Genomic DNA, 56,976 nt, shown 5'->3' with positions numbered 1-56,976 from the left:
CGTCGCGAACATGTGGTGCGCCCACAGGCCGAACGACAGGAAGCCGGTGCCGACAGCCGCCAGGACGATCCAGGAGTATCCCAGCAGGGGCCGCCGCGCGAAGGTCGGCACGATCATGGCGACCAACGCGATCGCCGGCAGGAAGACGATATAGACCTCGGGATGGCCGAAGATCCAGAACAGGTGCTGCCAGAGCACCGGGTCGCCGCCCCGCTCGGGATCGAAGAACGGCCAATGGAACAGCCGTTCCAGCTCGAACAGGATGTCCCCCGCGATCAGCGGCGGGAACGCGAACAGGATCATGCCGGCGACGACGAGGACGTACCAGGCATAGAGCGGCATCAGGTTGAGCCGCATGCCCGGCGGCCGGCATTTCAGGGTCCCGACGATCAGTTCCACCGCGGCGGCGATCGAGGCCACCTCGATGAAGGACAGCCCCAGCAGCCAGATGTCCGGCCCATAGCCGGGCGTGAAGCGCTCCTGGGTCGTCAGCGGCGGATACATGAACCAGCCGCCTTCCGGTGCCGCGCCGAAGAAGATCGAACCCGAGACGAAGACGCCGCCGATCAGGAAGCACCAGTAGCCGAACGCCGACAGCCTGGGGAACGGCAGGTCGCGCGCGCCCAGCATCTGCGGCAGCAGGACGATCGCCACCGCTTCGAAGATCGGCACGGCGAACAGGAACATCATCACCGTGCCGTGCAGGGTGAAGACCTGGTTATAGAAGGTCGCGGTCAGGAAATCGTTCTCGGGCACGGCGAGCTGGACGCGGACCATCAGGCCGAGGACGCCCGCGAACAGCATGAAGGCGAACGAGGTCGCGGTGTACCAGATGCCGACTTCCGTATTGTTGACCGCCGACCAGTAGCGCCAGCCCTTCGGCGTTTCCCAAACCTTCTCCAGACGCTCTTCCTGGCCGCGGCGCACCGCCTCGGCATCGGGGGTCTGTCCGGTATCCTCGGGCGTCGCGGTCGCCTCGCTCATCGCAGTTCCCCCAGCCAGTTCGCGATGGCGGCGATTTCCTCATCCGGAAGCACGCCGAACTCCGGCATCTCGACGCCGGGCTTGATGTGGTCGGTGGCGCGGATGAACGCGGCGAGGTTCTCCTCGCTGGTCTCGAGAAGGCCGGCCCCGATGGTGCGGCGGGAGGCGACATGGGTGAGGTCGGGACCAACCGAGCCGTCGGCCGGGGTTCCGCGGACGGTATGGCAGGCGCCGCAGCCGCTCGCGAGGAAGGCCTCGTATCCCGTGCCGGAGACCACCGAGGCGGGCTGCGCCTGGGCTTCGACATGGGCCGCATAGTCGGCTTCCGGAACGGCGATCACCCGCAGGCCCATCTGGGCATGGGCTTCTCCGCAGAATTCGGCGCAGACCCCGTTGTAGACGCCTTCCACGGTGGGTTCGAGGATGATGCGGTTGACCCGCCCCGGGATCGCGTCCATCTTGCCGGCAAGCGCCGGTACCCAGAAGGAATGGATCACGTCGGGACTTCCGAGAAGGATCTCGGTACGGCGGCCGACCGGGATCCAGATCTCGTTGGCGCTCTCGACGCCCCCGGAGGGCAGGCTCTTCACGACCCCGGGCTCCCCCTGCAGACCATAGGCGACGCGCCACCAGAACCGTTCTCCGGACACCGCGATCGTCGGGCCGTCCGCGGGCCGCCGGTAGTCCGGCATCTTCTCCAGCCCCCAGACCAGCAGGAGCGCCAGGACGACCGTCGGGAAGACGCAGCCGCCCCAGACGATGAGCTGGACGCCGCGCCGCGCACCGTTCTTCGCGGGCGTCGCCCGGACCGCATAGAGGCTGAGGCCGATGACACCCAGCCAGATCACGGCCGACCCGACCAGCATGACGTAGAACAGGTTGGCGATGCTGTCGGCTTCGGTCCCTGCCGCCCGGAACATCGACTGCGGCCCGGTGCAGGATGCAAGGACGGGAAGGATCAGCGAGATGGTCGCCCCGCCACCACGGAGGCGGGTATTCCTATCCCCAGCCGCGTCCGACAGCGATCGTCCAGTTGCCGGCCGTTTGCCCAAGATGGCTTTCCCTCTTCGTTGAGATCGTCCGACGGACGGCGGACCGGTCCGGACGTTCAAACACGGAGAGTTGCTGTTGGTTGCCTTCCCTCCTCTGGACCAGGAGGATCGCCGGTGGTCCGGGATCGTCGGACGCCGGGGTCGTCCCGGTACCCGATTAGAACGCCGGCCAGTCCATAATTTCAGCGCCTCCCCCCGCCCGTTTCCGGGAAGATGCCTGCGCAGAACCGAAGGGGGTGTTCGAAGATGGGAATCGCTGGAAGAATCACGCCGCTGCTGCTCGCCGGCCTCATGGTCGCCGGGTCGGCGTCCGCGGCTGATCGGGCACCGGTCGGACGGGTGGTCCGGCAGGAAGGCAGCACCGTGATCCTGCGGGACGACATCCGGTCCCCGCTGCTGATCGGCACCTCGGTCTTCACGTCGGACGTGATCGAGACCGGCTTCTCCTCCCGGGTCACGGTCCTGTTCGGCGACGGCAGCAGCCTGAGCGCCGGGCCGGAAAGCCGCGTCCAGGTCTCGGACTACACGATCGATCCGCAGGGCGGGCGGACATCGGCGCTCTTTTCCATGCTGTCCGGCATCGTCCGGGCCGTGGTCCGCCAGGCGGGGCTGGGCAGCTTCGCGGTCCAGACCGACACGGCGGTCGCGTCGGCCCGCTCGACCGAATGGACGGCGGAGATCACGCCGGCCGGCACGGCGGTGCTTGGCCTGGAGGGAGTGGTCGAGGTGCGCAGCCGTTCCACGGGGGCTGCCGTCACCCTCGCGCCCTTCGAGGGGACCGACGTGGCCTCGGGACGGGACCCGACGCCGCCCGTCACTTGGGGAGCGCCCAGGGTGGACCGGACCCTCCGCCTCGTCGGCCCGGCCAATCGTTGAGCGATGGGCAGGCGGAGTTCCTGGCTGCTGGCGGCGCTCGCCGTCCCGCTGGTCCTCGCCGGGCTCCGGCTGGCCGATGCCGAACCCGGATGGCTGCGAGGGCTTGAAGGGCGGAGCCTGACGCTGCGCTACGGGTTGCGCGGGCCGCTGGAACCCTCGGGCATCGTGTCGCTGCTGATGATCGACGACAGGACGCTGGCGGAGCATGGCCGCTGGCCGCTGTCCCGGCGGCTGATCGCCGACGCCGTCCGCCGGTTGGCGGCGGACGGCGCGCGCGTCGTCGCGATCGACCTGCTTTTTGCCGAACCCGAGGCGCCGCTGCCGGCCGAGGTCGCCGACATCCTGGACGACGCCCGCAGCCGGCTGCCGCGATCCGCGGACGGGCTGGCCGTCCGGATCGACCGACTGCTGGAAACCGCCGACCCCGACGGCACCCTGGCGGCCGCGCTGGACTCCACCGGGATCGGCGTGCTGGGTTTCGCCTTCGGCTTCGATCCGGACGGAACCGCAGCGGCCGGCGGCGCCATCCCTGACGCGCTCCGGAACGCCGCGTTCCGCGTGGTGCGGGAACCGGCGATCCCGGACCTCCGCGACGGTCACCCGGCATCGGTCGTCGTTCCGGTGCCCGTCCTCGCCCGATCGGCTGCGCTCGGCCACGTCACCGTGCGGATCGAGGCCGACGGCGTGCTGCGCCACGACCAATCCGCGATCCGCTTCGGCGATTCCTGGTATCCGAGCCTGCCGGTCGAAGCCGTCCGGCGGTACCGCGGCCTGGATGCCGACGAGGTGGCTCTCCATGTCGGGCACGGTATCCGGTTCGGACCGGACTTCGTCGCCACCGACCGCCGGATGAGGCTGCCGGTCAACCATTACGGCCCGCGCGGGACGATCGAGACCCGCTCGCTGGCCGACCTTCTGGCCGGCCGACTCCCGCCGGGCAGCTATCGCGGTCGAATCGTGCTGATCGGCGCTTCGGCCCAGGGCGTCGGCGACAGCTTCCACACCCCGTTCGGCCGGGCGCTGCCGGGGCCGGAGCATCTCGCCACCGTGATCGACAACCTGCTGACCGGACGGACGCCGAAGGACAGATCCGCCCTGCTGCCGGCCGATATCGCCGCGATCCTGGGCGGCGGGCTCCTGGGAGCGGCGCTCGGGTCCGCCCTGGCGCCGATGGCCGCTGCGGCCGGCACGGCGGTCCTGGTCGGCGGCTGGCTCGCCGCGACGGCGGTGCTGTTCGCCGCGGCGGATCTGTGGCTGGCGGTGACCTCGCCGGTGCTGGCGGCGGGGCTGGGCTTCGCCCTGTTCGCCGCGCGCCGCTCCCAGGTCGGCGAGCAGGCGCGGCGCCTGGCCGAGCGGCAGCGGCGCAACCTGATGCGCTATTTTTCGCCGGCCGTCGCCGAACGGCTGATGAACAGCAACAGGCCCGGACTGGAGGACCGGATCCAGACCGTGACGATCCTGTTCGTCGATCTGGTGGGATTCACCGGGATCAACGAGCGCCTGTCGCCCCGTGAGGCGATGGACGTGCTGCGCGGATTCTACGGCCATGTCGAATCTGCGGTGCTGGACCGGGGCGGCGTCGTGGACAAGTTCCTGGGCGACGGTGCGATGGCCATCTTCGGCATCCCCGAGCCGGCGCCCCGGGACGCCGGGGATGCCCTGGGGGCGGCGCGGCAGATCGCCGAAGGAATGGCGGAGTGGAACCGGGAGCTTGCGTCCGCGGGCCTGCCGGCGCTGACCGTCGCGATGGGGCTCCACCTGGGGCCGGTCCTGATCGGCGACACCGGCGGCACGAGGCAGTTCACCTTCACCATCATCGGCGACGCGGTCAACGTGGCGAGCCGCCTGGAATCCCTGACCCGCGAACTGGGCGTGACCATCGCGGCCTCCGACGCGGTGATCGAGGCGGCGCGCTCCACCGCCGGCGGCGCGGCGATCGAGGGATTCGTCGAACTGCCGCCCCGGCATCTCCGCGGGCGGGAGCGCCCGGTCGGCGTCTGGAGCTGGCCGGCCCCGGTTGGAACGGCCGCGCGGCCCGGCCTGTTATCGCCACCGGACCAGACCCGGTGAAGGATAAACGAGATGACGGAAACCCTGCCCAGCGACATGCCGGACGATATCGACCAGTGCGTCCAGCACGTGCTGCAGGCCGCCTGCCGCCAGGAGATCATGATCGCCACGGCGGAAAGCTGCACCGGCGGCCTGCTCGCTTCCCTGTTGACCGACATCACCGGTTGCTCCCACGCCTTCGAACGCGGTTTCGTGACCTACACCAACGACGCCAAGAACGAGATGCTGGGCGTCTCGCAGCACCTTCTTGAAGACCCCGGCCCCGTTTCGGAGGAGGTCGCCCGCGCGATGGCCGAGGGAGCCATCGACCACTCCCACGCCCATCTCAGCATCGCCATCACCGGATTCGCCGGCCCCGGCGGTCCGGGCGACGAACCCGGCCTCGTCCATTTCGCCATGGGCCGAAAGGGGAAGCCGACCCGGCACCGGATGAAGCGTTTCGGCGACCTGGGCCGCGGCGGCGTCCGGCTCGAATGCGTCCGCACCGCCCTCTCGATGCTGCGCGCCGAACTGGAGGGCATCGGCGAGCCCCGCCAAACCATGGCCGAGACACCCTGAAATCCGAACGGGTTAACTACCCCGGATCGGTTGACCCCCTTCCAGACCGTCTCCAGAGTGGAAGGCATCCCGAAGCCGGTCGTTGAGGCAGTCCGCTGTTTCACCACGCGGCCGGAGGGATGGCCCGTGACCACAAAACCATAATCGGCACGGGACCCTGACTTTCCTTGAGGGAGGAAACGGAATGGCAGTCTTTCGAAGGGCATCGTGCGCGGCGGTGCTGGCTCTCGCCTTCGGCATTGCGCAGCCGGCGCAGGCCCAGGAGTCGTTCAAGGTCGGCATCGTCACCTTCCTGTCCGGCCAGGCGGCGGAGAGCTTCGGCGTTCCGGCCTGGAACGGCGGCAAGGTCGTGATCGAGGCGCTCAACAAGGGCGAGGCGCCAGCCCCTTACGACAAGGTCGGTTTCGGCGGCATGACCATCGAGACCGTCGTGGTCGACGAGGCCGGCGGTGCCACCAAGCAGGTGCAGGAGCTTCGCAACCTGTACCAGCGCGAGAACGTGGACGTGGTGATCGGCTATGTCAGCTCCGGCGACTGCCTCGCCGTGGCGCCGGCGGCGGAGGAGCTGAAGCGCCTGCTGATCCTGTACGACTGCGGCACGCCCCGGATCTTCGAGGACGCCAAGTACGAATACGTGTTCCGCACGGCCTCCCACGCCACCATGGATAACGTGGCCCTGGCCCGGTACATGAAGACCCAGGGCGTCAAGGCGGGAACCGTCAGCGCGATCAACCAGGACTATGCCTGGGGCCACGACTCCCGGAACGACTTCCTGGCCGCCATGGAGCAGCTCTATCCCGGCTTCAAGGCCGAGGCCGACCTGCTGCCCAAGTTCGGTGCCGGCCAGTACGGCACGGAGATCTCGGCCCTGGTCCGCCAGGGCTCGGACGTGGTCCATTCCAGCCTGTGGGGCGGCGACCTCCAGGCCTTCATCCTCCAGGCCGGCCCGCGCGGGCTGTTCAAGCGCAGCCAGGTGGTGCTGAGCGCCGCCGACCACGTGCTTCCCTCCCTGGGCGACAAGATGCCCGACGGCACCATCATCGGCGCCCGCGGCGCCTATGGCCTGCTGGCCCCCAAGAGCGACCTGAACGACTGGTTCTGGAAAGTCTACCAGGACGCCTACGGCGTCTATCCGGTCCAGGCCCCCTACCGCATGGTCCAGGCGGTCCTGGGCCTGAAGGTCGCGGTCGAGAAGGCGATGGCCGAGAACGGCGGCACCAAGCCGACCAAGGAGCAGATCGCGGCGGCGCTGAAGGGTTCGGAGTGGCACTCCCCGGCCGGCACCATCCGCATGGCGCTGGGCGACGGACATCAGGCGATCCAGCAGACCGCCATCGGCCGCACCCGCTTCGACGAGGGCCGCAAGATGGTCGTGCTGGACGATATCCAGAACTTCAAGGCCGAATGCGTCAACCCGCCCCCCGGCCAGAAGAGCATCGAGTGGATCAAGGCAGGCTTCCCCGGCGCGCAGTGCGACTGACGCAGCACGGCTGAAGGCGCCTTCCCATGGATCTCGCACTGACCATTCTCCTGGATGGGCTGATCTACGCCTCGTGGCTCTTCATCGTGGCGCTCGGCCTGACGCTGGTGTTCGGCGTCCTCAAGATCCTCAACATCGCCCATGGCAGCCTCTACGCCATCGGCGCCTACGCGGCGGCCAGCTTCGTGGCGTTCTTCGCGTCGCTCGGGCTGGCGCCGGAATGGTCGCTGGTCGCCATGCTGCTGGCGGCCGTCGCGGTCGCGGTCATCGTCGGGCCGCTGCTGGAGCGGGGATTGCTGCGGCTGTTCTACGGCCGGGACGAGGTGCTGCTGGTGCTGGTCACCTATGCCCTGTTCCTGATGCTGGAGGACGTCACCAAGCTGATCTGGGGGGTCAACCCCTATTACGTCTCCGAGCCCTACACCCTGTTCGGCGACGTGGAGTTCGGCTCGCTGTTCTATGTCGGCTACGACCTGATGATGATCGTCCTGGCGGTGGTCTGCGGCCTGGGCGTCTGGTTCGGACTGAACCGGACGGTGACCGGCAAGATCGTGCTGGCCGTGATCCACAACGAGGAAGTCAGCGCCAGCATGGGGGTGAACGTCAACCGCGTCTATGTCGCGGCCTTCACCGTCGGCGTTTTCCTGGCGGCGCTGGGCGGAGCCTTCACGGCGCCGATGATCTCGGTCCAGCCGGGGCTCAGCGTGGGCGTGATCATCCTGAGCTTCGCGGTCGTGATCATCGGCGGGCTGGGCAGCATCGAGGGGGCGGCGATCGGAGCGGTGGTCGTCGGCCTCGCCCGGGCCGCCGCGGTCCACCTGATGCCCGACGCGGAGCTGTTCAGCATCTACATCGTCATGGCGGCTGTCCTGATCTTCCGACCGGAAGGCCTGTTCCAGCGCGTCTCCGCCCGCAAGATCTGACCGGCGGGAGCCTCGATCGGGAATGAACCACATGACCAGCCGACCCTTTCTTCCCGCGGCCCTGGCAACATCCGCGACCGTCGCGGCGCTGCTCGCGGCGGGACTTCTCATGCCGCGCTGGCTCCTGTTCCTGGGGACCATCGCCGCCTCCTACGGCATCGTGACGCTCGGCATCGTGCTGCTGATGCGGAGCGGCGTCGTGTCGTTCGGCCAGGGGCTGGTCTATGCGGCCGGCGGCTATGTCGCCGGCCTCGCCCATACCCGGCTCGGCATCACCGACGCCGTCCTGCTGATGCTGGTCGGCGGAACGGCGGCGGCGCTGGCCGGCGCCGTCGTCGGGCCGCTGCTCGCCCGCTACCGGGGCATCTTCTTCTCCATGCTGACCCTGGCGCTCTCCATGGTGCTCTACGGCGCCCTGGTGAAGTCGCCCGCGATCGGCGGGTCGGACGGCTTCAACGTCGGGCGGCCGACGATGCTGGGCTGGACGCCGCCCGAGGCCTATGCGGACTATTCCATCTACGCCCTGGCAGTGGTCGTGACCGGCATCGTGGCCTTCCTCGCCACGGTCTATTTCCGCTCCGCCCGGGGGCTGGTGTCGCTGGCGATCCGCGACAACGACCTGCGGGTGGAATATCTGGGCGCCTCCGTCCAGGCGGCCATCGCGGTGAACTTCACCCTGGCCGCGGCGCTGGGCGGAATCGGCGGCGCGCTGACGGTGATGGCGCTCGGCCACATCGATCCGAACTTCGCCTATTGGACCACGTCGGGCGAGTTCGTCTTCGTGGCGATCCTCAGCGGCCACCATGGGGTGGTCGCGGTGTTCATCGCCTCCGTCCTGCTGGAACTGGTCCGGTCCTTCTCCAGCCTGTATTTCCCGCACATGTGGCAGTTCTCCCTGGGCCTCTTCCTGCTTCTGGTGATCCTGTTCCTGCCGCGCGGCATCGGCTCGCTGTGGTCCAAGCGGGCCGCGACGGCGGGACGGAGCCGCGCGCCCGCCGTCCGGTCCGCCCGCGGGGAGGCCGTGCCATGACCTCGGTCCTGTCCGCCCATGATCTGGGCAAGAGCTTCGGCGCCGTCGTGGCCGCGTCGGGACTGTCGATGGAGGTCCCCGCCGGCCAGCGGGTCAGCCTGATCGGCAGCAACGGTGCGGGAAAGACAACATTCGTCAACATGGTGACCGGGTACCTGAAGCCGGACAGCGGGCGAATCCTGCTGGAGGGCCGCGACATCACCGCCCTGGCGCCCCGGCGGATCAGCCGCATGGGCGTCAGCCGGTCGTTCCAGATTCCGCAGCTCTGCATCGAGCTGACGGCGCTGGAGAACATGCTGGTGGCGCTCGCAGCCTCCGATCCGGGGGGTCGCCTGTCGTTCTGGAAGCCGGCCCATGCCGACGACCAGCGGATCCGGGCGGAGGAACTGCTCGACCGCTTTGGCCTGGCCGAATACGCCGACCGGCCGGTGACCGAACTGCCGGGCGGCGTCCGCAAGCTGCTGGACATCGCCATGGCCCTGACCGGCCGCCCCCGCCTGCTGCTGCTGGACGAACCGACCAGCGGCGTCAGCGCGGAGGAGAAATTCCCGATGATGGAGACGGTGATGGGGGCACTGGCCCGCGAGTCCGTCACCGTCCTGTTCGTGGAGCACGACATGGATATCGTGACCCGGTACGCCGACCGCGTGGTCGCCTTCTTCAACGGCCGCATCATCGCCGACGACCCGCCGGACCGGGTGCTGGACGACCCCGAGGTGCAGCGGTACGTCACGGGGAGCGCGCGATGACCGCCGGGATGCTGGCCGTGGACGGAGTCCATGTCGTCATCCAGTCGGTCACAGCGCTGCGCGGTTTCGGCATGACCGCAGCGCCCGGCGAGATGATCGGGCTGGTCGGCCGCAACGGTGCCGGCAAGACCACCATGATGCGGACCATCATGGGCCACCTGGCGCCGGTCCAGGGCCATATCCGGGTCGATGGGACCGACCTGCGCACGGTCGCGAGGCATCACCGCGCCGACCTGGGCATCGGCTACATGCCGGAGGACCGCGGCCTGATCCCCGCCTTGACGGTGGAGGAGAATATCCTTCTGCCGACCTGGGTGACCAAGCGGCTGGACGGCCGGCAGCGGCTCGACTTCGTCTACGGCATCATGCCGGAGCTGAAGGCCATGCGGGAGCGCAAGGCGCTGCTGCTGAGCGGCGGGCAGCAGAAGATGGTGGCGCTGGGCCGAGCCCTGGCGGTCGGCACCCGCCTGCTGTTGCTGGACGAACCGTTCGAGGGCGTGGCTCCCGCCCTGTCGCAGCGGCTGTCGGAGGTGATCTCCGCTCTCAAGGGCAAGGATCTGGCGGTGGTGATTTCCCAGTCGGACCTGAACCATTCCCAATCCCTGTTCGACCGCGAGTACATCATCGAGCGTGGCGCCAACGGCACCATGCGGGAGAAGGCGCACTGATGCCCTGGCCCGACGACACCCTTCCGGCGACCCGGATGGAGGCCCATTTCGGCGACCGCGTCGTCCGCTGCTTCACCGACCGGCCCGGCAGCCTGATAGCCATGCTGACGGACGCCGTTGATCGCAACCCGGACGGCGACGCGGTCGTCTGCGGCGACCGGCGCCTGAGCTACCGCCAGCTTGGCGAGGAGGTGGACCGTCTCGCCGCCGGCTTGGTCGAGCGCGGCATCCGGCCCGGCGACCGGGTGGCGCTGCTGCTCGGCAACCGGGTGGAGTTCGTCACCTCGCTCTACGCCGTCGCAAGGGCCGGCGCCATCGCCGTGCCCCTGAGCGTGCGGGAGCGGAAGCCCGGCCTGGACTATGTGCTGGACGACTGCGGCGCCTCCCTGGTGATCCACGAGGCGGACCTGACGGACCGGCTGCCGGACATCGCGGGGCTGATGCGGGTCGCGGTCCCGTTCGAAGGAATGCACTCCCCGGCTCCGCCGCCGCCCGTGCCGTCGGTGCGGGAGGAGGATACCGCCGTCATCCTCTATACCTCGGGCACGACCGGCAAGCCCAAGGGGGCGATGCTGACCCATCTCGGCATCTGTCATTCAGCTCTCCATTACGAAACCTGCATGGGCCTGACGGCCCGGGATCGCTCGGTTCTGGCGGTCCCGGGCAGTCATGTGACCGGACTGATCGGCATGGTCGCGGCGATGCTGCGCGTCGCCGGCGCGCTGCTGATCCTGCCGGCCTTCAAGGCACGGGATTTCCTGGCCCTGGCGTCGGCGGAACGGATGACCCACACCATCCTGGTGCCGGCCATGTACAATCTGTGCCTGCTCCAGCCGGACTTCGCAGAATTCGACCTGTCCGCCTGGCGGATCGGCGCCTTCGGCGGCGCCCCCATGCCCGACGCGACCATCGCGGCGCTGGCCCGCACGGTGCCAGGCCTGACCCTGATGAATGCCTACGGCGCCACCGAGACCACCTCGCCCGCCACGATCATGCCGATCGGCCACACCCCCGGCCGGCTGGACAGCGTCGGCCGCGCGGTGCCCTGCGCCGAGATCCGCGTGATGGACGCCGAGGGGCGCGAGGTCCCGGCGGGCGAGACGGGTGAGCTTTGGATCCGCGGACCGATGGTGGTGAAAGGATACTGGAACAAGCCCGAGGCGACCGCCCAAGGCTTCACCGCCGGGTTCTGGCATTCCGGCGACATCGGCTCGGTCGATGCGGACGGTTATGTCCGGGTGTTCGACCGCCTGAAGGACATGATCAACCGCGGCGGCTACAAGATCTTCAGCGCCGAGGTCGAGAACGTGCTGAGCCATTTCCCCGGCGTGCGGGAGGTGGCAGTCGTCGGATACCCCTGCCCTGTCCTGGGCGAGCGCGTCCACGCCTTCATCGCGGCGGAGGCCGAAATCGATACGGCGGCGTTGAAGGCGTTCTGCGCGGAGCGCCTGTCCGACTACAAGGTGCCGGAAGGCTTCACGATCGAGCCCGGCACGCTTCCGCGCAATCCGAACGGGAAGGTCATCAAGCGGACATTGCGGGAGAGGCTGGCAAATGGTGTGGATTGTCGATCAGCGTAGGTCGGCCTTGGCCCAAAGGGCCAACGCCGACAGCATGCCGGAACGTTTGACTCCAGTGTCGGCGTTCGCCCTACGGGCGAAGGCCGACCTACGAATCGTGCCGATTTATAAGACCATGATCCTATAAATGGTAGGTCGGCGTCAAGAAGGTTCTTCTTGTATCTGTCATACCACCGCGACAAGCCGGCGGATCAGCACCGCCGCCCCCTCCGCCGCGGCGCCGCAGAAGGCGGCGAAGTCCATGTGGCTTTCGGCGCCGGCGAGGTCGCTGAGCGAGCGGACGACGAGGCAGGGAATGCCGTAGCGCTCCGCGACCTGGGCGACGGCGGCGCCTTCCATCTCGATCGCCAGCGCCTCACCGAAGTCGCGGTAAAGGCGTTCGCGGGTGGCTTCGCAGTTGAGGAAGGTGTCGCCGGTCAGGACCGTGCCGAAATGGATCGTGGGCACGCGCGGTTCGGCGCCCGTCGCCTTGGCGTCGAAGGCCGGGAGGGCGATGTTGTTCAGGGCGGTCCGGACCTTGTCCTCCAGGGCGGGAGCCAGGGCGTAGCCGTGGGTCTCGTCGAAGCCGGGGAGCGGCGGGACGCCGGGCTGGTAGGGACGGATGCGGCCTTCGACAAGGGCGCCGTAGTCGTGCTGGACAAGGCGCGTCGCGACCACCACGTCGCCGATGCCGAGCTTCGGGTCGAGGCCGCCGGCGACGCCGGAGAACAGCAGGGCATGGCAGCCGAAGATTTCCGCCAGCAGGGTCGCGACCACCGCGGCGTTGACCTTGCCGATGCCGCTTTCGACCATCACCGTGGGCCGGCCTTCCAGGGTGCCTTCGCGAAAGGTCAGCCCGGCCAGCGTGCGGGACGCCGTCTCGGCGAAGCTGGATCCGAAATGGGCGATCTCGTCGGGGATGGCGCAGATCAGGCCGAGGGGGTTTGCGGTCATGTCGGTGTTCCCGGGATCGAAGGCGGCTGGTTATCAGTCATACCGGCTTTTATAGTCCGCTGTCATGGATGACATGGTTCAGAACGATGCGCTGCTGCCGCCGAACTTCCTCGGCTGGTTCTCCAATCGCGGCTGGTCGCCGCATGCCCACCAGATCGAGATGCTGCGGGCCGCCCGCGACGGCGCCGACGCGCTGCTGATCGCTCCCACCGGCGGCGGCAAGACGCTGTCGGGGTTCCTGCCCAGCCTGATCGACCTGTCGGAACGGCCGCGCGACGGATTGCACACGCTGTACATCTCGCCGCTGAAGGCCCTGGCGGTCGATATCCAGCGCAACCTTGAAAGCCCGGTCGCCGAACTGCGCCTGCCGATCCGGACGGAGACCCGGACGGGCGACACCTCCGCCGCCAAGCGCCAGCGCCAGCGGTCGAAGCCGCCGCAGGTGCTGATGACGACTCCGGAGAGCCTGGCGCTGATGCTGTCCTATACGGACGCGGAGAAGATCTTCAAAGGCCTTCGCTGCGTGGTGATCGACGAGTTGCACGCCCTGGCCGGGACGAAACGCGGCGACCTGCTGGCGCTGGGGCTGGCGCGGCTGGCGAAGTTGGCGCCCGGCGGGCGGCGCGTCGGACTGTCGGCGACGGTGGCTCATCCGGACCATCTGATCGCGTACCTGTCGAAGACCGGCAAGGCCGGGGGCGGCGACGTGCGGACCGTCACGGGCCGGTCGGGTGCCCGCGCCCAGGTCGATATCCTGACGACCCGCGAGCGGCTGCCCTGGTCCGGCCGGATGGCGGTCCACGCGCTGGGCGAGGTTTATGAGCAGATCCGCCGGGCCGGCACAACGCTGGTGTTCGTCAATACCCGCGCGCAGGCCGAGCTGGTCTTCCAGGAGCTGTGGAAGATCAACGAGGACGGGCTTGCCATCGCGCTCCACCATGGCAGCCTTGCGGCGGAGCAGCGCCGCAAGGTCGAGGCCGCCATGGCGCGCGGGGCCTTGCGGGCGGTGGTCGCGACCTCGTCCCTGGACCTGGGCATCGACTGGGCCGCCGTGGATCTGGTCGTGCAGGTCGGAGCCCCCAAGGGAGTCAGCCGGCTGCTCCAGCGGATCGGCCGGGCCAACCACCGGCTGGACGAGGCGAGCCGCGCCGTGCTGGTGCCGGCCAACCGGTTCGAGGTGCTGGAATGCCGGGCCGCCGTGCAGTCGATCGCCACATATACCTTGGACGGCGACCCGCCGCGCCCGGGCGGGCTGGACGTGCTGGCGCAGCATGTCCTGGGCATGGGCTGTGCTGCCCCGTTCGACGCGGATGAACTGTATGCGGAGGTGACCTCGGCGGCGCCCTACTCCGCCCTGACGCGCGCGGACTTCGACGACGTGCTGAACTTCGTCGCGACCGGCGGCTACGCGCTCGGCAGCTACGACCGGTTCAAGCGGCTGGTGCGGGACGAGGAGGACGGGCTGTACCGGGTCGCCGGGCCGGTCGTCGCCCGCCAATACCGGATGAATGTCGGCACGATCGTCGCGGCCGTGACGCTGAAGGTCCGGCTCGGCCGGTCCCAGGTGCTGGGGGAGGTCGAGGAGTCCTTCGTGCAGTCGCTGATACCGGGCGACACCTTCCTGTTCGCCGGGCAATTGCTGAAGTTCCAGGGCATCCAGGAGACCTACGTCAATTGCGCGCGGGGCGGCCAGGGCGACCCCAAGGTGCCGGCCTATGCCGGCGGCAGGATGCCGCTGTCCACCCATCTGGCGGACGAGGTCCGGGCCATGCTGGCGGACCCCGGCGTCTGGGGCGAGCTGCCGGCGGCGGTGCAGGAATGGCTGCGCCTCCAGCGGCTGCGGTCGGTGATGCCGCCGCGGGAAGGGCTTCTGGTCGAGAGCTTTCCGCGCGGGAAGCAGCATTTCCTGGTGGCCTACTGCTTCGAGGGGCGCAACGCCCACCAGACGCTGGGCATGCTGCTGACCCGCAGGATGGAGCGCGCCGGGCTGAAGCCGTTGGGCTTCGTCGCGACCGATTATGTGTTGTCGGTCTGGAGCCTGCGGCCAGTCCGGGACGTGGACGCCCTGTTCGACCAGGACATGCTGGGCGACGACCTGGAAGCCTGGATGGACGAGTCGAGCATGCTGCGCCGGACCTTCCGCAACGTGGCCGTGATCTCCTGCCTGATCGAGCGGCGCCATCCCGGCCAGGAGAAGACGGGGCGGCAGGTGACCTTCAGTTCGGACCTGATCTACGACGTGCTGCGCAAGCACGAGCCGAACCACGTGCTGCTGCGGGCGACCCGGGCGGATGCGGCGGGCGGACTGACCGACGTGCGGCGGCTGGCCGACATGCTTGCCCGGGTCAAGGGCCGCATCATGCATCGGGCGCTGGCCCGGGTGTCGCCGCTGGCCGTGCCCGTGCTGCTGGAGGTCGGGCGCGAGCAGGTCTCCGGCTCGGCGCTTGACGACCTGCTGGGCGAGGCGGAACAGGAACTGATCGACGAGGCGATGCCGGAACTGCGGGGCGGCGCGAGCCTGGATCAGGGGGTGCTGCCGATATAGACGCGCCCATCCCCGTGGTTTGCAATTGACGCGCCCTTCCCGATCGGCGACACCTATGCCGGAACTTAAAGTGAACATATCGGGTTCTCCGTGATTTCGCCAGAGAATTTAATCCTGAACGGCGTGCCGCTGGTGGCCGACCTGTCCGGGGCGCTGCTGTGGCCGGAGAAGCGGCTGATGGTGGTGGCCGACCTGCACCTGGAGAAGGGGTCGGCCTTCGCCCAGCGCGGCCAGTTGCTGCCGCCCTACGACACGGGAGCCACGCTTGCGCGGCTGGAAGCGCTGGTCGAGAGCCGGCGGCCGGAAACCGTGATCTGCCTGGGCGACAGCTTCCACGACCGGCGCGCCGCCGAGCGGCTGTCGCGTCCGGACGCCGAGCGGATCGCCCGGCTGACGGCAGGCCGCGACTGGATCTGGATAACCGGCAACCACGACCCGGAGCCGCCGGCGCATCTGGGCGGCAGGATCGAGGATACCGTCGTCCTGGGGCCGCTGTGCTTCCGCCACGAGGCGACCGTCGGGGCCGGGGGCGAGGTTTCCGGCCACTACCACCCGGTCGCCGCCGTGCGGGTGCGGGGTAGACGGGTGCGCGCCCGGTGTTTCGCCGGCGACGGGCGGCGGCTGATCATGCCGTCGTTCGGCGCCTATACGGGCGGGCTGAACGTGCTGGACCGCGCGCTGGCGCCGCTGCTGGGCCGGCGGTTCCAGGTCCATATGATGGGCAGGGAGCGGTTGTTCGAGTTTCCCAGCGCCCGGCTGGAGCCGGATCTGGAACGGGTGTCCTGAGCGGCGGGAGCGGTCCGGCGGGCGGCATGGATTGATCCGGCGCCGAAGGGGTATAGATCGCTGGAGCGGGCGCCCTGCCCCGCCGCCGTTCCTTCCCCGCCTGCAAAGTGCCCATGACATCGCGATCCCCCGTCATCGTCTGGTTCCGCCACGACCTGCGCCTTGCCGACAACCCCGCCCTTCACCACGCGGCGGAGAGCGGGGCGCTGGTGATCCCCTTGTATCTGCTGGACGATGGCGGGGCCGACGGCGTGAGGCCGCCGGGGGGTGCCGGGCGCTGGTGGCTTCACCATAGCCTGGAACGGCTGGGCGCTGCGCTCGCCCGGCTGGGCTCGCCGCTGGTGCTGAGGCGGGGGCCGGCCGGGGATGTGCTCGACGGCTTGATCGCCGGGACCGGGGCCGGCACCGTTGTCTGGAACCGGGAGTGCGATCCGGCGGCGATCCGGCGGCGATCCGGCGGGATGCGGCGGTGCAGGAGCGAATGGCCGGGCTGGGCGTCGCGGTCGAATGCTTCGACGGCGGGCTGCTGGTCGGGCAGGATCGGGTCCGGTCGAAAGCCGGAACGCCCTTCAAGGTCTTCACGCCGTTCTGGAAGACGCTCTCCACCGCCCATGAACCCGCACGCCCGCTGCCCGACCCCGCGGCGCTGTCGCCGCCGGGGAATGCGCCGGCTTCGGATGCCCTGGCCGCCTGGGGATTGCTGCCGACCTCGCCCGACTGGGCCGGCGGTCTGCGGGACGACTGGACCCCCGGCGAAGCGGCCGCGGCGGGGCGGCTCGCGGATTTCCTGGACGCGATCCTGCGGGATTACAGGACCGGCCGCGACCGTCCCGGCCGGGACGGCACCTCGCGGCTGTCGCCGCACCTGCACTGGGGCGAGATCTCTCCCCGGCAGGTCTGGCACGCGGCGCAGCATCGGGCCGAGGCGGCGGCCGGGCTGGAGCCCGCGATGGAGGCCTTCCTGCGGGAAATCGGCTGGCGGGAATTCACCCACGGGCTTCTGCTGGCCAACCCCGACATGAGGACGGAGCCGATGGACAGTCGGTTCAAGGCCCTGCCCTGGCGGAACGACGATGCCGGCCTGAAGGCGTGGCAGCGGGGACGGACAGGGTATCCGATCGTCGATGCCGGGATGCGCCAGCTCTGGCGGACGGGATGGATGCACAACCGGGTGCGGATGATCGTCGGATCTTTCCTCGTGAAGGACCTGCTGCTGCCCTGGCAGTCGGGAGAGGAATGGTTCTGGGACACGCTGGTGGATGCGGACGCCGCCAACAACAGCGCCAACTGGCAGTGGATCGCCGGTTGCGGCGCCGATCCCGCGCCGTTCTTCCGGGTGTTCAACCCCGTGCTCCAGGGCCGCAAGTTCGACCCCGACGGCAGCTATGTGCGGCGGTACGTGCCGGAGCTGGAACGGCTGCCCGACCGCTACGTCCACGAACCCTGGAGCGCCCCGGCCGAGGTGCTGGCGAAGGCCGGCGTGACGCTGGGCCGGACCTACCCGAAACCGATCGTGGATCATGGTGCGGCACGCGACCGGGCGCTGGAGGCATTCCGGGCGGTGAAGGCGGCTGGGAAAGTCGCTCCCCCGGGCTGAGGCCGCAGATGTCAGCATTCGTGATGGTCGAGGGAGCGTCATGTCAACATGGCCCCCGGGAGGAAGGCCGCAAATGTCATCATCCGTGTTGCAGGGGGAGCCTTCATGGAGGGTCATGTGGTGGAAGCTGCTTACCTTGTCAGTAAAGTTGCTTAAACAGTAATCATTGATATTAAGGATGGAAGTCTAGAATCAGAGTTCGACGAAAACCTGCATCTATCGCAGCCAGGTGCGTTTCTGGTGGGATGGCGCCGACTATGCATGTGATACGACCGAATTGCGATCTGCAAGAATACCATGTATGATTGCGCATATCTCTTATGACCTTCCGAAATGCTGTGGACATAGCGTAGCGGACCATACAACCTTTGTATCCGCACTAAACATACGCCAGCACTCTAATTTTCCGCTGTACTAAGCGGGAAGAACTATTTAAATTGAAGAACTATGCGGTATCCCTTACATGAAGAAGATGATTATGAGCAAGACGTTCGAAGCAGGTTGGGAAAAAGCCTTCAAAGTTATGAAAGATAACTATTCATTAACGGATGATGCGATCGGCGTTTTTGCAATTAATCTTCGCTTCAATCTTGATGATATACAGACAATTTCCAGCGAGTCTATCACAGGAGGAGGCGATGACAAGAAATGTGATGTACTTTATGTAGATAAAGAAAGGCAGGTAGCTGTTATTGCTCAATGTTACATCTCAAAAAGAATTAGAGAGTCCGCGCCGGCTAACAAAGCATCTGACCTGAATACAGCTATTACTTGGCTTTTATCTACAAATTTGGATCTACTTCCGGATAATTTGAAAGGCCGTGCAGACGAACTCAGATCGGCGATAAACTCCGGTGAAATAAAACAGATTTATATATGGTATGTCCATAATTTGCCAGGCTCGAAGAATGTCAAAGATGAATTGCGTGCCGTTGAGAATGCTGCCAAAGTTGCACTTAAAAGCTATCATTTCGGCCAAGATATCAACATCTTTGCTGAGGAAGTGTGCGAAGCTCAACTTGAACGGCTCTATACACAAGCCGAGCGCACTGTCATTGTCACAGACGAAATTACGACTACTGTGCCTGATGCAGTTGAGATTAAAGAAACCGATTGGCAATCAGTTGTAACCGTTGTTAACGGAAAATGGATTCATGACTTGTATCACCAATATAAGACTGACTTGTTTTCTGCTAATTTGCGGGCCTATCTGGGATCCCGCGAAAGCGACTCGCACATAAACAATGGCATAAAGACTACCGCGCAAGAACAGCCAAGTAACTTCTATGTTTATAACAATGGCATAACAGCTCTGGTTCTTGACTATGAGTTAGGAAAACGATCAAAAAATGGAAGGAGGCTCAAAATCGTCGGTATATCAATCGTCAACGGCGCGCAGACTACAGGATCCATCGCAAATCTTGAAGATGTACCTCCCAAGAGTTTGCAAGTTCCCATCAGATTTGTCAAGGCAACTAAAGATGGCATAGTTGAGAACGTTGTTCGCTACAACAATTCTCAGAACAAACTACAAGCCGCCGATTTCAGAAGCACAGATCAGATACAAGAACGTCTGAGGACGGAATTTGAGAGTATACCTGATGCTGAATATGAAGGTGGAAGAAGGGGAGGAGCAAGCGATGCAATCAAAAGAAGCAAGTTCACACTTCCGTCCTACACAGTAGGTCAGTCTCTTGCCGCCTTTCACGGTGATCCAGTTACAGCTTATGACAAGAAATCTGAGCTTTGGACTAATGAGAAAAATTATCGCCATATATTCACTGATCGAACTACTGCGCGCCACATAGTTTTCTGCTATTCATTATTAAGCGCGATTAATGATCAAAAACTGGAGCTAACTCAAAGGCACAAGAAAGATCCATCATCCTTGACGAACGTCGAAAATACCAGCCTTGGATTCTTAAATAAAAAAGGCTCAAACTATTTACTTCTTCATGTAATATCACAGTGCATGGAGACTATTTTGTCTAAATCCATTCCAAACCGTTTTGATCTACAATTCATTAACAATGTGAGTCCAAGCACTGCATCCAATTATTGGCTTCCTATTGTTAGCATGATGCTTTCTCTTTCAAACCAGTTAGATAATGCGTTTTCGAGAAACCGCATATCGAACGAAAGTGTTTCAAAAACTGTGCCTAACTTCGTAGGAGTAGTAGCATCAATCAGCACTCTGCAGAAAGAAAACTTCGAGAAATTTGCCGCATACACGAGAATTGGACTATAGCACATCAAACTGAGAGGGGATGCAGCCCAGTTCATAATCGTTCTTCGGCTTTAATGCATTAGTAGGGAGCGCCAGCCCGGGAAGGCGGCGCCCCCCTGCCCCGCCCTAGGCCTTCAGCAGCTTGGCGTGATGGGCGATGTGGTCGCCCATGAAGGTCGAGATGAAATAGTAGCTGTGGTCGTAGCCGGGCTGGCGGCGGAGCGTCAGCGGCGTGCCGGATTTGGCGCAGGCTTCTTCCAGCAGCTCGGGCTTCAGCTCCTTCTCCAGGAACTGGTCGGAGGTGCCCTGGTCGACCAAGATCGGGGACTTCCAGCCGCCCTTCTCGGCCAGCAGGGAAGCATCGTACTGCTTCCAGGCCTCGCGGTCCTGGCCGAGATAGCCGCCCAGCGCCTTTTCGCCCCACGGAACGCGGGACGCGGAGACGATCGGCGAGAAGGCGGAGACCGAGCGGTAGCGGTCGGGATTGCGGAACGCCATCACGAGGGCCCCGTGCCCGCCCATGGAATGGCCGAAAATGCCCTGGCGGGCGGGATCGATCTTGAATTCCGACGCGATCAGGCCGGGCAGCTCGTCCCGGATGTAGCTGTACATGCGATAGTTGGTCTTCCACGGATCCTGCGTGGCGTCCACGTAGAAGCCGGCGCCGGAGCCGAAGTCGTAGCTGGCGTGCTCGCCCGGCAGGTCGAGGCCGCGCGGGCTGGTATCGGGGGCGACGATGATCACGCCGTGCTCGGCAGCGTAGCGCTGGGCGCCGGCCTTGACGGTGAAGTTCTCCCACGTGCAGGTCAGGCCGGACAGATATGTCAGCACCGGCAGGGGGCCGTCGGCCGCCTGGGGCGGAACGAAGACCGCGACTTCCATGTCGGTGCCCGTGCTCGCCGAGCGATGCCGGTAGATGCCCTGCGTGCCGCCGAAGCAGGCATGGCTGGAGATGCGGTCCAAACTCATCGGGCGTTTTCCTCGTATTCCGTTTGTCTCTGAAGCCTGGTCGTTACCGGCGCTGCATGGTGAGACGGCGGGCCGCGGGGGTCAAGGGCGTACCCATGTATGTATCGACACAAGAGGGGTGACAGGCGTTTGGAGCGGGCGTAGGCTTTACTTGGAAGGGCGAACAAATCACCCTCCGATCTGCTGCACCTGCGAAATAATCCGGCTTGATTTAAAAGTATCAGAAGAAACGGATCAGGGAGGATGCGGAAATGACGAAGTTCACCAGACGGGACACGCTGAAGATCGGCGTCGGCGCCGGAGCGCTGGCGGGCACGGGGCTCCTGGGCTATCGCTCCGCCTTCGCGGAGGTCATGGCGGCCGACGTTCCGGCGCCGAAACTCGCCATCGAGAATGGCGCCGAACTGCGCGTGCTTCGCCCGGCCAAGTTCGTGCAGGGTGACGAGACCCAGTTCCTGGCGAACACCGAGAGGTTCACCAAGGAGACCGGCGTCAAGGTCCGGGTGGACAACGAGAGCTGGGAGGACCTGCGGCCCAAGACGGCGGTCGCCGCCAACATCGGCAGCGGGCCGGACGTGGTGCTGGCCTGGAACGACGACCCGCACCAGTATCCCGACAAGCTGATCGACCTGACCGAGGTCGCGGAGTATCTGGGAAAGAAGTATGGCGGCTGGTACCCGATCGCCGAGCGCTACGGCAAGGGATCGGACGGCAAGTGGATCGCGATGCCGATCGGCGCTTCCGGCGGCGCCATCGTGTACCGCAAGTCGTGGGTCAACGAGGCCGGATATGACGAGATCCCGACCGACATCGACAATTTCCTGACGCTGGCCAAGAACCTCAAGAAGAACAACCACCCCATGGGTTTCGCGCTGGGCAACGCCCAGGGAGACGGGAATACCTGGACCCACTGGCTGATCTGGTCCCATGGCGCCGCCCTGGTGGACGAGAACAACAAGGTGATCATCGACAGCCCCGAGACGATCGCGGCGCTGGAATACGGCAAGCAGCTGGTCGACCAGTTCATTCCCGGCACGCTGTCCTGGCTGGATCCGTCCAACAACAAGGCGTTCCTGGCCGGGGAGATCAGCCTGACCTCCAACGGTATCTCGGTCTACTACTCGGCCAAGAACAGTCCCGATCCGGCGGTGAAGGCCCTGGCGGAGGATATCTATCATGCCCGCTTCCCGGTCGGGCCGGTGGGCAAGCCGACCGAGGCCGGGCTTCTGGTCAACACCATGGTGTTCAAGCACACGAAGTATCCCAACGCCGCCAAGGAATATCTGCGCTTCATCTTCGAGAAGGAGCAGTACGAGCCCTGGCAGCAGGCCAGCATCGGGTACTGGAGCCATCCCCTGGCGGCCTATGCCGGAAACCCGATCTGGACCGAGGACCCCAAGCACGAAGCCTACAGCGAGGTGATGAAGAACATGCTGTGGTACGGCTATCGCGGCAGCCTGGGCTATGCCTCGGCGGCGACGCTGGCCGATTTCATCATCAACAACATGGTGGCCCAGGTCTGCTCCGGGCGCGCCACCCCGAAGGAGGCCGCCGCGGAAGCCCAGCGGCGGGCGGAGCGGTATTACAGGACCTGATTTATGGCCCATCAGAACGTGGCTGGTCCCCGGGCGGCAGGTGCCGCCCGGGAAAGGCGTATCGCGCGGCCCCGGGATTCCTGGATCGTGCGAACCTTCGACAATCCCGCCGTGCTGTCGTTCCTGTTCATGCTGCCGGCGGCGACGTTGCTGCTGGTGTTCCTGACATACCCGCTGGGGCTCGGCATCTGGCTGGGGTTCACCGATACCCGGATCGGGCGGGCGGGAGTCTTCATCGGGCTGGAGAACTACCAGTCGCTGTTCCGCGACAGCATGTTCTGGCTCGCGGTCAGCAACACCGTGCTCTACACGGTGATCGCGACCATCGGGAAGTTCGCGCTGGGGCTCTGGCTGGCGCTGCTGCTGAACAACCACCTGCCGGCCAAGGCGCTGATCCGGTCGATCATCCTGGTGCCGTGGATCGTGCCGACGGTGCTGTCGGCGCTGGCCTTCTGGTGGATCTACGACCCGCAATTCTCGATCATCAGCTGGGCGCTGACCGAGATGGGGCTGATCGACCAGTACATCGACTTTCTGGGCACGCCCAACAATGCGCGGGCCTCGCTGATCGCGGCGAACATCTGGCGCGGCATCCCGTTCGTGGCGATCTGCCTGCTGGCGGGGCTCCAGACCATCTCGCCCAGCCTGTACGAGGCGGCGGCACTGGACGGGGCGTCGGCCTGGCAGCGATTCCGCCATGTCACCCTGCCGATGCTGATGCCGATCCTGGCGGTCGTGATGACCTTCTCGATCCTGTTCACCTTCACCGATTTCCAGCTGATCTACGCGATCACCCGGGGCGGCCCGGCGGGGACCACGCACCTGATGGCGACCCTGGCGTTCCAGCGGGCGATCCCGGGCGGGCAGCTGGGAGAAGGCGCGGCCATCGCGGTGGCGATGATCCCGTTCCTGATCTTCGCGACGCTGTTCAGCTATTTCGCGCTGGCCCGGCGGAAATGGCAGCACGGAGGCAGCGATGACTGAATCTGAGATGACTGGGGCTGCGATGACTGGACCGGCGATGACTGGGGCGCACCATGGCTGAAGAACGCGTCGGGATGGACTATCTCAACACGTGGCCGCGGAAGCTTGTCACGGTCTATGCGCCGCTGTCGGCGTTCCTGATCATCCTGCTGTTCCCGTTCTACTGGATGACGGTGACGACCTTCAAATCGAACGAGGAGCTCTACAACTTCAAGGACTATAACCCGCTGTGGATCCATTCGCCGACGCTGGACAACGTCAAGCGCCTGCTGTTCGAGACGGACTATCCGCAGTGGCTGATGATCACCATGACGGTGGCGGTGGTCGCGACCTTCATCAGCCTGTTCGCCAGCGTGCTCGCCGCCTACGCGATCCAGCGGCTGCGGTTCCGGGGCGGGCAGACGGTCGGGCTGATGATCTACCTGGCATACCTGGTGCCGCCGTCGATCCTATTCATCCCGCTGGCGACCATGGTGTTCCAGTTCGGCCTGTACGACAGCCCGCTGGCGCTGATCCTGACCTACCCGACCTTCCTGATCCCGTTCTGCACTTGGCTGCTGATGGGGTATTTCAAGTCGATCCCCTACGAGCTGGAGGAATGCGCGCTGGTGGACGGGGCGTCGCGCATCCAGATCCTGTGGAAGATCACGCTGCCGCTGGCCGTGCCGGGGCTGATCTCGGCGGGGATTTTCGCCTTTACCCTGTCGTGGAACGAGTTCATCTACGCGCTGGCCTTCATCTCGTCGGTGGAGAAGAAGACGGTGCCGGTCGCGGTGCTGACCCAGCTGGTCGAGGGCGACGTCTACCACTGGGGCTCGCTGATGGCCGGAGCGCTGCTGGGCTCGCTGCCGGTGGCGGTGATCTACTCGTTCTTCGTGGAGCATTACGTATCGAGCCTGACCGGGGCGGTGAAGGAATGAGGCAAGGCCGCGACGATCCCGTGCGGGCGCTGTTGATCCCCATGTCGTCCGGGCCGTCCGGGCCCTGGACGACACGGAAAACAGCGCGGGAAGACACCACCATGTCGGAACAAGCACTCAAGGCTCTTCTGATCGAGGAGCTTCAGGACACCTACAGCGCCGAGACGCAGATCACCCAGGCGCTGCCCAAGATGGCCGACGCCGCGTCGTCGCAGGAGCTGAAGCAGGCGTTCCAGACGCACCTGCAGGAAACCCAGGGCCAGGTGAAGCGGCTGGAGCAGGTCTTCAAGATCCTCCAGGCGGACCCCGGCGGCAATACCTGCGAGGCGACCCAGGGGCTGATCGAGGAGGCCGAGGAGGTCATGTCCCAGGGGCATCCGCCGGAGGTGCTGGACGTGGCTCTGGTCATGGCCGCCCAGAAGGTGGAGCATTACGAGATCGCCAGCTACGGGGCGCTCCGCACCCTGGCGGAGACCTGCGGGATGACCGACGTCGCCAACCTGCTGGAGCAGACGCTCAACGAGGAGAAGGCGACCGACCAGAAGCTGAACCAACTGGCCGAAGGCGGAATCAACCAGCGGGCCTTCAAGGCGGCCTGACGCCGCGCCTACTGTCGCGATCGCTCCCTCCCCTGTCGCCCAGGGGAGGGAGTTTTCTTTTGTGGAGGTCAACGTGGAACGCTTCAAGGGAAAGACCGTCATCGTCACCGGGGCGGGTTCGGGCATCGGTGCCGCGACCGCGCGCCGCTTCTCGGAAGAGGGCGCGGCCGTCGTCCTGTGCGGCAGGACAGAGGACAAGCTCAAGGCTGTCGCCAAGGACCTGCCGGCCGACCGCACCCTGGTCCATGCCGCCGACGTCGCCGACCGGCAGGCGGTCGAGGGACTGGTGGATGCCGCCGTCGAGCGGTTCGGCCGGCTGGACGTGATGGTCAACAATGCCGGCATCGCGCCGACCGGCCCGATCACCGAGGCGTCGGTCGAGGATTGGCATGCCGTGATGGCGACCGACGTCGACGGCGTCTTCTATGGCTGCCGCGCGGCGGTGCCGCACCTGGTCAGGACCGGGGGATCGATCGTCAACGTGTCGTCGGTGTCCGGGCTGGGCGGCGACTGGAACATGAGCTTCTACAATGCCGCCAAGGGCGCGGTGAGCAACTTCACCCGGTCGCTGGCGCTGGAGCTGGGCGCCAAGGGCGTGCGGGTCAACGCGGTCAACCCGTCCCTGACCTTCACCGACCTGACGGCCGACATGAAGGACGATGCGGAACTGATGGCGAAATTCAAGGAAAGGATCGCGCTGGGACGCGCGGCCGAAGCGGAGGACATCGCTCCGGTGATCGTCTTCCTGGCGAGCGAGGATGCCCGGTTCGTCACCGGGGTCAACCTGCCGGTGGACGGCGGGCTGAGCGCCTCGAACGGCCAGCCGCCGCAGGCCTGACGGCTGCGACAGGCGTTACTCGGGAACGGCCATGCCGCGCTGCACGGCGGGCCGCGCCCCGACCAAGTCGTGCCAGCGCTTCAGGTGCGGATATCTCTCGAACAGCGCCGGGGACGTCTGGCCGGCGATGGCGACGAACGGATAGACCGAGATGTCGGCGATCGTGTAGTCGCCGTCGACCAGGTATTCGGTCCGGCCCAGTTGGGTCTCCAGCGCCTGATAGCAGCGGTGCAGCTCGGACTTGAACAGCTCGATCGCGTAGGGAAGCTTCTCCGGGGCGCGGACCGAGAAGCGGAACATGTCGACCGAGGTCGGGCCGACGTCGCTGACCCCGAAGGCCAGCCAGTTCCACACCTCCGTCCGGGCGCAGCCCTCGCAGGGAAGGAACCGCCCGCTTTTCTCCGCCAGATATTCCAGGATGGCGCCGGACCCGAAGACGCGCCGGGGAGCCCCGTCGGTGTCGGGATCGATCATGGCGGGAATCTTGCCGAGCGGGCTGATCTCCAGGAACTCCGGCTTCAGGTTGTCGCCCTGCATGAGTTCCACCCGGATGACCTCGTAGGGCAACCCGACCTCCTCGAGCATGATCGAGGCCTTGTGCCCATTGGGGGTCGGGTAGCTGTAGAGCGTGATCATCGCGCGGTCTTCTCTCCAAGCGGACTGGAACGGGCGTCTTCCGGCACCCGCCACCCCCTATGTTTGGCGCAAATCGCCCCGGAAGGCCAGAGGCGAGGAGAGCCCGCGACGCTCAGATCGCTTTGGAGTGCCGCATCGCCGCGGTATCGAGGTAGGGATCGAAGGCCGCGGCGACCGCCCGGACCAGCGGCCTGACCTCGTCCGGGACGGTGATCCGGTGCCCGTCGACGCGGGCCAGACCGTCGGCGGCCAGCGGGGCCAGCTTCTCCAGGTCCGGCTCGAACAGGTCGGAAGCGACGCCGTGGCGCGCCGCGACGGCATCCAGGTCGACCGACAGGTCGCACATCAGCCGCTCGATCAGGTCGCGGCGCAGGCGGTCGTCGGCGCTCAGCCGCTTGCCCTTGACGATCGGCGGCCGGCCAGCGCGGACCGCCTCGGCGTACCGCTCCAACGCCGGGTCGTTCTGGACATAGCCGTCGGGCAGAGCGCCGATGGACGACGCGCCGAAGCCGATCAGCACGTCGGCGCCGTCGGTCGTGTAACCTTGGAAGTTGCGGCGAAGGGTGCCGTTCCGCTGGGCGACGGTGATCGGGTCGGCCTCCAGCGCGAAATGGTCCAGGCCGATCTGGTGATAGCCGTTGTCGGCCAGCACGGCCGCGATGGCGTCGAACTGCTTCCACCGGTCGCGGGCGTCGGCCAGGACGGACTCGTCGATCAGCCGCTGGTGCTTCTTCATCCAGGGGACATGGGCATAGCCGAAGACCGCCAGACGCTCCGGCGTCAGGTCCATCACCCGCTCTGCGCTCTCCTCGCAGCTTTCCGGGGTCTGGTGCGGCAGGCCGTACATCAGGTCGAGGTTGATGCTGTCGATGCCGTTGCGGCGGAGCGCCCGGACCGCGGCTTCCGTCACCTCGAAGGGCTGCACACGGTTGATGGCGCTCTGGACGGTGGCGTCCAGGTCCTGCACGCCCAGGCTGGCGCGGTTGACTCCGGCGCGGGCCAGCGCTTCGGGAGCCTCAAGGGTCAGGGTGCGCGGATCGATCTCGACCGCGATCTCGCAGCCGGGAACAAGGTCGAAGCGGGAGCGTACATGGGCCATCAGCCGCTCGAAATCGGCCGACCCGATCATGGTCGGAGTGCCGCCGCCGAAATGGACGTGGCGCACCGGCATGGCCCCGGGCAGCGCGTCGGCGACCAGGTCGATCTCCCGCATGAGCAGGTCGAGATACTCGGCGATCGGATCGTAACGGGCGACGATCTTCGTGTGGCAGCCGCAGTACCAGCACATGGACTTGCAGAACGGGACGTGGAAATACAGCGACAGTTCCTGCCCCGCGGGAAGCCGGCCCAGCCACGCCAGGTAGTCGCCCGCCTGGACCTGCGGACCGAAATGCGGCGCGGTCGGGAAGCTGGTGTAGCGCGGGACCCGGAGGCCGTCGTATTTGGCGATGAGATCTGCGTTCATGACGGCGAGACTGCGCGCCGATGGGCAGCCCCGCCTTGATTTGGGTCAAAAGGATCGAACGGCCGGGACCCGGGCGGCCTGTTCCGGACGCTCAGTGATGCGGCGGCGAGGCCAGGATGGCGGCGAGTCCCTCGGCGGTGAGGTCGGACGCGTCGAGGACGGCGTCGAGCCGGCGGTCGAGATCGGCGACCGTCGCCGCCCGGATGCGGCGGTCGGCCTCCTCCGGCACGGCGACGCGGCGGCGCTCGACCAGCCGGAGCAGCGATTCCGCCCGGCCCTCGGCCTTTCCTTCCTCGCGCCCCCCGGCCTTGCCCTCCGCCAGTCCCTGGGCGAAGATCTCGCTGAGGTAGAGGTGTTCCTTGATGTTGAACTGGATCGCCATGGCCTCCCACTCCTCCTTGACGACCGGGGTCGCCCTGCGCAACTGGGACAGGATCAGCAGCGTGGCCGCGGCGTCCGCACGCTCGCGCCGGGGCAGCGGGGCGGGCAACCCATCGCGGTTCCGCACGCGCCGGTCCATGCGGTGCGGTGACGCGGGGCGGAGCGCCGCCCGGGAGGGCCTCAGATCCTGCGGAGCGTCGGGCGCACGGCGGCGCCGCGTTCCCGCTCCAGATGCTCGCGCAGCAGCCTCATGTTGCGGCGGTTGGCCTTGAAGCCGATGTCGAACAGGGTGCCGAACACTGGAATGGAACCGACGGCCCAGTCGACGCCGACATTGCCCAGCATGCGCAGCAGCGTGCTCCGGGGAACCCCGAGGCGGGCCGCCTGGAACACCAGGTACGCGGCGACCACGCCGGTGGCGCTGTCGCCGACCACCGGAAAGATGCTGGCGATGCCGTCCAGCCCGATCGGGATGCTGGTGCCTGGGATTCGCCAACGGCTGTCCAGCAGGTCGGCCAGCCGTTCCAGATGGGCGATCTGGGCGTCGCGGTCGTCGGCGTTGTAAGCGGCGGTGGCCATTTCGGGTTACTTGTATTTGATGATGACGTAGATGGCGTGAATGATGCCAGGGATATAACCCAGGATCGTGAGAAGGATGTTGATCCAAAAGTGCAGACCCAGACCGACCTGAAGGAACACGCCGACCGGCGGCAACAGGATGGCAAGCAGAATTCTAAGAACGTCCATTAGTCAACCTCTCGGATCTCTATTTCGTCATCGCAGCGTCAGAACACTATTTGGTGCGCTTCGTTCCTTCCGTCAGGATCTTGAAATTGACCGGCAGCATCCCCCGAGCACCCGAAGCTTGCATGAATTTGCGTTGCTTGGTTCAATGGACCGGTCATTCTCCAGCAGGAGGTCCAGATGCGCGTCCGCTCCGCTCCGACCGCCGGCCTTCTGGCCCCTGCCCTCATGCTCGGGTTCCTGACGGGCCTGCCATCGGGCGCCGTCCTGGCCCAGGAGCGGCCGGTCGACCTGGAACTGGTCCTGGCGGTCGATATCTCCGGCAGCGTCGACGAGGAAGAGGCGGCCCTCCAGCGCGACGGCTACGTGACGGCGCTGGTCGACGACCGGGTGGTCTCCGCCATGGGCGGAGGTCCGTTCGGCGCCGTCGCGGTCACCTATGTGGAATGGGCGGGCGAGGACTATCAGCGCACCGTGGTTCCCTGGACACTGATCGGCAGCCGGGAGGAAGCGGAGAGGTTCTCCGGCGCGATCGGTGCGGCCCCCCTGTCGACCGCCCGCTGGACCTCGCTGAGCGGCGCCATCGACCACGCCGCGACGCTGTTCGACGGCAACGGCTTCGAGGGGGTGCGGCGGGTGATCGACATCTCGGGCGACGGCGTGAACAACCGGGGCCGCCCCCCGTCCCTGGCCCGGGACGAGGCGGTCGCGGCCGGCATCACGATCAACGGCCTGCCGATCCTGAACGACCGGCCCAACCCCTGGGGCGGGCCGGCCCCGATCGATCTGGACCGCTATTACGAGGAGAACGTCATCGGCGGCCCCGGCGCCTTCTACATCGCCGCACGTGACTTCGACGATTTCGCCGCCGCCATCCTGAGCAAGCTGATCCGCGAGATCGCCGGGCTGGGCTCGGGCGCCGGCTGAGAATAGTTGATCTTACTAATCGATTGTTAGGCTCTGCCCCCTAGGGTCGCGCGGAAGGCTGGCGTGGGCTTCTCCACGGGCCGGGCTGCCGGGGTGCGCCATGAAGGAACTGCGTTGCATCGTCTTCACCGAGCGGGAAGTCGTCGGTGCCGTCATCGACCGCCGCCGCAAGCGCGGCGAGGCCCTGCCGGCGGGGACGGTCGAATCGGTCACGTTCAAGACCGGCGAGGCCATCGAGACGGTCATGGAAATCAAGGACGATTACGGCAAGATCACGTCCGTCGACCTGCCGGAGACGGAAGTCGCCGCGGCCCTGATCGGGTTCTGCATGGGCCGCAGGATCCCGCTTCCGGTCGATGCGGAAAAGACGCTCTACGTGATCAAGGACGCAGCCACCCTGATCATCACCATGAATTTCAACAAGGCGCCGCGGCTGGTCAGCACGACGACCGGCAAGAAACGCCGCACCGGCGGTCCCGGCACGGATCTCGCCCGGTCGCTTCTGTAGTGCCCGCGCCTTGACACCGGCACCGGCGCAGGGTTAGAACAAAAAGTGAACATAATCCGGAAACAGCCAGCGGATCCAAGCACATGCCCGATTCATCCAAGGTTGCCAGGGCAGCGGCGCTGGCCGAACTGCGCGGGCGCATCCTGCGGATGGAGGGGATCGGAGGAGCCGACGGCGACCGTCTGCTGCCGCTCGGCGTTCCGGAGATCGACCGCATGCTGCCGGACGGCGGGCTGCCGCTGGGCTGCCTGCACGAGATCGTCGGGGGCGACGGGCCGCCGGGTGCGGCGGCCAGCGGATTCGGTGCCGCCCTGCTCGCCCGGATCGCCGGGCGCCAGGGTTCCGAAGGAAACTCCGCGGGATGCGGCCAAGTGGTCTGGATCACCCGGAGCGACGACCTCCACGCGCCGGGGCTGGCGCCCTACGGCCTGATGCCCGACCGGCTGATCACCGTCCGCGCCCGGCGGGACGGCGACATCGTGTGGGCGATCGAGGAGTCGCTGCGCTGCCGGTCGCTGGGAGCGGTGCTGGGAGAAGTCTCCGACATCGACATGGTGGCCAGCCGCCGTCTCCAGCTTGCGGCCGAGAGCGGCGGCGTCACGGCCTTCCTGCTGCGCGGCGCCGGCTCCAGGCTGGCGGCGACCGCGTCCGTGACCCGCTGGAGCCTGAAGCCGGCCGCCAGCCTTCCGCCTGCCGCCGAGCCCGGCCTGGGAGCCCCGCGCTGGCGGGTCGGCCTGACGCGCTGCCGGGGCGGCCGGCCGGGAGAGTGGCTGGTGGAATGGAACGGCGCCGGCTTCACGGCGGTACCGGATTCAGTCTCCACCCCGGACCCCGCCTCATGCCCGGTGGCCGGAGCCGAGGCGGGCCTGCTTCGTCAGCGCAGCTCCTCCAGCGTCTGGTAGAGGCGCGCCCGGTCCTGGAGGGCACCCTTCTCCAGGTCCATTTCCGCGATCGCCAGCTTGACCACGTCATCGACGCTGACGATGCCGCAAAGCACCCCACGATCGACCACCGGCACATGCAGGATATGCCAGCGAGTCATGTTCTCGAGCACATGGCGCACGGAGTCGTCCGGCCCGCAGGTCTTGACCGCCTTGGTCATGATGGAGCTGACCGGCGCGTCGAGCAGGTCGGCCCCGCTGAGATGCCGGATCCTGCTCTCGCGCTCGGCCATGGCATAGACGATGTCGCGCACCGCGACGATGCCGTCGACATGCTTGCCGTCCTCGCTGATCACCACGCAGCCGACCCGGTGCAGCTTGAGCAGATGAGCGACTTTGGAAATGCTGTCATTCGGGCGCACCGTCACGACGGTCCGGCCTTTCAGGTCCAGAAAGGTGCTGATCTTCATGGCTGGTCTCCTTCCCATGACGGCGCGACTGCGGATCTTTGAAAACTGACAACCACCGTCGTATTGTCCGGCGCTCCGCATTGCTCCATTACTGTGAACCGATCATCTCACCTTTGGCGATCCTGGAGTTTGACCTGGATCAAGCTTCCAAACACTACCCCTAAAGAGACCAATGGACAAAACCAAGGCGTCGGGGAATGCCGAGGAACGGCTTTGCAGGGAAGCGGGACAGCAGCCGTACAGGGGACCCGGGAAATGACTTAATCACCATGGACCCGATGCCATGCACGGATCCGGCAATGCCCGGCCTTGCGCGACTACCCCGAAAGAGTACATTTTAATCTCATTCTTATAATTTTTGATCGGGATTGGAGATATGGTCAGACATCTGCGCAGGCTGCCGCTCTCCGCCAAGGTGACCGGCATCGCGCTCCTCTGCATGGTAGCGCTGACCGTCGTCCTTGAAGCGATCCTGCTCTCGGCGCTGCATGGCAGCCTCGGCAGTGACGCGGCGCGGCGCCAGCGGATCACGCTGGAAGTCGCCTTCGGAGAGATCCGCGCGATCGGCACGGAGTACCAGTTGAAGGACGGGGTTCTGACGGCCGGGGGCGTCACGCTGAACGGCAATCTGGACCTGGTAGACCGCGTCCAGCGGCTGGCTGGCGGAGTCGCCACGATCTTCGCCGGCGACGTCCGCGTCGCGACCAACGTGCTGAAGGCGGACGGCACCCGGGCGATCGGCACCAAGCTGGCCCAGGGGCCGGTGTACGACAGCATCTTCCGGGACAAGAAGGATTATTTCGGCGAGGCCGACATCCTGGGCCAGCCCTATTTCACCGGGTATCGCCCGCTGCTCGACCGGAACGGCGCGGTCGCCGGCATCGTCTTCGTCGGCGTCGCCAAGGACGACGTCTTCCACGCCTTCGACGACACCATCACCACCGCGACAGTCTATATACCGGTCGGCATGACGCTGTTCGGGCTGGTGCTGTGGTTCTTCCTGAACCGCACGATCCATCCGATCGTCAGGCTGGAACGGGCGGCCATCGCCCTGGCCGCGGGAGACGACCAGGTGGAGATCGTCGCTACCGACCGGACCGACGAGATCGGCCGGCTGGCCCGAGCCCTGCTCAACCTGCGCGGCACGGTCGGCGACGCCTTCGCCCGCCGGCAGGTAATCGAACAGCTCGACCTGCCGGTGATGACCGCGTCGGGCACCGACTTCCTGATCGAATACATGAACCCCGCGGCAGTCGAGGCGCTGAACAGGGTCGCCCACAACCTGACCATCCCGGTCGGCGAACTGGAAGGGCACAGCATCGACGTGTTCCACCAGCGCGATCCGCAGAGGATCCGCGCGATCGTCTCCGACCCCGACCGGCTGCCGCACCATGCCCGGATCCGCCTGGGCGACGACTGGATGGACCTGAACATCAGCGCGATGCGCAATGTCCGGGGCGAGTACAAGGGCCCGCTGCTGACCTGGCGCCTGATCACCGACCAGGTCACCGCCGCAGCCGATTTCGAGAAGTCGGTCGGCGCGATCGCGACCGCCGTCCGGGACGCCACGGTGAACGTCGAGACATCGGCGCGGACCACGTCGGAGCAGGCCTACACGGCGTCCTCGACCGCAGAGGCCGTGGCCGACGCGGCGGGTGCCGCCACGGCGTCGGTGACCTCCGTCTCGGCCGCGATCGAGGAACTGACCTCCAGCATCGATACCGCCCGCGGCGAGGCGAGCGCCACCACCGCCGCGATGGAAGCGGCCTCCCACGAGGCGCGCCGGACCAACGACATCGTGGTCGGCCTGTCCCAGGCGGCTTCCGCGATTGGAACCGTGGTGGACCTGATCGCCAACATCGCGGCCCAGACCAACCTGCTGGCCTTGAACGCGACCATCGAGGCGGCGCGGGCGGGAGACGCCGGCAAGGGCTTCGCCGTCGTCGCCCACGAGGTCAAGTCGCTGGCGACCCAGACCTCCAAGGCGACCGACGACATCCGGCGCGAGATCGATCAGATCCAGGGCACCACGCGGGAGGCGGTGAACGCCATCGGCGCCATCGTCCAGACCATCCACGAGATGGGCACCCGGGCCGGAGCGACCGCCGCGGCGCTGGAGCAGCAGGCCGCCGTGGCCCTGTCGATCAGCCGCGAAACCCAGCAGGCCGCCACCCAGACCGTCGCGGTGAACACCGACATCCGCCGGATCTCCGAGGTCGCGACCCAGTCCGGTCAGGAGCTGGCCGGCATGCTGACGGTGGTCCAGAGCCTGTCGCGGAAGTCCGACGAGCTCGCCGACGCGATCGTCACCTTCGTCGAGCGGCTGAAGCGCTGAGGAGCCGGGCCGCAGGTCCGGTCCCAGGTGGGTCCGGTCCCAGGTGGGTCCGGTCCCAGGTGGGTCCGGTCAGTACCAGAGCCCGGTCAGGCGGTGGCGTGGCTGGGCCGGGACGATGCGGAAGCGCCCGGCGACGGGCGCGCCGCCCTGCGCCAGGGCGTCGATCCCCGGCAGCGCCGGACGCCCGGAGAGCTGCCCGCGCAGGTCCACCAGCCGGCGGATCCGCTCTTCGGTCGGCGGATGGGTGCGCAGCAGCGACGGGCTGGGATTGCGCCGGTTCGGCAGCATCAGCGACTCCCACAGGCCCCTGCCGTACTGCTCCAGCTTCCTCAAGGCGCCCGCCAGGGCCAGGGGATCGCCGGTCAGCAGGGCGCCGCCCAGGTCGGCGTCGTATTCCCGCGTGCGCGACAGCGCCAGCTGGAGCAAGGCTCCGATGGTCGGCGCCAGGACCAGCAGCAGGATCAGACCCCAAGGGATCGTGACGGCGCCGGCGATCAACAGTGGCAGGTTGAACAGCAGGAGGATCTGGCCGAAGAGCGACATCATGCGGGTCAGCCGGCTGACCGTGTCGGCCAGCCCCATCAGCCACAGGTCGCCATTGGCGATATGGGTGATCTCGTGCCCCAGCACGCCGGCCAGCTCGCGGGCGCTCAGCGAGCGCACCAGCCCGTCCGTCACAGCGATGACGGCATCGCCGCGGGTCCCCATGGCGAAGGCGTTCAGCGTCGGGCTGGGAATCCAGTAGAGCTGGGGCGTGCGCGGCAGCCCCGCCCGCTCCGCCAGCTCGTTCAGGATCGCGGTGACCTTCGGCATGTCCCAGGCACGGACCGGCACCGCGCCGTACATGCCCAGGACCATCTGGGGCGACAGGCGCGGCGCGAAGGCGAGGCTCACGCCGCCGAGCACCAGCGCCCACAGGCCGCCCTCCGGCCCCGCGACGATCCAGCCGCAGGCGACCAGCAGGCCGATCATGCCGGCGAGCAGCAGGACGGTATGCAAACGGTTGGCCGAGCGATGTCGGTGGGAACCGGGCGAGGGAGGCGGCATTCGGCGGATTTCTTCCGTTCCGGAGCAGGAACGCCAAGTCCTTGCGGAGAACTCCTTTGAACCTGGCTCCTTCCAGACTTTGGATCGCCGCCGGACCGGGTCAATAACCCGAACGACCGCCTCAACCCCGCCGAGGGTTATACAAGCTCATGGCCTCCGGCATCTTGGCTTCCAGCGCGGCGATACGCGAATCCGGCGCCGGGTGGGTGGACAGAAATTCGGGTGCCCGCTGCCCGGCCGCCTGCATGTTCTGCCACAGCTGGATGGAGGCGCGCGGATCGTACCCGGCGCGCGCCATGTTGAGCAGGCCGATGCTGTCGGCTTCCAACTCCTGGTTACGCGAATAGGGCAGGATCAGGCCGTACTGTATGCCGGCACCCAGCAGCCCGGCGAGTTCGTTGGCATAGCCGATGTTGCCGATCTGGAGCGCAGCACCCAGAAGCTGCTGCCCCATGCTGGTAGCCGCCGCCGAACTCAGCCGCTCGCGGGCGTGCTCGGCCTGATTATGACCGATCTCGTGGCCGACCACGGCGGCGAGCTGGTCGACATTCTCCGCGATGGCGAACATGCCCTCGTAGACGCCGATCTTGTTGCCCGGCAGGGCGAAGGCGTTGGCCTCCTGGCCCTGGAAGACCACCATTTCCCATTGTCCGGGGTTCTCGCCGACGGCGCCCAGGATGTTGGTGCCAACCTGCTGGAGCGCCCGCTGATAGGTGGCGTTCCGCGAGACCGGCGTTTCCGACCGGATCTGCTGCCAGCTCTTGAGCCCGAGCTGCTGCACCTCCTCCGCCGAGACCAGCCCGAGGCCCAGCCCCGTCTGGCCCGCGCCGACGCAGCCGACCAGCGCCGTCCCGCTCACTCCCACCAGCGCCACCATGAAGCCCCGCCGGCTCATGGAGGTGGATGATTCATGGTGGTTTCCGGAGCCGTGGCACACGCACATGAAAGCTTACCCCCTGCAATTCCCTGAACTCACCGGATGGCGCTGGGCCATCGGCCCATTGGATCGCACAACGGCGTGCCCTACGCCAGTGTTCCGGCCCCCCGACCGTCGGAGCTCTTCCTTCCTCAGGCCGGCCCTACTTCTTCCCCAGCGCCTGTTGCCGCAGGGCTGACAGGGTCGTGCGGGTGCTGATCACCTCCGGGTCCATGCGCAGCTCGATCACGGCCGCCTTACCCGAGGCCACCGCCGCCTCGAACGCCGGGGCGAAGTCCTCGGTCCGCTCGACCGCGGCGCCGAAGGCCCCGTAGCTTTGAGCGAGCGCCGCGAAGTCGGGGTTGGTCAGGGTGGTGGCGCTGACGCGGCCGGGATAGTTCTTCTCCTGGTGCATGCGGATGGTGCCGAACATGCCGTTGTTGAACACCAGGATGATCGGGGCGGAGCCGGTGTGCATGGCGGTCGCCAGCTCCTGCCCGGTCATCATGAAGCCGCCGTCGCCGACATAGCTGACGACCATGCGCTCGGGATGGACCAGCTTGGCGGCGACCGCCGCCGGGACCGAGTAGCCCATGGCGCCGCTGGTCGGGCCGAGCTGCCGGCCGGGACGGCGGTAGGTCAGGAAACGCTGCGCCCAGCCGGAGAAGTTGCCGGCGTCGATCGTGACGATGGCATCGGCGGGCAGCCGGTCGCGCAGCCAGACCGACACCGCGCCGAGGTCCAGCGCGCCGTCGTAGGGCGCCGGCTCCAGCCAATCCAGGAAGTCGCGCCGGCCGGCTTCGGCCCAGACCCGCCAGCGGTCCGACCTGATTGGTTCCAGGCGGGCCAGCGCCGCCGCGAAGGCCGCCGGGCCCGACTGGATCGGCAGGTCGGGACGGAACACCCGGCCCAGTTCCTCGGCGGAGGCGTGGACATGGACCAGGGTCTGGCGGGTCTCCGGCAGGTCGATCAGCTCGTAGCCCTGGGTCGTCATCTCGCCCAGCCGCGCGCCGATCACCAGCAGCAGGTCGGATTCCCTGACGCGGGCCAGCAGCTTCGGGTTCGGGCCGGTGCCCAGGTCGCCGATCCAGGACGGGCTGGTGTTGTCCAGCACGTCCTGGCGGCGGAACGAGGAACAGACCGGCAGGCGGGAGGCCTCGGCGAAGCGCTTCAGGTCGGCGCAGGCCCGGTCGGTCCAGCCGCTGCCCCCCACCAGGACCAGCGGCCGCTCGGATGCGGCCAGCAGGTCGGCGACCCGTGCCAGGTCGTCGGCGCCGGGGTGGGCCTGGACTTCCGTGTAGCGGCCGGTCGGCGGAACGGCGACGCGGTCGCGCAGCATGTCTTCCGGCAGGGCCAGGACGACGGGGCCGGGCCGCCCGGATGTGGCGACATGGAAGGCGCGGCTGACGAATTCCGGGATGCGGGCAGCATCGTCGATCTGGGCAGCCCACTTGGCGACCGGAGAGAACATGCGGCGGTAGTCGATCTCCTGGAACGCCTCGCGCTCCGCCTGGTCCCGGGCCACCTGGCCGACGAACAGGATCATCGGCGTGGAATCCTGCATGGCGGTGTGGACGCCGATCGAGGCGTTGCAGGCGCCGGGGCCGCGGGTCACGAAGCAGATGCCCGGCCTGCCGGTCAGCTTGCCGGCCGCCTCGGCCATGTTGGCCGCCCCGCCTTCCTGCCGGCAGGTGACCAGATCGATGTCGGGAGCGTCGTGGAAGGCGTCGAGCACGTCCAGGTAGCTTTCGCCGGCGACGCAGAACGCCCGGTCGGCACCGTGGACGCGCAGCGAATCGACGAGGATCTGCCCACCGGAACGGGGCTTGGAAGTGCTCGACATGACCAATCCTGGAAGTGACGGAACCGTTTGCGAAGGGATCGGAGTTTCGATCCCCCCGGCCGGCTTGTCAACGCTACCCGGGTGCCGCGCCATGCACCCAACCGACCCTATTGCATTCCCCGGCGTCCGGCGCTTATCTGCCCGCAGGATCAGCCACAGCCATGGGAAGGGTTCCCAAATGGTCAAACTGACACGCGATCAGGTCATCGAGATCTGCGGCCGCATGGACGACCTGCGCATCGCCAGCATCATCGGCACCGGAGCGACGGCAGCCGAACTCACCGAAGCCCGGACGTGGCTCGCATCCGACGATTACCTCGGCGGCGATCTCGGCAAGTCGGCGAACGGACGCGTGGCGCGGCTGGTCGAGCTGCTGCGCACCGACGAGGCGGAATGGGACGACCGCTGAGCGCCGCAGGCCGGGATCACCCGGCCTTGCGCTGCTCCAGGGCCTTGAACGCGCTGGTGAAACCCTTGAACGAGATCGGCGCCGCGATCCGCTGGTCGGGCGGGATCTTGAAGGCCACGACGCCGCGCGTGCCGTTGCGGAACATCGTCAGCACCTGGTCCCGCAGGGTGGCCCGGACAACGCAGAAATTAGGGTTGCAGTCCTGGATCGGCATCTCCAGGGCTGGGCGGGCGTCGATCTGGAGAACCATGCCCGCTTCCTTGACCGCTTGGGGCGCCAGCATGAATCCCAGCGACGGCGTGTCGGCGCCGGGCCGGAAATAGACCGTTACGCTCAGCACCCCCAGGTTGGTCTCGCTCGACACCACGTTCTGGGTGATGAAGCATTTCGGCAGGCCTTCCGGCGGGCGGTCAGGGCATTGAAGCTTCCAGTCGTCGAACCGCTTCTCCTCGGCGGAGTAGGCCGGGCCGGCGGCGAGGGCCGCCAGGGCGAGCAGAGCGGCGCCGAGACTGAACCGGATCCTGGGAACCATGCAAATCCTCCTTGAAGCGCCTTCGAGCAGGCGGTGCCGGTCGTGCCCGCAGGCACGATCGGCGCTGGACCCGAGGCTGGACAGAACCCATAGTTCGAGTGACGTGGTGCATGCAACGTTTAAGGTGAGCGGCCGGTGGCGATTAATCGGACTTTGTTAGGATGCGCGGGAGCCGCGCTCGCCCTCTCCGTGGGTCTTGGAGGTTTCGGATCGGCGGCGCTCGCCGCGAAGGACGAGCTGGTGATCGGCGCCGTGCAGTTTCCCGGCACGTTCCACCCCAGCATCGACGCCATGGCGACCAAGAGCTACATCCTGGGCGCCGCGCGCCGGCCCTTCACCACCTTCGACCAGGACTGGAAGCTGATCTGCCTGCTCTGCACCGAACTGCCGAGCCTGGAGAAGGGAACGGCGGTCGAGGTGACCCGGCCGGACGGGACGCGGGCGATCGACGCCACCTTCACCATCCAGCCCGGCGCCACCTGGGGCGACGGCAGGCCCCTGGCCACCCGCGACGTGCTGTTCACCTGGGAGGTCGGGCGCCATCCCCTGAGCGGCGTCACCAACGCCCAGCTGTTCTCGAAGGACATCGTCGGCATCACCGCCGTGGACGACAAGACCTTCACCGTCCATTGGGACAAGTACCGGTGCAGCTACGACTCGATCAACGACCTGCTGGTGCTGCCGGAACACCTGGAGCGCCCGGTATTCGAGGCCGACCCCTCCCAGTACCGCAATCGGACCCTCTACGACACCGACCGCACCAACCCCGGCCTTTATTTCGGCCCCTACCGGATCAGCCGGGTCGAGTCGGGCGCCTACGTCGTGCTGGAGCCCAACCCGACATGGTGGGGCGACAAGCCCGGCTTCAACCGGATCGTCGTCCGCACCATCGAGAACACCTCGGCGATGGAGGCCAACCTGCTGTCCGGAGAGGTCGACTACGTCGCCGGGGAAGTCGGGCTGTCGATCGAGCAGGCGCTCGCCTTCGAGAAGCGGCACGGCCAGCGGTTCAGGGTCGTCTACCAGCCAGGCCTGTTCTTCGAGCATATCGACCTTAACCTCGACAACGGGATCCTTGCGGACGTGCGGGTCCGCCGGGCGCTGCTGACCGCGATCGACCGGGACGCGATCTCCCGCCAGCTGTTCGGCGGCAAGCAGCCGGTAGCCCATACCGGGGTCAATCCGCTGGACCGGTTCTACAGCGAGGACTTCACCCGCTACCCGTTCGACCCGGCGGCGGCCGCCAGGCTGCTGGAGGAAGCCGGCTGGACCGAGCTGCGCGGCGGCATCCGGCACGATGCCGCCGGCCGGCGGCTCAGCCTGGAATTCCAGTCCACCGCCGGCAACCGGACGCGCGAGTTGGTCCAGCAGGTGCTCCAGGAGCAGTGGCGGAAGGCCGGCGTCGAGGTCAGGATCAACAACCAGCCGGCCCGCGTGCTGTTCGGCGAGACGATGCGCGAGCGCAAATTCCCGGCCATGGCGATGTTCGCGTGGCTGAGCGCGCCGGAGAACATCCCGCGCACGATCCTGCACTCGACCATGATCCCGACGCCGGAGAACGGCTTTTCCGGCCAGAACTACGTGGGATTCCGCGATGCCGAGACCGACAGGATCATCGACGACCTGGAAGTGACCTGCGGCGAGGCCGAGGCGCGGCCCCTGTGGACGCGGCTGCAGCAGATCTATGCCGAGCAGCTGCCCGCCCTGCCGCTCTATTTCCGGTCGGACAGCTACATCATGCCGCCCTGGCTGGACGGCGTGCGGCCGACGGGTCACCAGTACCCCTCGACGCTGTGGATCGAGCAGTGGCGCTCGAAGTGACCCGGGCCGGGATGGGCAGCCGCTGATGCTGCGCTTCGTCGCCGTGCGGCTTCTGGAGGCGCTCGTCGTCCTGCTGATCATGTCGTTCCTGATCTACGGGCTGATCGGGCTGATGCCGGGCGACCCGATCGACCTGATGATCAACGCCGATCCCAACCTGACGGCGGCCGACGCGGCGCGGCTGCGGGAGCTTTACGGACTGGACCAGCCGATCTGGGAGCGTTACCTGAACTGGCTGTCCGCGGCGCTCCAGGGGGACCTGGGCTATTCGCGGCTGTTCTCCCGCCCGGTGCCGGAGGTGCTGGCGCCGCGCCTGGTGAACACCCTGCTGCTGCTGGGCATCTCGTTCGCGCTGTCGCTCGCCATCGCGATCCCGCTGGGGGTCTTCGCCGCCCGCCGGCCCTACGGCGCCGCGGACACGGCGATCAACCTGGCCTGCTTCGCCGGGATCTCGGTGCCGCCGTTCTGGCTGGCGCTGCTGTTCATCATCCTGTTCGCCGTCGTCCTGGGCGTGCTGCCGGCTGGCGGCATGGCCCCGGTCGGCGGGACCGGCGGGCTGTGGGAGCGCCTGCCCTACCTGGTGATGCCGGTCGCCACCCTGACGCTGGTCAGCGTCGGCGGCTATACCCGGTTCGTCCGGGCCGCCGTGATCGAGCAGCTTCGGCAGGACTATATCCGCACCGCCCGCGCCAAGGGCGTGCCGGAGCGGTCCGTGGTCTGGCGCCACGCGCTGCGGAACGCGATGATCCCGGTCGTCACCATCGTGGCGCTGGGGTTCGGCACACTGTTCTCCGGCGCGCTGGTGACGGAGACGATGTTCGCGTACCTGGGCATGGGCAAGCTGATCTACGATTCGATCCTGGGGAACGATTACAACATCGCGCTGGTCGGCCTGCTGCTCGCCACGCTGATGACGCTGGCCGGCAATCTCCTGGCGGATCTGGGCTATGCGGCGCTCGATCCGCGCATCACCTTCACCGAGACGCGCACGTGACGGCTTGGCGGCGCTTCCTGCGGTACCCGGCGGCGGTGCTGAGCCTGGTGCTCCTGATGCTCCTGGCGGGGGCCTCGCTGGCGGCGCCGCTGGTCGAATCCGCGCTCGGCGTGGATGCCAACGCGGTCAGCCTGTTCGACCGCTTCGCGCCGCCCTCCCCGCAGAACTGGCTGGGCACCGACGAGCTGGGGCGCGACGTGCTGGTCAGGCTGCTGTACGGCGGCCGGGTGTCGCTGTTCGTCGGGCTGGCCGCCGCGGTGGCCTCCGCCGTGGTCGGGACGGTGATCGGGCTGCTGGCCGGTTTCTTCGGCGGCCGGTTCGACGCGTTCCTGATGCGGGTGACCGACGGGGTGATCGCCTTGCCTCTGCTGCCTCTGCTGATCGTGCTGGCGGCCGTCGATCTGGGCAAGCTGGGAGTGCCGGCCGGGCTGGCGCAGTCGGATCAGGTCAGCCTCTACCGGATCATCGTGATCGTTTCCCTGGCCGGCTGGACGACGGTGGCGCGGCTGGTCCGCGGAGCCGCGCTGAGCGTGCGCCAGCGCGAGTATGTCCGGGCCGCCACCGCGCTGGGGGCCGGGAACCTGCGGCTGATGCTGGTCCATGTCCTGCCCAACGTCGCCTCGCCCATCGTGGTCGCCACGACGCTGTCGGTCGGCAACATCATCCTGCTCGAATCGGTGCTGAGCTTCCTCGGCCTGGGCATCCAGCCGCCGCTGCCGAGCTGGGGCAACATGCTGACCAACGCGCAGGAGCTGATCTGGTCGGCGCCGATGCTGGCCATATATCCGGGCCTGCTGATCTTCGTGACCGTGATCGCCTTCAATTTCGTCGGCGATGGCCTGCAGGACGCACTGGACCCGCGGGCGGACGTCTCCCGGCGCTGACCTCCGCCCGTCGTCGAATGCCTTTGGATTGACACTTTTCCGCCCCTGGAAGCGTTGAACCGCCTGAAGCTTCGGCGACAGTCGAGCCAGAGGGAAAAGGAGCACGTCTGATATGGGGCAGAAGACGATCAATCCCCCTGTCTTCTGGGGAGCGAGCCTCATCATTGTGGCCTTGCTCGCAGTCGGCATCATTTATCCGAAAGAGTCGGAGGAAATGTTCGCCTCCGTCCAGTCCTCGATCATCGAAGGATTCGGGTGGCTTTACATCTTATCCGTCGCGGCATTTGTTTTCATTTGCATCTACCTGGCCTTGAGCCGATCCGGCAACCTGAAGCTCGGGCCTGACGATTCCGAGCCGGATTTCAGCTATCCGTCGTGGATCGCCATGCTGTTCGCGGCCGGCATGGGCATCGGGCTGATGTTTTTCGCCGTTGCGGAGCCGATCCAGCACTATGCCACTCCGCCCGAGGTCGCGCCCCTGTCCATGGAGGCGGCGCGCGAGGCGATGGTGATCACCTTCGTCCATTGGGGCGTCCATGCCTGGGCGATCTACGCGATCGTCGGGCTGTCGCTGGCCTACTTCAGCTTCCGCTACAATCTGCCGCTGACGATCCGATCGGGGCTCTATCCCCTGTTCAAGAACCGGATCAACGGGCCGATCGGCAACGCGGTGGACATCTTCGCGATCTGCGGCACGCTGTTCGGCATCGCGACTTCGCTGGGCTTCGGCGTGCTCCAGATCAATGCCGGGCTGAATTACCTGCTGGGATGGCCGGTCGGGCTGTCGGTCCAGATCCCGCTGATCGCCGTCATCACCGCCCTGGCGACCGTCTCCGTCGTGACCGGCCTTGATGTCGGCATCCGCAGGCTGTCGGAGCTGAACTTGATCTGCGCGATCCTGCTGATGGTGTTCGTGCTGGCGGTCGGCCCGACGACCTTCCTGCTGAAGGCTTTCGTCCAGAACATCGGGACCTACCTGGACCATTTCTTCGTCCGTACCTTCACCCTGTACGCCTATGAACCGAAGGGCTGGCTGAGCTCCTGGACGCTGTTCTACTGGGCTTGGTGGATCGCCTGGTCGCCGTTCGTCGGCATGTTCATCGCCCGGATCTCGCGCGGGCGGACCGTGCGCCAGTTCATCGGCGGCGTGCTGTTCATCCCGACCGGCTTCTCGTTCCTGTGGATGACGGTGTTCGGCAATACCGCCATCTCGCTCGACATGGGCGTGGCCGCCGGGGCGATCACCCAGGCCGTTTCGGCCGACGTGTCGGTGGCGCTGTTCCAGTTCTTCACCTACCTGCCGCTGCCTTCGGTCACGTCCACCCTGGCGGTGCTGCTGGTCGCGGTCTTCTTCGTCACTTCCTCGGACAGCGGATCCATGGTGATCGACACCATCGCGGCCGGCGGCTCCGATAACACGCCGCTGTGGCAGCGGGTCTACTGGTGCGCGCTGGAGGGCACCGCGGCGGCGCTGCTGCTGCTCGCGGGCGGGCTGACCGCCCTGCAGACCATGACGCTGATCAGCGCCCTGCCCTTCACCTTCATCATGATCATGCTGGCCGCCGGCCTGATCCGGGGGATGCAGGCGGACCTGGCTCGCGGCAGCACCGTCCCTGCCGCAGTACCGGCCACGGAGCTGTCGTGGCGCCAGCGGCTCGAGCTCAGCCTGCACACGCCGCACCGTGACGACGTCGCCCGGTTCCTGACCGGGACCGTGTCGCCGGCGCTGGAGATGGTGGCGCAGGAGATGCGGGGCCGCGGTCTGACCGTGATGGTCGGCGCGGACGGGGACGACGGCATCGCGCTGACCGTCCCGGCGACGGAGGTCAGGAGCTTCGTCTACGGCGTGCGGCCGATCCGCCAGCTCCTGCCGGCCTATACGGCGGCGGAAGCGGCCTCTACCGAGGAGCGGCGGCCGCACAGCTGGGCGGCCCGGACCTTCTTCTCCGACGGAAGCCGGGGGTACGACGTGATGGGCTTCACCCGCGAGCAGATCGTCAGCGACGTGGTGGCGCAGTACGAACGCTACCAGGCGCTGACCCAGTCCAAGGCGACCGCGCTCTACATCACGTCGCCCGATCCGGCATAGGGAGGCCGACGTCCGGGCAGAGCGGAGCGGCAGCCGACAACCGCTCTCCGGCGTTGTCGCTGCCGCTCCGCTTCAGGGCTGTACCCGATCAGATCGATCCGCCCGGGGCAGTTGATCCGATGCGTTGCGCCATGGGCGCAACCTACGGTCGTCAGCTCGCATCACCTCCGCCCTGCACCGAGTGGAACGGCTGGCTGCGAGGACCGGTAACGGCTCCACCCGGCGGAGCGCAGTTCGCAGGCCGGGCAGGTGCCGCAGCCATAGCCCCAGTCGTGCCGGGCGGTGCGGTCGCCCAGGTAGCAGGTGTGGGTGTCCTCGACGATCAGGTCCACCAGCGGCCGGCCGCCGATCCGGTCGGCCATCTCCCAGGTGGCCGCCTTGTCGATCCACATCAGGGGCGTGTGGACGACGAAGCGCTGGTCCATGCCGAGGTTCAGGGTGACCTGGAGCGACTTGAGCGTGTCGTCGCGGCAGTCCGGGTAACCGGAATAATCCGTCTCGCACATGCCGCCGACGAGGTGCCGGATCCCGCGCCGATAGGCCACGGCCGAGGCGAAGGTGAAGAACAGCAGGTTGCGGCCGGGCACGAAGGTGCTCGGCAGGCCGTTCTCCTGGTAACGGATCTCCGCCTCGCCGGTCAGCGCGGTGTCGCTGACGGCACCCAGCACCGACAGGTCCAGCCTATGGTCGTCGCCCAGGCGGGCGCCCCATCCCGCGATCCCGCCGGTGAGCCTGTCGCGGAAGCGGGCCCGGCAGTCGAGCTCGACCCGGTGGCGCTGGCCGTAGTCGAACCCGATGGTTTCCACATGGGCGAAGCGGTCCAGGGCCCAGGCGAGGCAGGTCGCGGAATCCTGGCCTCCGGAGAACAGTACCAGCGCCTTCTCGTCCGTCATGCTTCCCCCGGGTATGTCTGGGTTGGTGGGCTCGGCGCTCACGGGATGCCGATCAGCTTGTGGGTCTGGAGGCTGAGGCGCCAGCGCGGATGGTCCCGGCAATAGGCGACCGCGCGGGCGGTGTTGGCGATGCGGTCGGGACCGTCCATCGGCTGGAGCCAGAAATGGCGGAACGGCAGGTCCTCCAGCCCGGCGGGATCGAACTGGGGCTGGGGAAAGACCAGCTTCAGCTCGTGGCCGCGGCGGAGAACCCAGTCGGCGCCGGCCTTGGGGCTGACGCAGATCCAGTCGACGCCGGGCGGCGGCTCCAGGGTCCCGTTGGTCTCGATCGCGATCTCGAACCCCTCGGCATGGACGGCGTCCACCAGCGCGCCGTCGAGTTGGAGCAGCGGCTCGCCGCCGGTGAAGACGACATAGCGATGGGACGCGCCGGATCCCCAGGTGCGCGCGATGGCGGCGGCCAGCCCGGCGGCGGTGCCGAAACGGCCGCCGCCCTCCCCGTCCGTCCCGATGAAATCGGTGTCGCAGAAGCGGCAGGCGGCGGTCTCCCGGTCGCGCTCGCGCCCGGACCACAGATTGCAGCCGGCGAAGCGGCAGAACACGGCGGCCCGGCCGGCATGGGCGCCTTCGCCCTGCAACGTCTTGAACAGTTCCTTGACGGCGTAAGCCATCCCATACTTCCCACTAGTTCCGGGCCCGCTGGTTCCGGGCCCGCTGCTCCCGAGACAGGGTTTTGCCCTGCGGAAAGCCGCAAGTCCAGGACGCCGGGGCCTTGCCCAGGCACAGCCTTGCCATGTGCCGGTATCCGGGACATCGTAAAGGGCATGGATACCATCGCCGCCGGCCACTGCGCCGCTGCGGAAGAACGGATGGACAGGGAGAAGACATGGTCAGTTTCGCAGTGCTCGGCTGCGGCCGTATCGGCCGGATGCATGCCCGCAACATCGGATCCCATCCGCGCGCCGGGCTGGTCGGCGTCTACGACGTGGTACCGGGGGCAGCCGAGGAGCTTTCCGCGGAGCTGGGCGCCAGGGTGCTCGGGTCCGTGGACGAGGCGCTGGGCGATCCGGTGATCGACGCCGTCTTCATCGCGTCCACGACAGACACCCACGTGGACCTGATCACCCGCGCCGCCAAGGCCGGCAAGGCGGTGCTGTGCGAGAAGCCGATCGATCTCGACATCGCCCGCGTCGAGGCCTGCTGGCGGGAGATCGGCACGCTGGACCCGCTGGTCATGATCGGCTTCAACCGGCGGTTCGACCCCTCCTTCAGGGCGCTCCGCGACCGCATCCAGGCGGGCGAGCTGGGCAAGGTCGAGCAGGTCGTCATCACCAGCCGCGACCCCGCCCCGCCGCCGGCGCAGTATATCCGAGGGTCGGGCGGGCTGTTCCGGGACATGACGATCCACGACTTCGACATGGCGCGCTATCTGGTCGGCGACATCGTCGAGATCCAGGCGATGGGCGCCACCCTGGTCGATCCGATGATCGCCGGGGAGGGCGATATCGACAGCGCCATGATCGTCCTGCGGGCGGCGTCCGGCGCGCTGGTCCATATCAACAACAGCCGGCGCTGCGCCTACGGCTATGACCAGCGTATCGAGGCCTTCGGAGAGAAGGGCATGCTCCAGGCCCACAACCGCCGGCCGACCACGGTGGAGTCCTGGGGAGCCGAGCGGACGCAGGCCCGCGACCCCGTGCTGGACTTCTTCATCGAGCGCTATTTCGAAGCCTACATGGCGGAGATCGACCATTTCGTCGACTGCGTCGAGACCGGAGCGAAGCCCCTGGCCGGTTTCGCCGAGGGGCGGGAGGCGCTTCGCCTCGCCGATGCCGGGCTGGAGTCCCTGCGCACGGGCGGAGTCGTGCGGCTGGAACGTTGACGCGCCATCCGATCGGCGCGCAGAACGGTTGAAGAAGAAACGCGGGAGGGAAAACCATGGAAAAGACGATCCGGCTGACGGCCGCGCAGGCGGCGGTGCGGTATCTGGCGGCCCAGCGGTCGGTGGTGGACGGAGCGGAAGTGCCGCTGTTCGCCGGGTGCTGGGGGATCTTCGGGCACGGCAACGTGGCCGGGCTGGGCGAGGCCCTGTACCACGCCCGCGAGACGCTGCCGACCTTCCGCGCCCACAACGAGCAGGGGATGGCCCTGGCGGCGGTCGCCTTCGCCAAGGCCAGCAATCGGCGCCGCATGATGGCCTGCACCACCTCGATCGGGCCGGGTGCGTCCAACATGGTGACCGCCGCCGGGGTGGCGCACGTCAACCGGCTGCCGGTGCTTCTCCTGCCCGGCGACGTCTTCGCCAACCGGCGCCCCGACCCCGTCCTCCAGCAGATCGAGGACTTCAACGACGCCACCGTCAGCGTCAACGACTGTTTCCGTCCCGTTTCCCGCTGGTGGGACCGGATCACCCGTCCGGAACAGCTCCTGACCTCCCTGCCCCGCGCGATCCAGGTGCTGACCGATCCGGTCGACTGCGGCCCGGCGACGATCTGCATGGCGCAGGACGTCCAGGCCGAGGCGTACGACTATCCCGAAAGCTTCTTTCATCCGCGAACGCACCGGATCAGGCGCCCGGCTCCGGATGCGGAGGAATTCGCCCGGGCGCTGGACCTGCTCGCCAGGGCGGAACGTCCCCTGGTCATCGCGGGCGGCGGCGTGCTCTATTCCGAGGCGAGCCGGACCCTTCAGGACTTCGCGGCCAGGCACGGCATCCCGGTCGCCGAGACCCAGGCGGGCAAGAGCGCTATGCCGTGGGACCATCCCCAGGCGGTCGGCTCCATCGGGGTCACCGGCAGTTCGCCGTCCAACGCGCTGGCGCGGGAGGCCGACGTGATCCTGGCGGTGGGCACCCGGCTCCAGGACTTCACGACCGGTTCCCGGGCCCTGGTGCCGGGCAATGCCACCCTGATCCAGCTCAACCTCCAGTCGTTCGACGCGGGCAAGCACCGGGCCGTTCCGCTGGTCGGCGACGCCAAGCGGACGCTGGAGGATCTCACGGCGGCGCTGGGCTCCTACCAGGCGTCGGCGGGCTGGCGGGAGCGGACGGCGGCGCTGGTCGAGGAGTGGAACGGCGCGGTCGACCGGGTGACGTCGCCGACCAACGCGCCGCTGGCGACCGACGCCCAGGTGATCGGCGCCGTCAACCGCGCGGCCGAAGCCCGCGATGTCGTCGTCTGCGCCGCGGGCGGGCTGCCGGGCGAGTTGCACAAGCTGTGGCGCGCGGGTTCGCCCAACGGCTACCACATGGAGTACGGCTTTTCCTGCATGGGCTACGAGATCGCCGGTGGGCTGGGCGTCAAGATGGCCCGGCCGGACCGCGAGGTCTTCGTCATGGTCGGCGACGGCAGCTACATGATGATGAATTCCGAACTCCAGACCTCGGTCATGCTGGGCCGCAAGCTGATCATCACCGTGCTGGACAACCGGGGTTTCGGCTGCATCAACCGGCTTCAGCGGGCCTGCGGCGGCGAAAGCTTCAACAACCTCATCGAGAACGTCGATCATCGGGCGGACGACGGCTGGATCGACTTCGCCGGCCATGCCCGCAGCCTCGGCGCGGTTTCCGAGAAGGTCGCCGGCATCGCCGCGCTGGAACAGGCCCTTCAGCGGGCCCGCCGGTCCGACCGGACCTATGTGGTGGTGATCGACACCGACCCGAATCCTACCACCGAGGCGGGCGGCGCCTGGTGGGACGTGGCGGTGCCGGAGGTGTCGGAGCGCGCGCAGGTCGGGGAGGCCTTCGCCGCCTATGCCGATGCCCGCCGGAACCAGGCCCAGGGCTGAACCCCAACCAGGAAAGTGGAAGCCTCGATGACCGTCAAGCTGGGCACCAACCCGATCGCCTGGAGCAACGACGACCTGCCCGAACTGGGCGGCGACACCCCGCTGGAGACCTGCCTGCGCGAGACCCGCGAAGCCGGCTTCACCGGGACGGAGATGGGCAACAAGTTTCCCCGGCAGCCGGAAGCGCTGAAGGCGAAGCTGGCGGAGTACGGGCTGGAGTTCGTCTCCGGCTGGTACGGCGCCGAACTGCGCAAGCGTACCGTGGAGGAGGAGATCGGGGTCATGAAGCCCCATCTCGACCTGCTGGCGGCCTGCGGCTGCAAGGTCATGGTCTTCGCCGAGACATCGGACACGGTCCAGGGCCGGCGCGACGTGCCGGTATCTGAGCGGCCGGTGATGACCGAGGCGGAGTGGCCGGTGTTCCTCGACCGGATCGCCAAGCTGTCCGGGTACATGGCGGGCAAGGGAGTCCGGCTCGCCTTCCACCACCACATGGGCACGGTGATCGAGAAGGCCCACGAGGTGGACCGGCTGCTCGCCGGCACGCCGGACACCGTGGGGCTGCTGTTCGACACCGGCCATCTCACCTTCGCCGGCGACGATCCGGCCGAGGTTGCCCGGAAATGGGCGAGGCGGATCAACCATGTCCATGCCAAGGACGTCCGTCCGGACGTGCTGAAGCGGGCCCGGGAGGGGCGCTGGAGTTTCCTGGAGTCCGTGATCAACGGCGTCTATACGGTTCCGGGCGACGGGATGGTCGATTTCGAAGCGGCGCTCCGCCCCGTCGCGGATGCGGGCTACGCCGGCTGGATCATCTGCGAGGCCGAGCAGGACCCCGCCAAGGCCCATCCCCTGACCTATGCCCGCAAGGGCTACGCCCACCTTCGGGCGACCGCCGAGAAGCTCGGCCTCGCCGTTCAATAACGATCCGCATTCTTGAAGAAAAGGAGAACAGGGTGGAAGTCGATTGCGTTCTCGATGCGAAGGCATCGCTGGGGGAATGCCCGGTCTGGTCGGCCGAGGAAAATGCCCTGTATTGGGTCGATATCCTCGCCCCCGCCCTGCACCGGCTCGACCCCGCGACGGGCGCCACCCGGACCTGGGAGATGCCGCACTCGATCGGCTCCTTCGGGCTCCGCGAGGGAGGCGGCGCCATCGTGGCGCTGCGCAACGGCTTCCACCTGTTCGACTTCGAGACGGGCGGACTGACGCCGGTCGCCAATCCGGAACCCGATATGGCCGGCAATCGGCTGAACGACGGCAAGGTGGCGCCGGACGGCAGCTTCTGGGCCGGCACGATGGACGAGGAAACCATGAGCAAGCGCACCGGCTCGCTCTACCGGGTGGCGCCGGACGGTGCGGTCCGCCGCATGCTGGACGGGCTGATCGTCTCCAACGGGCTGGCCTGGAGCGCCGACGGCCGAACCCTTTTCCATTCCGACAGCAAGGGGAAGCTGATCTGCGCCTACGACCATGAGCCGGGCACCGGCGACCTGTCCAACCGCCGCGTGATCGCGGAGCCTTCCGAGGAAGTCGGCCGCCCCGACGGGGCCGCCACCGACATGGAGGGGTTCTACTGGAGCGCCGGCATCTCCGCCGGGGTCCTGAACCGCTGGTCGCCCGACGGCAGGCTGGACCGGCAGGTCCCGATGCCCTGCGCGGCACCGACGATGCCCTGCTTCGGCGGGCCGGACATGCGGACGATCTACGTGACGTCGCTGCGCCACAACGTGGCCGAGGACCGGCTGAGGGCGTTCCCCCTGTCCGGCGGGATCTTCGCGCTGCGGGTCGATGTTCCGGGCGTGCCGGTGCCGAAGTTCAAGGGATAGGGAAACATCCATGACATTGAATGTCTGCATGGTCGGCTACGGCATGATGGGCGTCTGGCACAGCGAGGCCCTGAAGAGGGCCGACGCCGTGCTGCACACCATCGTCGGCCGCAACCCGGACGGGGCCAGGGAATTCGCCGAGCGCCACGGTTACCGCAAATGGTCGGTGTCGCTCGACGAGGCCCTGGCGGACCCGGAGATCGACGCCGTGATCCTGGGCACGCCGAGCGACCTGCACGAGGAGCAGGCGATCAAATGCCTGGAGGCCGGCAAGCATACGTTGATCGAGATCCCCATCGCCATGAGCCTGGGCGGCGCGAAACGCGTGGTCGAGGCGGGTGAGAGGAGCGGCAAGGTATATGGCCTGTCGCACCCCATGCGCTTCCGCCGCGAGCGGGAGTCGCTGCTCGCCCGTACCCGCGCCGGAGAGGAGAAGATCCGCCACATCGCCGGGCGCTTCTTCATAAAGCGGCTGGTCAATATCGGCGCTACCGGATACCGGCGGAGCTGGACCGACAACATCCTGTGGCACCATTTCTGCCACTTCGTCGATCTCGGCATGTACCTGTTCGACGGCGCTCCGATCCGGCGGGTCCAGAGCTACCTGGGCGAGTTGCACCCGACGACCGGCATTCCCATGGAGTGCATCGTGATGGTGGAGACCGAGGCCGACCAGTCGCTGCTGGTCCACGGGTCGTACCATGCGGCCTATCGCTTTTACGACAAGCTGATCGTCACCGATCGGGACACTTATTTCTACGACATACTGGCCGGAACGCTGAAGACGTCCGAAGGCACGATGGAGATCGAGGGCGAGCAGGACAACTGCACCCGCGTCACCCTGGATTTCCTGGACGCCATCCGCGAGAACCGCCCGCCCCGCGCGTCCGGCCCGTCCGTGCTGCCGGCCATGCAGGTGCTCCAGAAGGTCCAGGACGACTGGGACGCCCGGCACGGCGCCCGGGCCATTCCGGGAAGACCGCTGCCGCGGCATTGAGGTTCGGGTGCCGGTCGCCGGCCGGCCGGAGCCGCCTCACCCTTCCAGCCTGGCGACGGCATCGAGGTCCCGGCGGCGCTGTGCCACGCGGCGGTCATGGCTGCCCGGTTCTTGGTGCAGATCAGGGTATAGGGGCGGTTCTTGCGTTCGGTGAACGTATGGAACCGGGCGCGATCTCGAAGCCGGCCGAGTTCTTGAGCGGGGATCTTCAGTCCGGGGCATTGAATCGCAGTCAGGATTGTGGGACGCCGTGCCCGCAAAGCTGACTTCGATCAGGACAGCATCCCTTTGGTGCTGCCCCTTCAGGCAAGTATATGATCCTGAAAGTGCACTCTATTCTGGCAAGCGCTGCTCCATCATCCGGGGCTGAAGAAAATCAATCCCAATTGGGGAGGAAATGTTTCCATGGGAAGAGCGGCAGCCACAGCCGTCTCGGCGCTCTGCCTGATCATCGGCACGACGCCCGCGGCGTACTCGGAGGACGACCGCGGACGGGATGACCGGCGGGACGGACGGGATAGGATCGAGAGGCACGTGACCGGCAAGATCCTGCGGGCCGATTACGACGGATACAGCGACGATTTGCTGACGGCGGGCTTGGGAGCCGCGGGCTTGGCCGGGCCGGCACCCCAGGCGGCGAATCCCTCCTCCCCGACGACCGAGGAGCTTCGCCGGATCGCGATCTACAACAATTACCGGGCGCTGGTGGATGTATCGGCCGGCGGCGGGTACGGCACGCTTTACGGGCCGCTGGTCGGCGCCGGCGAGAAGGCGCAGGAGCGCGACGGGAAAATTCCCGGGACGGAATACCTGGCGCTGTTGGACGGCGACGACGGAGGCAACTCGCGGATCACCGTGGCCGTGCAGATCCCGGACAGTTTCCGCCCCGACAAGCCCTGCATGGTGACCGCGACATCGTCCGGCTCGCGCGGAGTCTATGGGGCGATCGGCACCGCCGGCGAATGGGGGCTGAAAAAGGGCTGCGCCGTCGTCTACAACGACAAGGGGACGGGTACCGGCTTCTTCGATCTGGAGAACGGCAAGAGCTACACGGTCCAGGGCGAGCATGTCGAGGCGTCTGGGTCGAGCAAGCCGCTGAACTTTCAACCGAGGATTCAGCAACGAGAGCTGGACCGGTACCTGGAGGACAGCCCAGACCGCTGGGCGATCAAGCACGCCCACTCGCGGGAGAACCCCGAGGCGGACTGGGGGACGGATACCCTGCGCTCCGTCCAGCTCGGCTTCCATCTGCTGAACCGCCACTTCGCCGGCGACAAGGGCTTCAGGAGGATCACGCCGGAAAACACCGTCGTCATCGCGTCGAGCGTTTCCAACGGCGGGGCCGCGGCCCTGCGGGCGGCGGAGGAGGACAGGCGCGGCTGGATCGACGGCGTCGCCGTGTCGGAGCCGAACGTCAACCCGAAGCGGGACCGCTCCTTCAAGATACAGCAGGGCAATGGTCCGGCCCTGGCGGAACATGGACGGCCGCTCTATGACTATATCTCGTTCTACACCCTGTACGAGGGGTGCGCCGCGGCGGTGCCGGGCAACACCCGGGCCCTGCAGGTCTGCACCGACCTCAAGGCTCGCGGGCTGTTGAACGAGGGAACGCCGGCCGAGGCACAGAAGCTGATCCAGGATTACGGGATCGTGCCGGAGCAGAATGCGCTCGCCGCCTTCTACTGGTCGGCCAATGTCTACCAGTCCGTGACCGTGGCCTATGCGAACGCCTATTCCAAGGCCAGCGTGACCGACAATCTCTGCGGCTTCTCCTACGCTTTCGCCGATGCGACGGATCGGCCCGCTCCCCTGCCCCGGACCAATGCCGAGCTTGCCTTCGCGCAGTCGAACGGCGTTCCCCCGACGATCGGCATCCAGCTTATCCGGAACGGCGTTTCGACCACGACGGTCGGCGGGGCGGCGGCTCCGATGGCGGACGTAGACGGAGCCGCGTGCCTGCGGTCCCTTTGGACGGCGGGCGACCGTGACCATCAGCGGCGAGGTGGGGGTGGAAAGTCCCCGGCGCGGCGTCTGGCGAAGGGCGTCGAAGAGGTTCTGGCCACGGCCAACCTGCGCGGCAAGCCTGCCGTAATCGTCCATGGCAGGGCCGACGCGTTGATCGCGGTCAATCATAGTTCACGCTCGTACTATGGTTCGGCCCTGAGGCAGAAGCAGAACATCCGGTACTACGAGGTGACCAACGCCCATCACCTGGACGCCTTCAACGCCCTCCCGGCTTTCGCCGCAGCTTACGTGCCGCTGCATGTCTACTTCAACGAGGGGCTGGATTATCTGTACGACCATCTGACCAAGGGCGACGCGCTGCCGCCGTCCCAAGTGGTCCACACCGTTCCGCGGGAAACCGGCGTTCCTGCGCCGCCTGCGATCACCCGGGACAACGTGCCGCCCATCGCGAAGAAGCCCCGGAAGGAGGACCGCATCACGTTCAGGGAATCGGTGTTGCGGATACCGAATTGAGGTTTGCGGACAGGCCGCGGGAGTAATCCCGCGGCCTGTCCTTGTGCCGGCGCATTGCCAGAATCGGAAAAGCGAAAAGCCGCCGGAACCGGTCAGGTTTCGGCGGCTTTTCGCTGGGACTTGGTTGCGGGGGCAGGATTTGAACCTGCGACCTTCAGGTTATGAGCCTGACGAGCTACCGGGCTGCTCCACCCCGCGTCAGGGCGACGGACATGTTCGAGAATTCGTGACGGTTTGCTTGTCCTTGAAGCGCACGGGCGATTGGTGGACCTGGCGGCGACCTACTCTCCCACGTCTTGAGACGCAGTACCATTGGCGCGGAGGGTTTTCACGGCCGAGTTCGGGATGGGATCGGGTGCGGGCCCCTCGCTATGACCACCAAGTCGACCAAGCGCCCGGGCGCTTCGAGGTGTGTGTATCGAGGAATGTGATGCGTCTTCGACGGATGCTTGTTGTGCGGGCTTGCTGCTGCGCGTGACGCGCGCAGTCAGGATCAAGCCGCTCGAGCGATTAGTAAGGCTTAGCTTCACGCGTTGCCGCGCTTCCACACGCCTCCTATCGACGGGATGGTCTGTCCCGGCTCTAAGGGGAGTGCTTGTTTCGAGGGGGGTTTCCCGCTTAGATGCTTTCAGCGGTTATCCCGTCCGCACTTAGCTACCCGGCGATGCGGCTGGCGCCACAACCGGTACACCAGAGGTGCGTCCATCCCGGTCCTCTCGTACTAGGGACAGCGCCTCTCAGCACTCCGACACCCACGGCAGATAGGGACCGAACTGTCTCACGACGTTCTAAACCCAGCTCACGTACCACTTTAATCGGCGAACAGCCGAACCCTTGGGACCTGCTCCAGCCCCAGGATGTGATGAGCCGACATCGAGGTGCCAAACCTCCCCGTCGATGTGGACTCTTGGGGGAGATCAGCCTGTTATCCCCGGCGTACCTTTTATCCGTTGAGCGATGGCCCTTCCACGCGGGACCACCGGATCACTATGGCCGACTTTCGTCTCTGCTCGACTTGTCGGTCTCGCAGTCAGGCTGGCTTATGCCATTGCACTCGTCGAGCGATTTCCGACCGCTCTGAGCCAACCTTCGCGCGCCTCCGTTACTCTTTGGGAGGCGACCGCCCCAGTCAAACTCCCCGCCATGCAGGGTCCCGGCTCCCGGTTCAGGGAGCGCGGTTAGATGCCAGAGATCCCAAGGGTGGTATTTCAAGGATGGCTCCGCGCAAGCTGGCGCCTGCGGTTCATAGCCTCCCACCTATCCTACACATGGGAACCCTGGCACCACTGCAAAGCTGGAGTAAAGGTGCACGGGGTCTTTCCGTCTGACCGCGGGTACTCCGCATCTTCACGGAGAATTCAATTTCGCTGAGTTGGTGTTGGAGACAGCGGGGAAGTCGTTACGCCATTCGTGCAGGTCGGAACTTACCCGACAAGGAATTTCGCTACCTTAGGACCGTTATAGTTACGGCCGCCGTTTACCGGGGCTTCAGTTCGGAGCTTGCACCCCTCCCTTTAACCTTCCGGCACCGGGCAGGCGTCAGACCCTATACGTCGTCATGCCAGACTTCGCAGAGCCCTGTGTTTTTAGTAAACAGTCGCCACCCCCTGGTCTGTGCCCCCCGCCCCCGCTTGCGCGGGAACGGGGCCCTCTTCTCCCGAAGTTACGAGGGTAATTTGCCGAGTTCCTTCAACACCATTCTCTCAAGCGCCTGGGTATGCTCTACCTGTCCACCTGTGTCGGTTTCGGGTACGGTCTGTATGGCAGGGCTGTTTCCAGGAACCCCTCCAGCGCACGGCCAATCCGATAAGGCCGTACGCACTTCGGGATTCGTCACCTCTGCCAGGCCCTGGAATATTAACCAGGTTCCCATCGACTACGCCTTTCGGCCTCGCCTTAGGGGCCGGCTCACCCTGCGCGGATTAACCGTGCGCAGGAACCCTTGGACTTCCGGCGAGAGTGTTTCTCACACTCTTTGTCGCTACTCATGTCAGCATTCTCACTTCCGATACCTCCAGATGGCCTCGCGGACATCCTTCGCAGGCTTACGGAACGCTCCGCTACCGCGCTGGGATCGAAGATCCCGGCACCCGCAGCTTCGGTGGGTGGCTTGAGCCCCGGTACATTTTCGGCGCAGGCCGGCTTGTC

49 protein-coding genes, 1 tRNA gene, 2 rRNA genes and 1 pseudogene (2 of these 53 only partly in view) are annotated in these 56,976 nt (G+C 66.8%); 34 read left to right on the top strand and 19 right to left on the bottom strand.

Features of this window, described 5'->3' with window-relative positions; genetic code table 11:
* Together ctaD and IGS68_RS10945 are read right to left on the bottom strand one after the other, a co-directional pair.
* Positions 1 to 984, bottom strand: the 5' portion of a protein-coding gene (gene ctaD, locus IGS68_RS10950) for a cytochrome c oxidase subunit I (RefSeq protein ID WP_201079841.1). 1,566 nt of this gene lie to the left of the window's left edge; 984 of the gene's 2,550 nt are visible here — the first part of the coding sequence; the start codon lies at positions 982 to 984; its stop codon lies beyond the left edge, outside the window.
* On the bottom strand, positions 981 to 1,904 hold the full coding sequence (locus IGS68_RS10945) for a cytochrome c oxidase subunit II (RefSeq protein WP_201079839.1): 924 nt from the start codon (positions 1,902 to 1,904) through the stop codon (positions 981 to 983). The genes ctaD and IGS68_RS10945 overlap by 4 nt, the downstream gene beginning before the upstream one ends.
* 378 nt (positions 1,905 to 2,282) lie before the next feature.
* Between IGS68_RS10945 and IGS68_RS10940 the strand changes: the two genes are divergently transcribed.
* The 9 genes from IGS68_RS10940 (at position 2,283) to IGS68_RS10900 (ending at position 11,970) form a co-directional block, all read left to right on the top strand.
* Positions 2,283 to 2,912, top strand: coding sequence for a FecR family protein (locus tag IGS68_RS10940; RefSeq protein ID WP_201079837.1), 630 nt, complete (start codon positions 2,283 to 2,285; stop codon positions 2,910 to 2,912).
* A gap of 3 nt (positions 2,913 to 2,915) precedes the next feature.
* Positions 2,916 to 4,982 (top strand): CHASE2 domain-containing protein, encoded by a 2,067-nt coding sequence (locus IGS68_RS10935; protein WP_201079835.1) that lies wholly within the window; start codon positions 2,916 to 2,918, stop codon positions 4,980 to 4,982.
* Between the two features lie 12 nt (positions 4,983 to 4,994).
* Entirely contained in the window at positions 4,995 to 5,540 is a 546-nt protein-coding gene (locus tag IGS68_RS10930; protein ID WP_247881277.1) for a CinA family protein, read from the top strand.
* A gap of 184 nt (positions 5,541 to 5,724) precedes the next feature.
* Positions 5,725 to 7,020 (top strand): ABC transporter substrate-binding protein, encoded by a 1,296-nt coding sequence (locus tag IGS68_RS10925; RefSeq protein WP_201079833.1) that lies wholly within the window; start codon positions 5,725 to 5,727, stop codon positions 7,018 to 7,020.
* 26 nt (positions 7,021 to 7,046) lie between these two features.
* Positions 7,047 to 7,943, top strand: coding sequence for a branched-chain amino acid ABC transporter permease (locus tag IGS68_RS10920; RefSeq protein ID WP_201079831.1), 897 nt, complete (start codon positions 7,047 to 7,049; stop codon positions 7,941 to 7,943).
* Positions 7,944 to 7,974: 31 nt separating this feature from the next.
* Positions 7,975 to 8,973: a branched-chain amino acid ABC transporter permease gene (locus IGS68_RS10915; RefSeq protein WP_201079829.1), complete on the top strand. Its 999-nt coding sequence runs from the start codon at positions 7,975 to 7,977 to the stop codon at positions 8,971 to 8,973.
* Positions 8,970 to 9,722, top strand: a complete 753-nt coding sequence (locus tag IGS68_RS10910) for an ABC transporter ATP-binding protein (protein ID WP_201079827.1) — start codon at positions 8,970 to 8,972, stop codon at positions 9,720 to 9,722. Before IGS68_RS10915 ends, IGS68_RS10910 begins: the two co-directional genes overlap by 4 nt.
* Positions 9,719 to 10,390 (top strand): ABC transporter ATP-binding protein, encoded by a 672-nt coding sequence (locus IGS68_RS10905; protein ID WP_247881276.1) that lies wholly within the window; start codon positions 9,719 to 9,721, stop codon positions 10,388 to 10,390. Before IGS68_RS10910 ends, IGS68_RS10905 begins: the two co-directional genes overlap by 4 nt.
* Positions 10,390 to 11,970 carry a class I adenylate-forming enzyme family protein gene (locus IGS68_RS10900; protein WP_201079825.1) on the top strand — a complete coding sequence of 527 codons (1,581 nt, stop codon included), beginning with the start codon at positions 10,390 to 10,392 and terminating at the stop codon, positions 11,968 to 11,970. The genes IGS68_RS10905 and IGS68_RS10900 overlap by 1 nt, the downstream gene beginning before the upstream one ends.
* 165 nt (positions 11,971 to 12,135) lie before the next feature.
* On the opposite strand, the gene IGS68_RS10895 is transcribed toward IGS68_RS10900, so the two are convergent.
* Entirely contained in the window at positions 12,136 to 12,903 is a 768-nt protein-coding gene (locus IGS68_RS10895; protein WP_201079823.1) for a 5'-methylthioadenosine/adenosylhomocysteine nucleosidase, read from the bottom strand.
* Between the two features lie 73 nt (positions 12,904 to 12,976).
* Between IGS68_RS10895 and IGS68_RS10890 the strand changes: the two genes are divergently transcribed.
* The 5 genes and pseudogenes from IGS68_RS10890 (at position 12,977) to IGS68_RS10875 (ending at position 20,079) form a co-directional block, all read left to right on the top strand.
* Positions 12,977 to 15,448: a ligase-associated DNA damage response DEXH box helicase gene (locus IGS68_RS10890; RefSeq protein WP_371821891.1), complete on the top strand. Its 2,472-nt coding sequence runs from the start codon at positions 12,977 to 12,979 to the stop codon at positions 15,446 to 15,448.
* 90 nt (positions 15,449 to 15,538) lie between these two features.
* Positions 15,539 to 16,234: a ligase-associated DNA damage response endonuclease PdeM gene (pdeM, locus tag IGS68_RS10885; protein ID WP_247881275.1), complete on the top strand. Its 696-nt coding sequence runs from the start codon at positions 15,539 to 15,541 to the stop codon at positions 16,232 to 16,234.
* Between the two features lie 113 nt (positions 16,235 to 16,347).
* A pseudogene (locus tag IGS68_RS36300) lies at positions 16,348 to 16,704 on the top strand (deoxyribodipyrimidine photo-lyase); the annotation flags it as partial.
* Positions 16,659 to 17,831, top strand: a complete 1,173-nt coding sequence (locus IGS68_RS10880) for a cryptochrome/photolyase family protein (protein WP_412766134.1) — start codon at positions 16,659 to 16,661, stop codon at positions 17,829 to 17,831. The pseudogene IGS68_RS36300 and the gene IGS68_RS10880, both read left to right, overlap by 46 nt.
* Positions 17,832 to 18,309: 478 nt before the next feature.
* Positions 18,310 to 20,079 carry an AIPR family protein gene (locus IGS68_RS10875; protein WP_201079819.1) on the top strand — a complete coding sequence of 590 codons (1,770 nt, stop codon included), beginning with the start codon at positions 18,310 to 18,312 and terminating at the stop codon, positions 20,077 to 20,079.
* Between the two features lie 105 nt (positions 20,080 to 20,184).
* Here IGS68_RS10875 and fghA read toward each other — a convergent pair whose 3' ends face one another.
* Positions 20,185 to 21,027: an S-formylglutathione hydrolase gene (gene fghA / locus IGS68_RS10870; protein ID WP_305800087.1), complete on the bottom strand. Its 843-nt coding sequence runs from the start codon at positions 21,025 to 21,027 to the stop codon at positions 20,185 to 20,187.
* Positions 21,028 to 21,278: 251 nt separating this feature from the next.
* On the opposite strand from fghA, the gene IGS68_RS10865 reads away from it, so the two are divergent.
* From IGS68_RS10865 to budC, 5 genes are all read left to right on the top strand, one after another.
* A complete protein-coding gene (locus IGS68_RS10865; RefSeq protein WP_201079817.1) occupies positions 21,279 to 22,622 on the top strand; it encodes an ABC transporter substrate-binding protein in 1,344 nt (447 codons plus the stop codon).
* An 87-nt stretch (positions 22,623 to 22,709) separates the two neighbouring features.
* On the top strand, positions 22,710 to 23,606 hold the full coding sequence (locus IGS68_RS10860; RefSeq protein ID WP_247881274.1) for a carbohydrate ABC transporter permease: 897 nt from the start codon (positions 22,710 to 22,712) through the stop codon (positions 23,604 to 23,606).
* Positions 23,607 to 23,659: 53 nt separating this feature from the next.
* A complete protein-coding gene (locus tag IGS68_RS10855) occupies positions 23,660 to 24,526 on the top strand; it encodes a carbohydrate ABC transporter permease (protein WP_201079813.1) in 867 nt (288 codons plus the stop codon).
* A gap of 101 nt (positions 24,527 to 24,627) precedes the next feature.
* The gene (locus tag IGS68_RS10850; RefSeq protein WP_201079811.1) at positions 24,628 to 25,125 is read left to right on the top strand and encodes a YciE/YciF ferroxidase family protein; all 498 of its coding nucleotides are present in this window, start codon (positions 24,628 to 24,630) and stop codon (positions 25,123 to 25,125) included.
* Between the two features lie 73 nt (positions 25,126 to 25,198).
* Positions 25,199 to 25,963, top strand: coding sequence for a meso-2,3-butanediol dehydrogenase (gene budC, locus IGS68_RS10845; protein WP_201079809.1), 765 nt, complete (start codon positions 25,199 to 25,201; stop codon positions 25,961 to 25,963).
* Between the two features lie 15 nt (positions 25,964 to 25,978).
* Here budC and IGS68_RS10840 read toward each other — a convergent pair whose 3' ends face one another.
* The 5 genes from IGS68_RS10840 to IGS68_RS10820 form a co-directional block, all read right to left on the bottom strand.
* Entirely contained in the window at positions 25,979 to 26,599 is a 621-nt protein-coding gene (locus IGS68_RS10840) for a glutathione S-transferase family protein (RefSeq protein ID WP_201079807.1), read from the bottom strand.
* Positions 26,600 to 26,711: 112 nt separating this feature from the next.
* Positions 26,712 to 28,064, bottom strand: coding sequence for an oxygen-independent coproporphyrinogen III oxidase (gene hemN / locus IGS68_RS10835; RefSeq protein WP_201079805.1), 1,353 nt, complete (start codon positions 28,062 to 28,064; stop codon positions 26,712 to 26,714).
* A gap of 91 nt (positions 28,065 to 28,155) precedes the next feature.
* Positions 28,156 to 28,572, bottom strand: a complete 417-nt coding sequence (locus IGS68_RS10830; protein WP_201079803.1) for an RpnC/YadD family protein — start codon at positions 28,570 to 28,572, stop codon at positions 28,156 to 28,158.
* Between the two features lie 53 nt (positions 28,573 to 28,625).
* The gene (locus tag IGS68_RS10825) at positions 28,626 to 29,024 is read right to left on the bottom strand and encodes a DUF4112 domain-containing protein (RefSeq protein ID WP_201079801.1); all 399 of its coding nucleotides are present in this window, start codon (positions 29,022 to 29,024) and stop codon (positions 28,626 to 28,628) included.
* A gap of 6 nt (positions 29,025 to 29,030) precedes the next feature.
* Complete coding sequence (locus tag IGS68_RS10820; protein WP_201079799.1) at positions 29,031 to 29,192, bottom strand: YqaE/Pmp3 family membrane protein; 162 nt, start codon at positions 29,190 to 29,192, stop codon at positions 29,031 to 29,033.
* Positions 29,193 to 29,369: 177 nt separating this feature from the next.
* Between IGS68_RS10820 and IGS68_RS10815 the strand changes: the two genes are divergently transcribed.
* The 3 genes from IGS68_RS10815 (at position 29,370) to IGS68_RS10805 (ending at position 31,526) form a co-directional block, all read left to right on the top strand.
* On the top strand, positions 29,370 to 30,116 hold the full coding sequence (locus tag IGS68_RS10815) for a DUF1194 domain-containing protein (RefSeq protein ID WP_201079797.1): 747 nt from the start codon (positions 29,370 to 29,372) through the stop codon (positions 30,114 to 30,116).
* Positions 30,117 to 30,216: 100 nt separating this feature from the next.
* On the top strand, positions 30,217 to 30,624 hold the full coding sequence (locus tag IGS68_RS10810; protein ID WP_201079793.1) for a hypothetical protein: 408 nt from the start codon (positions 30,217 to 30,219) through the stop codon (positions 30,622 to 30,624).
* A gap of 83 nt (positions 30,625 to 30,707) precedes the next feature.
* Positions 30,708 to 31,526 (top strand): ImuA family protein, encoded by an 819-nt coding sequence (locus IGS68_RS10805; RefSeq protein ID WP_201079791.1) that lies wholly within the window; start codon positions 30,708 to 30,710, stop codon positions 31,524 to 31,526.
* Here the strand turns inward: IGS68_RS10805 and IGS68_RS10800 are convergent.
* Positions 31,499 to 31,975 carry a CBS domain-containing protein gene (locus tag IGS68_RS10800; RefSeq protein WP_201079788.1) on the bottom strand — a complete coding sequence of 159 codons (477 nt, stop codon included), beginning with the start codon at positions 31,973 to 31,975 and terminating at the stop codon, positions 31,499 to 31,501. The two genes, IGS68_RS10805 and IGS68_RS10800, sit on opposite strands and share 28 nt — an antisense overlap.
* A 376-nt stretch (positions 31,976 to 32,351) precedes the next feature.
* Between IGS68_RS10800 and IGS68_RS10795 the strand changes: the two genes are divergently transcribed.
* Entirely contained in the window at positions 32,352 to 34,310 is a 1,959-nt protein-coding gene (locus tag IGS68_RS10795) for a cache domain-containing protein (protein ID WP_201079786.1), read from the top strand.
* A 69-nt stretch (positions 34,311 to 34,379) separates the two neighbouring features.
* Here the strand turns inward: IGS68_RS10795 and IGS68_RS10790 are convergent, their stop codons facing one another.
* The 3 genes from IGS68_RS10790 to IGS68_RS10780 form a co-directional block, all read right to left on the bottom strand.
* Positions 34,380 to 35,309 (bottom strand): zinc metalloprotease HtpX, encoded by a 930-nt coding sequence (locus IGS68_RS10790; RefSeq protein WP_247881273.1) that lies wholly within the window; start codon positions 35,307 to 35,309, stop codon positions 34,380 to 34,382.
* Positions 35,310 to 35,478: 169 nt separating this feature from the next.
* The gene (locus IGS68_RS10785) at positions 35,479 to 36,252 is read right to left on the bottom strand and encodes a M48 family metallopeptidase (protein ID WP_201079782.1); all 774 of its coding nucleotides are present in this window, start codon (positions 36,250 to 36,252) and stop codon (positions 35,479 to 35,481) included.
* 184 nt (positions 36,253 to 36,436) lie between these two features.
* Positions 36,437 to 38,116 (bottom strand): thiamine pyrophosphate-binding protein, encoded by a 1,680-nt coding sequence (locus tag IGS68_RS10780; RefSeq protein ID WP_201079780.1) that lies wholly within the window; start codon positions 38,114 to 38,116, stop codon positions 36,437 to 36,439.
* Positions 38,117 to 38,294: 178 nt separating this feature from the next.
* On the opposite strand from IGS68_RS10780, the gene IGS68_RS10775 reads away from it, so the two are divergent.
* Positions 38,295 to 38,525: an SAM domain-containing protein gene (locus IGS68_RS10775; RefSeq protein WP_201079778.1), complete on the top strand. Its 231-nt coding sequence runs from the start codon at positions 38,295 to 38,297 to the stop codon at positions 38,523 to 38,525.
* A 16-nt stretch (positions 38,526 to 38,541) separates the two neighbouring features.
* Here the strand turns inward: IGS68_RS10775 and IGS68_RS10770 are convergent, their stop codons facing one another.
* Positions 38,542 to 39,057 carry an invasion associated locus B family protein gene (locus IGS68_RS10770; RefSeq protein WP_201079776.1) on the bottom strand — a complete coding sequence of 172 codons (516 nt, stop codon included), beginning with the start codon at positions 39,055 to 39,057 and terminating at the stop codon, positions 38,542 to 38,544.
* Between the two features lie 135 nt (positions 39,058 to 39,192).
* Between IGS68_RS10770 and IGS68_RS10765 the strand changes: the two genes are divergently transcribed.
* From IGS68_RS10765 to IGS68_RS10750, 4 genes are all read left to right on the top strand, one after another.
* On the top strand, positions 39,193 to 40,878 hold the full coding sequence (locus tag IGS68_RS10765; protein ID WP_247881272.1) for a peptide ABC transporter substrate-binding protein: 1,686 nt from the start codon (positions 39,193 to 39,195) through the stop codon (positions 40,876 to 40,878).
* A gap of 25 nt (positions 40,879 to 40,903) precedes the next feature.
* The gene (locus IGS68_RS10760) at positions 40,904 to 41,872 is read left to right on the top strand and encodes an ABC transporter permease (protein WP_201079774.1); all 969 of its coding nucleotides are present in this window, start codon (positions 40,904 to 40,906) and stop codon (positions 41,870 to 41,872) included.
* Positions 41,869 to 42,756, top strand: a complete 888-nt coding sequence (locus IGS68_RS10755; RefSeq protein WP_256445763.1) for an ABC transporter permease — start codon at positions 41,869 to 41,871, stop codon at positions 42,754 to 42,756. Before IGS68_RS10760 ends, IGS68_RS10755 begins: the two co-directional genes overlap by 4 nt.
* A 112-nt stretch (positions 42,757 to 42,868) precedes the next feature.
* Positions 42,869 to 44,845, top strand: coding sequence for a BCCT family transporter (locus tag IGS68_RS10750; protein WP_201079772.1), 1,977 nt, complete (start codon positions 42,869 to 42,871; stop codon positions 44,843 to 44,845).
* A 161-nt stretch (positions 44,846 to 45,006) separates the two neighbouring features.
* Here the strand turns inward: IGS68_RS10750 and queC are convergent, their stop codons facing one another.
* Both queC and queE read right to left on the bottom strand, forming a co-directional pair.
* Positions 45,007 to 45,738, bottom strand: a complete 732-nt coding sequence (gene queC, locus IGS68_RS10745; RefSeq protein ID WP_201079770.1) for a 7-cyano-7-deazaguanine synthase QueC — start codon at positions 45,736 to 45,738, stop codon at positions 45,007 to 45,009.
* A gap of 38 nt (positions 45,739 to 45,776) precedes the next feature.
* Positions 45,777 to 46,409: a 7-carboxy-7-deazaguanine synthase gene (gene queE / locus IGS68_RS10740; RefSeq protein WP_201079768.1), complete on the bottom strand. Its 633-nt coding sequence runs from the start codon at positions 46,407 to 46,409 to the stop codon at positions 45,777 to 45,779.
* A 215-nt stretch (positions 46,410 to 46,624) separates the two neighbouring features.
* Here queE and iolG point away from each other — a divergent pair, with 215 nt between their 5' ends.
* The 6 genes from iolG to IGS68_RS10710 all read left to right on the top strand — a co-directional run bounded on the left by iolG (position 46,625) and on the right by IGS68_RS10710 (position 54,828).
* Positions 46,625 to 47,620, top strand: coding sequence for an inositol 2-dehydrogenase (iolG, locus tag IGS68_RS10735; protein ID WP_201079766.1), 996 nt, complete (start codon positions 46,625 to 46,627; stop codon positions 47,618 to 47,620).
* A 56-nt stretch (positions 47,621 to 47,676) separates the two neighbouring features.
* Positions 47,677 to 49,524, top strand: coding sequence for a 3D-(3,5/4)-trihydroxycyclohexane-1,2-dione acylhydrolase (decyclizing) (iolD, locus tag IGS68_RS10730; protein WP_201079764.1), 1,848 nt, complete (start codon positions 47,677 to 47,679; stop codon positions 49,522 to 49,524).
* Positions 49,525 to 49,551: 27 nt separating this feature from the next.
* Positions 49,552 to 50,448 (top strand): myo-inosose-2 dehydratase, encoded by an 897-nt coding sequence (iolE, locus tag IGS68_RS10725; protein WP_201079762.1) that lies wholly within the window; start codon positions 49,552 to 49,554, stop codon positions 50,446 to 50,448.
* A gap of 32 nt (positions 50,449 to 50,480) precedes the next feature.
* Positions 50,481 to 51,353 carry an SMP-30/gluconolactonase/LRE family protein gene (locus IGS68_RS10720; RefSeq protein ID WP_201079760.1) on the top strand — a complete coding sequence of 291 codons (873 nt, stop codon included), beginning with the start codon at positions 50,481 to 50,483 and terminating at the stop codon, positions 51,351 to 51,353.
* 10 nt (positions 51,354 to 51,363) lie between these two features.
* Positions 51,364 to 52,350: a Gfo/Idh/MocA family protein gene (locus IGS68_RS10715; RefSeq protein WP_201079758.1), complete on the top strand. Its 987-nt coding sequence runs from the start codon at positions 51,364 to 51,366 to the stop codon at positions 52,348 to 52,350.
* 405 nt (positions 52,351 to 52,755) lie between these two features.
* The gene (locus IGS68_RS10710) at positions 52,756 to 54,828 is read left to right on the top strand and encodes a 3-hydroxybutyrate oligomer hydrolase family protein (RefSeq protein ID WP_201079756.1); all 2,073 of its coding nucleotides are present in this window, start codon (positions 52,756 to 52,758) and stop codon (positions 54,826 to 54,828) included.
* Positions 54,829 to 54,949: 121 nt separating this feature from the next.
* On the opposite strand, the gene IGS68_RS10705 is transcribed toward IGS68_RS10710, so the two are convergent.
* The 3 genes from IGS68_RS10705 to IGS68_RS10695 all read right to left on the bottom strand — a co-directional run.
* Positions 54,950 to 55,026: transfer RNA gene (locus IGS68_RS10705), tRNA-Met, on the bottom strand.
* A 70-nt stretch (positions 55,027 to 55,096) separates the two neighbouring features.
* Positions 55,097 to 55,211: ribosomal RNA gene (gene rrf / locus IGS68_RS10700) — 5S ribosomal RNA — on the bottom strand.
* A 106-nt stretch (positions 55,212 to 55,317) separates the two neighbouring features.
* Positions 55,318 to 56,976: ribosomal RNA gene (locus tag IGS68_RS10695) — 23S ribosomal RNA — on the bottom strand (it continues 1,094 nt past the right edge of the window).

Source organism: Skermanella sp. TT6, from assembly GCF_016653635.2.
GTDB classification, from domain to species: domain Bacteria; phylum Pseudomonadota; class Alphaproteobacteria; order Azospirillales; family Azospirillaceae; genus Skermanella; species Skermanella cutis.
The sequence above is the reverse complement of the archived record's forward strand: the minus strand, read 5'-3'. Positions and strand labels throughout refer to the sequence as shown.

Bases quoted from the DNA above. Each gene is read 5' to 3' on its own strand.
- IGS68_RS10945 (WP_201079839.1), bottom strand. From the start codon at position 1,904: ATGTTCCGGGCGGCAGGGACCGAAGCCGACAGCATCGCCAACCTGTTC.
- IGS68_RS10940 (WP_201079837.1), top strand. From the start codon at position 2,283: ATGGGAATCGCTGGAAGAATCACGCCGCTGCTGCTCGCCGGCCTCATG.
- IGS68_RS10935 (WP_201079835.1), top strand. From the start codon at position 2,916: ATGGGCAGGCGGAGTTCCTGGCTGCTGGCGGCGCTCGCCGTCCCGCTG.
- IGS68_RS10930 (WP_247881277.1), top strand. From the start codon at position 4,995: ATGACGGAAACCCTGCCCAGCGACATGCCGGACGATATCGACCAGTGC.
- IGS68_RS10925 (WP_201079833.1), top strand. From the start codon at position 5,725: ATGGCAGTCTTTCGAAGGGCATCGTGCGCGGCGGTGCTGGCTCTCGCC.
- IGS68_RS10920 (WP_201079831.1), top strand. From the start codon at position 7,047: ATGGATCTCGCACTGACCATTCTCCTGGATGGGCTGATCTACGCCTCG.
- IGS68_RS10915 (WP_201079829.1), top strand. From the start codon at position 7,975: ATGACCAGCCGACCCTTTCTTCCCGCGGCCCTGGCAACATCCGCGACC.
- IGS68_RS10910 (WP_201079827.1), top strand. From the start codon at position 8,970: ATGACCTCGGTCCTGTCCGCCCATGATCTGGGCAAGAGCTTCGGCGCC.
- IGS68_RS10905 (WP_247881276.1), top strand. From the start codon at position 9,719: ATGACCGCCGGGATGCTGGCCGTGGACGGAGTCCATGTCGTCATCCAG.
- IGS68_RS10900 (WP_201079825.1), top strand. From the start codon at position 10,390: ATGCCCTGGCCCGACGACACCCTTCCGGCGACCCGGATGGAGGCCCAT.
- IGS68_RS10895 (WP_201079823.1), bottom strand. From the start codon at position 12,903: ATGACCGCAAACCCCCTCGGCCTGATCTGCGCCATCCCCGACGAGATC.
- IGS68_RS10890 (WP_371821891.1), top strand. From the start codon at position 12,977: ATGGTTCAGAACGATGCGCTGCTGCCGCCGAACTTCCTCGGCTGGTTC.
- IGS68_RS10875 (WP_201079819.1), top strand. From the start codon at position 18,310: ATGAGCAAGACGTTCGAAGCAGGTTGGGAAAAAGCCTTCAAAGTTATG.
- fghA (WP_305800087.1), bottom strand. From the start codon at position 21,027: ATGAGTTTGGACCGCATCTCCAGCCATGCCTGCTTCGGCGGCACGCAG.
- IGS68_RS10865 (WP_201079817.1), top strand. From the start codon at position 21,279: ATGACGAAGTTCACCAGACGGGACACGCTGAAGATCGGCGTCGGCGCC.
- IGS68_RS10855 (WP_201079813.1), top strand. From the start codon at position 23,660: ATGGCTGAAGAACGCGTCGGGATGGACTATCTCAACACGTGGCCGCGG.
- IGS68_RS10850 (WP_201079811.1), top strand. From the start codon at position 24,628: ATGTCGGAACAAGCACTCAAGGCTCTTCTGATCGAGGAGCTTCAGGAC.
- IGS68_RS10840 (WP_201079807.1), bottom strand. From the start codon at position 26,599: ATGATCACGCTCTACAGCTACCCGACCCCCAATGGGCACAAGGCCTCG.
- hemN (WP_201079805.1), bottom strand. From the start codon at position 28,064: ATGAACGCAGATCTCATCGCCAAATACGACGGCCTCCGGGTCCCGCGC.
- IGS68_RS10825 (WP_201079801.1), bottom strand. From the start codon at position 29,024: ATGGCCACCGCCGCTTACAACGCCGACGACCGCGACGCCCAGATCGCC.
- IGS68_RS10820 (WP_201079799.1), bottom strand. From the start codon at position 29,192: ATGGACGTTCTTAGAATTCTGCTTGCCATCCTGTTGCCGCCGGTCGGC.
- IGS68_RS10815 (WP_201079797.1), top strand. From the start codon at position 29,370: ATGCGCGTCCGCTCCGCTCCGACCGCCGGCCTTCTGGCCCCTGCCCTC.
- IGS68_RS10810 (WP_201079793.1), top strand. From the start codon at position 30,217: ATGAAGGAACTGCGTTGCATCGTCTTCACCGAGCGGGAAGTCGTCGGT.
- IGS68_RS10805 (WP_201079791.1), top strand. From the start codon at position 30,708: ATGCCCGATTCATCCAAGGTTGCCAGGGCAGCGGCGCTGGCCGAACTG.
- IGS68_RS10800 (WP_201079788.1), bottom strand. From the start codon at position 31,975: ATGAAGATCAGCACCTTTCTGGACCTGAAAGGCCGGACCGTCGTGACG.
- IGS68_RS10795 (WP_201079786.1), top strand. From the start codon at position 32,352: ATGGTCAGACATCTGCGCAGGCTGCCGCTCTCCGCCAAGGTGACCGGC.
- IGS68_RS10785 (WP_201079782.1), bottom strand. From the start codon at position 36,252: ATGAGCCGGCGGGGCTTCATGGTGGCGCTGGTGGGAGTGAGCGGGACG.
- IGS68_RS10780 (WP_201079780.1), bottom strand. From the start codon at position 38,116: ATGTCGAGCACTTCCAAGCCCCGTTCCGGTGGGCAGATCCTCGTCGAT.
- IGS68_RS10775 (WP_201079778.1), top strand. From the start codon at position 38,295: ATGGTCAAACTGACACGCGATCAGGTCATCGAGATCTGCGGCCGCATG.
- IGS68_RS10770 (WP_201079776.1), bottom strand. From the start codon at position 39,057: ATGGTTCCCAGGATCCGGTTCAGTCTCGGCGCCGCTCTGCTCGCCCTG.
- IGS68_RS10760 (WP_201079774.1), top strand. From the start codon at position 40,904: ATGCTGCGCTTCGTCGCCGTGCGGCTTCTGGAGGCGCTCGTCGTCCTG.
- IGS68_RS10750 (WP_201079772.1), top strand. From the start codon at position 42,869: ATGGGGCAGAAGACGATCAATCCCCCTGTCTTCTGGGGAGCGAGCCTC.
- queC (WP_201079770.1), bottom strand. From the start codon at position 45,738: ATGACGGACGAGAAGGCGCTGGTACTGTTCTCCGGAGGCCAGGATTCC.
- queE (WP_201079768.1), bottom strand. From the start codon at position 46,409: ATGGCTTACGCCGTCAAGGAACTGTTCAAGACGTTGCAGGGCGAAGGC.
- iolG (WP_201079766.1), top strand. From the start codon at position 46,625: ATGGTCAGTTTCGCAGTGCTCGGCTGCGGCCGTATCGGCCGGATGCAT.
- iolD (WP_201079764.1), top strand. From the start codon at position 47,677: ATGGAAAAGACGATCCGGCTGACGGCCGCGCAGGCGGCGGTGCGGTAT.
- iolE (WP_201079762.1), top strand. From the start codon at position 49,552: ATGACCGTCAAGCTGGGCACCAACCCGATCGCCTGGAGCAACGACGAC.
- IGS68_RS10715 (WP_201079758.1), top strand. From the start codon at position 51,364: ATGACATTGAATGTCTGCATGGTCGGCTACGGCATGATGGGCGTCTGG.
- IGS68_RS10710 (WP_201079756.1), top strand. From the start codon at position 52,756: ATGGGAAGAGCGGCAGCCACAGCCGTCTCGGCGCTCTGCCTGATCATC.